Origin of the sequence: Ensifer sp. LC163 (assembly GCF_001695855.1) — a bacterium.
Taxonomy (GTDB): Bacteria; Pseudomonadota; Alphaproteobacteria; order Rhizobiales; family Rhizobiaceae; genus Ensifer.
The window spans coordinates 222,060-277,363 of the sequence record NZ_MBSS01000034.1; the positions used below are offsets into that span (position 1 = coordinate 222,060).

General features: G+C 63.1%; 58 protein-coding genes (2 of these 58 cut by a window edge). 19 read left to right on the plus strand and 39 right to left on the minus strand.

All coding sequences use genetic code 11. The features are described 5' to 3' along the window. The 7 genes from BC360_RS23690 to BC360_RS23720 all read right to left on the minus strand — a co-directional run. Positions 1-200, minus strand: partial view of a di-heme oxidoredictase family protein gene (locus BC360_RS23690; protein WP_065797101.1) — the beginning only. The gene continues 1,342 nt to the left of window position 1, outside the view; 200 of the gene's 1,542 nt are visible here — the first part of the coding sequence; it begins with the start codon at positions 198-200; its stop codon lies beyond the left edge, outside the window. A 48-nt stretch (positions 201-248) separates the two neighbouring features. Further along, positions 249-1,529, minus strand: coding sequence for an imelysin family protein (locus tag BC360_RS23695; RefSeq protein ID WP_065797102.1), 1,281 nt, complete (start codon positions 1,527-1,529; stop codon positions 249-251). Between the two features lie 210 nt (positions 1,530-1,739). Next, complete coding sequence (locus tag BC360_RS23700) at positions 1,740-3,029, minus strand: RsmB/NOP family class I SAM-dependent RNA methyltransferase (RefSeq protein WP_065797103.1); 1,290 nt, start codon at positions 3,027-3,029, stop codon at positions 1,740-1,742. 137 nt (positions 3,030-3,166) lie between these two features. Next, on the minus strand, positions 3,167-3,541 hold the full coding sequence (locus BC360_RS23705; RefSeq protein ID WP_065783189.1) for a septal ring lytic transglycosylase RlpA family protein: 375 nt from the start codon (positions 3,539-3,541) through the stop codon (positions 3,167-3,169). 471 nt (positions 3,542-4,012) lie between these two features. Further along, the gene (locus BC360_RS23710; protein ID WP_065797104.1) at positions 4,013-4,888 is read right to left on the minus strand and encodes an SDR family oxidoreductase; all 876 of its coding nucleotides are present in this window, start codon (positions 4,886-4,888) and stop codon (positions 4,013-4,015) included. After that, complete coding sequence (queG, locus tag BC360_RS23715; protein ID WP_065797105.1) at positions 4,876-6,048, minus strand: tRNA epoxyqueuosine(34) reductase QueG; 1,173 nt, start codon at positions 6,046-6,048, stop codon at positions 4,876-4,878. The genes BC360_RS23710 and queG overlap by 13 nt, the downstream gene beginning before the upstream one ends. A gap of 10 nt (positions 6,049-6,058) precedes the next feature. Continuing rightward, positions 6,059-6,751, minus strand: coding sequence for a glutathione S-transferase family protein (locus BC360_RS23720; RefSeq protein WP_065797106.1), 693 nt, complete (start codon positions 6,749-6,751; stop codon positions 6,059-6,061). Between the two features lie 162 nt (positions 6,752-6,913). On the opposite strand from BC360_RS23720, the gene BC360_RS23725 reads away from it, so the two are divergent. Further along, positions 6,914-7,720, plus strand: coding sequence for an undecaprenyl-diphosphate phosphatase (locus BC360_RS23725; RefSeq protein ID WP_065783193.1), 807 nt, complete (start codon positions 6,914-6,916; stop codon positions 7,718-7,720). Positions 7,721-7,926: 206 nt separating this feature from the next. Here the strand turns inward: BC360_RS23725 and BC360_RS31860 are convergent, their stop codons facing one another. The 7 genes from BC360_RS31860 to dnaN form a co-directional block, all read right to left on the minus strand. Continuing rightward, the gene (locus BC360_RS31860) at positions 7,927-8,088 is read right to left on the minus strand and encodes a hypothetical protein (protein WP_115418676.1); all 162 of its coding nucleotides are present in this window, start codon (positions 8,086-8,088) and stop codon (positions 7,927-7,929) included. Between the two features lie 239 nt (positions 8,089-8,327). Then, entirely contained in the window at positions 8,328-9,308 is a 981-nt protein-coding gene (locus BC360_RS23730; protein ID WP_065783194.1) for a complex I NDUFA9 subunit family protein, read from the minus strand. Between the two features lie 121 nt (positions 9,309-9,429). Beyond that, a complete protein-coding gene (locus BC360_RS23735) occupies positions 9,430-9,717 on the minus strand; it encodes a DUF1330 domain-containing protein (RefSeq protein ID WP_065783195.1) in 288 nt (95 codons plus the stop codon). A 140-nt stretch (positions 9,718-9,857) separates the two neighbouring features. Next, entirely contained in the window at positions 9,858-10,562 is a 705-nt protein-coding gene (gene pyrF, locus BC360_RS23740) for an orotidine-5'-phosphate decarboxylase (RefSeq protein ID WP_065783196.1), read from the minus strand. A gap of 7 nt (positions 10,563-10,569) precedes the next feature. Beyond that, positions 10,570-11,154, minus strand: a complete 585-nt coding sequence (locus BC360_RS23745) for a histidine phosphatase family protein (RefSeq protein ID WP_065797107.1) — start codon at positions 11,152-11,154, stop codon at positions 10,570-10,572. Positions 11,155-11,166: 12 nt separating this feature from the next. Continuing rightward, positions 11,167-11,769 carry a phospholipid N-methyltransferase PmtA gene (gene pmtA, locus BC360_RS23750; RefSeq protein WP_065783198.1) on the minus strand — a complete coding sequence of 201 codons (603 nt, stop codon included), beginning with the start codon at positions 11,767-11,769 and terminating at the stop codon, positions 11,167-11,169. A gap of 220 nt (positions 11,770-11,989) precedes the next feature. Continuing rightward, complete coding sequence (gene dnaN, locus BC360_RS23755) at positions 11,990-13,108, minus strand: DNA polymerase III subunit beta (protein ID WP_065783199.1); 1,119 nt, start codon at positions 13,106-13,108, stop codon at positions 11,990-11,992. Between the two features lie 255 nt (positions 13,109-13,363). Between dnaN and rsmI the strand changes: the two genes are divergently transcribed. The 9 genes from rsmI to BC360_RS23800 all read left to right on the plus strand — a co-directional run bounded on the left by rsmI (position 13,364) and on the right by BC360_RS23800 (position 23,089). Then, entirely contained in the window at positions 13,364-14,293 is a 930-nt protein-coding gene (gene rsmI / locus BC360_RS23760; protein WP_065797108.1) for a 16S rRNA (cytidine(1402)-2'-O)-methyltransferase, read from the plus strand. Next, a complete protein-coding gene (locus BC360_RS23765) occupies positions 14,283-14,651 on the plus strand; it encodes a YraN family protein (protein ID WP_065797109.1) in 369 nt (122 codons plus the stop codon). Before rsmI ends, BC360_RS23765 begins: the two co-directional genes overlap by 11 nt. Before the next feature lie 160 nt (positions 14,652-14,811). Beyond that, the gene (locus BC360_RS23770; RefSeq protein ID WP_065797110.1) at positions 14,812-16,110 is read left to right on the plus strand and encodes an extracellular solute-binding protein; all 1,299 of its coding nucleotides are present in this window, start codon (positions 14,812-14,814) and stop codon (positions 16,108-16,110) included. 5 nt (positions 16,111-16,115) lie between these two features. Beyond that, positions 16,116-17,111 (plus strand): ABC transporter permease subunit, encoded by a 996-nt coding sequence (locus BC360_RS23775; protein WP_139110171.1) that lies wholly within the window; start codon positions 16,116-16,118, stop codon positions 17,109-17,111. A gap of 10 nt (positions 17,112-17,121) precedes the next feature. Then, complete coding sequence (ugpE, locus tag BC360_RS23780) at positions 17,122-17,964, plus strand: sn-glycerol-3-phosphate ABC transporter permease UgpE (protein WP_065797111.1); 843 nt, start codon at positions 17,122-17,124, stop codon at positions 17,962-17,964. Positions 17,965-18,027: 63 nt separating this feature from the next. Next, positions 18,028-19,143, plus strand: coding sequence for a sn-glycerol-3-phosphate import ATP-binding protein UgpC (locus tag BC360_RS23785; RefSeq protein ID WP_065797112.1), 1,116 nt, complete (start codon positions 18,028-18,030; stop codon positions 19,141-19,143). Continuing rightward, the gene (locus BC360_RS23790; RefSeq protein ID WP_065797113.1) at positions 19,140-20,132 is read left to right on the plus strand and encodes an endonuclease/exonuclease/phosphatase family protein; all 993 of its coding nucleotides are present in this window, start codon (positions 19,140-19,142) and stop codon (positions 20,130-20,132) included. The genes BC360_RS23785 and BC360_RS23790 overlap by 4 nt, the downstream gene beginning before the upstream one ends. A 289-nt stretch (positions 20,133-20,421) precedes the next feature. After that, positions 20,422-21,369, plus strand: a complete 948-nt coding sequence (gene gshB / locus BC360_RS23795; protein ID WP_065783206.1) for a glutathione synthase — start codon at positions 20,422-20,424, stop codon at positions 21,367-21,369. Between the two features lie 187 nt (positions 21,370-21,556). After that, a complete protein-coding gene (locus BC360_RS23800; RefSeq protein ID WP_065797114.1) occupies positions 21,557-23,089 on the plus strand; it encodes a YifB family Mg chelatase-like AAA ATPase in 1,533 nt (510 codons plus the stop codon). A gap of 90 nt (positions 23,090-23,179) precedes the next feature. On the opposite strand, the gene cysK is transcribed toward BC360_RS23800, so the two are convergent. Next, complete coding sequence (gene cysK / locus BC360_RS23805; RefSeq protein WP_065797115.1) at positions 23,180-24,148, minus strand: cysteine synthase A; 969 nt, start codon at positions 24,146-24,148, stop codon at positions 23,180-23,182. A gap of 138 nt (positions 24,149-24,286) precedes the next feature. Further along, positions 24,287-24,904, minus strand: coding sequence for a LysE family translocator (locus tag BC360_RS23810; protein WP_065797116.1), 618 nt, complete (start codon positions 24,902-24,904; stop codon positions 24,287-24,289). Positions 24,905-25,176: 272 nt separating this feature from the next. On the opposite strand from BC360_RS23810, the gene BC360_RS23815 reads away from it, so the two are divergent. Continuing rightward, positions 25,177-25,809, plus strand: a complete 633-nt coding sequence (locus BC360_RS23815) for a LysE family translocator (protein ID WP_065797117.1) — start codon at positions 25,177-25,179, stop codon at positions 25,807-25,809. Between the two features lie 75 nt (positions 25,810-25,884). Here BC360_RS23815 and BC360_RS23820 read toward each other — a convergent pair whose 3' ends face one another. Continuing rightward, positions 25,885-26,190, minus strand: a complete 306-nt coding sequence (locus tag BC360_RS23820; RefSeq protein ID WP_065797118.1) for an NIPSNAP family protein — start codon at positions 26,188-26,190, stop codon at positions 25,885-25,887. After that, positions 26,187-27,101: a DMT family transporter gene (locus BC360_RS23825; RefSeq protein ID WP_065797119.1), complete on the minus strand. Its 915-nt coding sequence runs from the start codon at positions 27,099-27,101 to the stop codon at positions 26,187-26,189. The genes BC360_RS23820 and BC360_RS23825 overlap by 4 nt, the downstream gene beginning before the upstream one ends. A 133-nt stretch (positions 27,102-27,234) precedes the next feature. On the opposite strand from BC360_RS23825, the gene BC360_RS23830 reads away from it, so the two are divergent. Further along, entirely contained in the window at positions 27,235-27,672 is a 438-nt protein-coding gene (locus tag BC360_RS23830; protein ID WP_065783213.1) for an Lrp/AsnC family transcriptional regulator, read from the plus strand. Positions 27,673-27,735: 63 nt separating this feature from the next. On the opposite strand, the gene dut is transcribed toward BC360_RS23830, so the two are convergent. After that, positions 27,736-28,203: a dUTP diphosphatase gene (gene dut, locus BC360_RS23835; RefSeq protein WP_139110172.1), complete on the minus strand. Its 468-nt coding sequence runs from the start codon at positions 28,201-28,203 to the stop codon at positions 27,736-27,738. A 96-nt stretch (positions 28,204-28,299) separates the two neighbouring features. On the opposite strand from dut, the gene BC360_RS23840 reads away from it, so the two are divergent. Continuing rightward, complete coding sequence (locus tag BC360_RS23840) at positions 28,300-29,883, plus strand: peptide chain release factor 3 (RefSeq protein WP_065797120.1); 1,584 nt, start codon at positions 28,300-28,302, stop codon at positions 29,881-29,883. 59 nt (positions 29,884-29,942) lie between these two features. On the opposite strand, the gene BC360_RS23845 is transcribed toward BC360_RS23840, so the two are convergent. From BC360_RS23845 to BC360_RS23860, 4 genes are all read right to left on the minus strand, one after another. Continuing rightward, a complete protein-coding gene (locus BC360_RS23845) occupies positions 29,943-30,311 on the minus strand; it encodes a hypothetical protein (RefSeq protein WP_139110173.1) in 369 nt (122 codons plus the stop codon). Between the two features lie 157 nt (positions 30,312-30,468). After that, positions 30,469-31,197, minus strand: a complete 729-nt coding sequence (locus BC360_RS23850; protein ID WP_065797122.1) for a B3/4 domain-containing protein — start codon at positions 31,195-31,197, stop codon at positions 30,469-30,471. Positions 31,198-31,231: 34 nt separating this feature from the next. Next, on the minus strand, positions 31,232-32,134 hold the full coding sequence (locus tag BC360_RS23855) for a DMT family transporter (RefSeq protein WP_065797123.1): 903 nt from the start codon (positions 32,132-32,134) through the stop codon (positions 31,232-31,234). Positions 32,135-32,314: 180 nt separating this feature from the next. Beyond that, the gene (locus BC360_RS23860) at positions 32,315-33,127 is read right to left on the minus strand and encodes an AraC family transcriptional regulator (protein WP_065797124.1); all 813 of its coding nucleotides are present in this window, start codon (positions 33,125-33,127) and stop codon (positions 32,315-32,317) included. A 232-nt stretch (positions 33,128-33,359) separates the two neighbouring features. Here BC360_RS23860 and BC360_RS23865 point away from each other — a divergent pair, with 232 nt between their 5' ends. Beyond that, positions 33,360-34,064 carry a DUF2268 domain-containing putative Zn-dependent protease gene (locus BC360_RS23865; RefSeq protein WP_065797125.1) on the plus strand — a complete coding sequence of 235 codons (705 nt, stop codon included), beginning with the start codon at positions 33,360-33,362 and terminating at the stop codon, positions 34,062-34,064. 6 nt (positions 34,065-34,070) lie between these two features. On the opposite strand, the gene BC360_RS23870 is transcribed toward BC360_RS23865, so the two are convergent. From BC360_RS23870 to BC360_RS23900, 7 genes are all read right to left on the minus strand, one after another. Beyond that, complete coding sequence (locus BC360_RS23870) at positions 34,071-34,475, minus strand: GFA family protein (protein WP_065797126.1); 405 nt, start codon at positions 34,473-34,475, stop codon at positions 34,071-34,073. Positions 34,476-34,590: 115 nt separating this feature from the next. Further along, a complete protein-coding gene (iolB, locus tag BC360_RS23875) occupies positions 34,591-35,391 on the minus strand; it encodes a 5-deoxy-glucuronate isomerase (protein ID WP_065797127.1) in 801 nt (266 codons plus the stop codon). A 314-nt stretch (positions 35,392-35,705) separates the two neighbouring features. Beyond that, on the minus strand, positions 35,706-36,605 hold the full coding sequence (gene iolE, locus BC360_RS23880) for a myo-inosose-2 dehydratase (protein ID WP_065797128.1): 900 nt from the start codon (positions 36,603-36,605) through the stop codon (positions 35,706-35,708). A gap of 245 nt (positions 36,606-36,850) precedes the next feature. Beyond that, positions 36,851-38,704 carry a 3D-(3,5/4)-trihydroxycyclohexane-1,2-dione acylhydrolase (decyclizing) gene (gene iolD, locus BC360_RS23885; protein ID WP_065797129.1) on the minus strand — a complete coding sequence of 618 codons (1,854 nt, stop codon included), beginning with the start codon at positions 38,702-38,704 and terminating at the stop codon, positions 36,851-36,853. An 87-nt stretch (positions 38,705-38,791) separates the two neighbouring features. Next, entirely contained in the window at positions 38,792-40,729 is a 1,938-nt protein-coding gene (locus BC360_RS23890) for a bifunctional 5-dehydro-2-deoxygluconokinase/5-dehydro-2-deoxyphosphogluconate aldolase (RefSeq protein ID WP_065797130.1), read from the minus strand. Positions 40,730-40,844: 115 nt separating this feature from the next. After that, complete coding sequence (locus BC360_RS23895) at positions 40,845-41,708, minus strand: MurR/RpiR family transcriptional regulator (protein WP_065783226.1); 864 nt, start codon at positions 41,706-41,708, stop codon at positions 40,845-40,847. A gap of 116 nt (positions 41,709-41,824) precedes the next feature. Then, positions 41,825-42,955: a Gfo/Idh/MocA family protein gene (locus BC360_RS23900; RefSeq protein ID WP_065783227.1), complete on the minus strand. Its 1,131-nt coding sequence runs from the start codon at positions 42,953-42,955 to the stop codon at positions 41,825-41,827. Positions 42,956-43,230: 275 nt separating this feature from the next. Between BC360_RS23900 and BC360_RS23905 the strand changes: the two genes are divergently transcribed. Continuing rightward, on the plus strand, positions 43,231-44,037 hold the full coding sequence (locus BC360_RS23905; RefSeq protein ID WP_065783228.1) for a class II glutamine amidotransferase: 807 nt from the start codon (positions 43,231-43,233) through the stop codon (positions 44,035-44,037). A gap of 212 nt (positions 44,038-44,249) precedes the next feature. On the opposite strand, the gene coaBC is transcribed toward BC360_RS23905, so the two are convergent. Then, entirely contained in the window at positions 44,250-45,470 is a 1,221-nt protein-coding gene (gene coaBC, locus BC360_RS23910) for a bifunctional phosphopantothenoylcysteine decarboxylase/phosphopantothenate--cysteine ligase CoaBC (protein ID WP_065797131.1), read from the minus strand. Positions 45,471-45,868: 398 nt separating this feature from the next. Between coaBC and BC360_RS23915 the strand changes: the two genes are divergently transcribed. From BC360_RS23915 to BC360_RS23920, 3 genes are all read left to right on the plus strand, one after another. After that, positions 45,869-46,048, plus strand: a complete 180-nt coding sequence (locus BC360_RS23915) for a hypothetical protein (RefSeq protein WP_065797132.1) — start codon at positions 45,869-45,871, stop codon at positions 46,046-46,048. A gap of 164 nt (positions 46,049-46,212) precedes the next feature. Then, on the plus strand, positions 46,213-46,335 hold the full coding sequence (locus BC360_RS33000) for a hypothetical protein (protein WP_274533949.1): 123 nt from the start codon (positions 46,213-46,215) through the stop codon (positions 46,333-46,335). Positions 46,336-46,566: 231 nt separating this feature from the next. Next, positions 46,567-48,180 carry an ABC-F family ATP-binding cassette domain-containing protein gene (locus BC360_RS23920; RefSeq protein ID WP_065797133.1) on the plus strand — a complete coding sequence of 538 codons (1,614 nt, stop codon included), beginning with the start codon at positions 46,567-46,569 and terminating at the stop codon, positions 48,178-48,180. Positions 48,181-48,217: 37 nt separating this feature from the next. On the opposite strand, the gene BC360_RS23925 is transcribed toward BC360_RS23920, so the two are convergent. The 5 genes from BC360_RS23925 to BC360_RS23945 all read right to left on the minus strand — a co-directional run bounded on the left by BC360_RS23925 (position 48,218) and on the right by BC360_RS23945 (position 52,661). Further along, the gene (locus BC360_RS23925) at positions 48,218-49,183 is read right to left on the minus strand and encodes a cation diffusion facilitator family transporter (protein WP_244512875.1); all 966 of its coding nucleotides are present in this window, start codon (positions 49,181-49,183) and stop codon (positions 48,218-48,220) included. 100 nt (positions 49,184-49,283) lie between these two features. After that, positions 49,284-50,627 carry an MFS transporter gene (locus tag BC360_RS23930; RefSeq protein ID WP_244512877.1) on the minus strand — a complete coding sequence of 448 codons (1,344 nt, stop codon included), beginning with the start codon at positions 50,625-50,627 and terminating at the stop codon, positions 49,284-49,286. Between the two features lie 206 nt (positions 50,628-50,833). Further along, a complete protein-coding gene (locus BC360_RS23935; protein ID WP_065797135.1) occupies positions 50,834-51,304 on the minus strand; it encodes a nucleoside deaminase in 471 nt (156 codons plus the stop codon). Between the two features lie 14 nt (positions 51,305-51,318). Further along, positions 51,319-51,912 carry an ankyrin repeat domain-containing protein gene (locus BC360_RS23940; RefSeq protein WP_065797196.1) on the minus strand — a complete coding sequence of 198 codons (594 nt, stop codon included), beginning with the start codon at positions 51,910-51,912 and terminating at the stop codon, positions 51,319-51,321. Between the two features lie 260 nt (positions 51,913-52,172). Further along, positions 52,173-52,661 carry a GlcG/HbpS family heme-binding protein gene (locus BC360_RS23945; protein ID WP_065783234.1) on the minus strand — a complete coding sequence of 163 codons (489 nt, stop codon included), beginning with the start codon at positions 52,659-52,661 and terminating at the stop codon, positions 52,173-52,175. Positions 52,662-52,792: 131 nt separating this feature from the next. Here BC360_RS23945 and BC360_RS23950 point away from each other — a divergent pair, with 131 nt between their 5' ends. Further along, on the plus strand, positions 52,793-53,653 hold the full coding sequence (locus BC360_RS23950) for a LysR substrate-binding domain-containing protein (RefSeq protein WP_065783235.1): 861 nt from the start codon (positions 52,793-52,795) through the stop codon (positions 53,651-53,653). 9 nt (positions 53,654-53,662) lie between these two features. Here the strand turns inward: BC360_RS23950 and BC360_RS23955 are convergent, their stop codons facing one another. From BC360_RS23955 to BC360_RS23965, 3 genes are all read right to left on the minus strand, one after another. Continuing rightward, positions 53,663-54,442 (minus strand): SDR family oxidoreductase, encoded by a 780-nt coding sequence (locus tag BC360_RS23955; protein WP_065783236.1) that lies wholly within the window; start codon positions 54,440-54,442, stop codon positions 53,663-53,665. A 287-nt stretch (positions 54,443-54,729) separates the two neighbouring features. Next, complete coding sequence (locus BC360_RS23960; RefSeq protein WP_065783237.1) at positions 54,730-54,987, minus strand: hypothetical protein; 258 nt, start codon at positions 54,985-54,987, stop codon at positions 54,730-54,732. Positions 54,988-55,155: 168 nt separating this feature from the next. Next, positions 55,156-55,304, minus strand: the end of a protein-coding gene (locus BC360_RS23965; RefSeq protein WP_065783238.1) for a GNAT family N-acetyltransferase. Its footprint extends 361 nt past the window's final position; 149 of the gene's 510 nt are visible here — the last part of the coding sequence; the start codon falls outside the window, past its right edge — the gene reads right to left on this strand; its stop codon occupies positions 55,156-55,158.

The window sequence follows — 55,304 nt, forward strand, 5'->3', positions numbered from 1 at the left end:
ATTGCCTCGTACCGCTCGGCTTTGGAAAAGTCAGTCGTCGGTCGGACGATGGTTTCAACGCGGCTGCGGTCGGATTCGGAAAGATCGTCGCGTGTCCGTGACAGGTTGGAGGCGTCGTCAGACGCGGCAACAGCTGTTGCAAGCAGGCAGAGCAGCGCTGCGAGCTGTCGCGACAGGGATTGGACAATCCGTGCATTCATCGATCGAGGATCGGGCCGCGTTGTTGCGACGCGGCCCGCCTTTTCAGCTCATTGGAACACAGCGTTAGGATTATCCAAGCTGTCGGAACCTTCAAGCTCAATTGTTCCAAGATCGAGCGATGCAATGACACGTTGTACGGTCTTGGCCTGGGCAACGAGGCCGTCAATGGCGGCTTGAACCGTGGCATTGCCCTCGGCATTGCCTTCGCCGATCATCTGGTCGTAGGCCTCGACGGTTTCGGCGCGCTTGGCCATGGCCTGCATCTTCTCGACCGTGGTGGCCAGATCCTTGGTCATTTCCTTGTCGAGTGCAGCGTCCTTGGCGGCAACGAGTTCGGAAAGCGAGGCGCCGGTCAGCTTGGTGCCGTCGACGCGGGTATATTCGCCGGTATAGGCCGACTGGATGCCGATGGCGTCGTGCAGGTGCGAGTTGTGGGTGTTGTCGGAGAAGCAATCGTGCTCTTCCTCCGGATCATGCAGCAGGATGCCGAGCTTCATGCGCTCGCCGGCCAGTTCGCCGTAGGAGAGCGACCCCATGCCGGTGAGGATGGCGGTGAGGCCAGCCTTCGGGTCGGCTTCCACGGCCTTGCTCGCCGCGCCATCCGGCGTCCAGTTGGCGACCATTTCCTTCAGGTCCGAGACGAGCAGCTCGGAAGCAGCCTTCAGATAGGCGGCTCGGCGGTCGCAATTGCCGCCGGTGCAGGCCTTGGCGTCGAAGTCCGTGTAGGGGCGGTTGCCGGCACCCGGGCCGGTGCCGTTCAGGTCCTGGCCCCAGAGCAGGAATTCGATGGCGTGATATCCGGTGGCGACGTTCGCCTCGACGCCGCCAGCTTCCTGAAGGGTACCCGCCAGCAGTTCAGGCGTGATGTTGGTGGCGTCGACATCCTTGCCGTCGATCTTGATCGTCTTGTTGGCGATCACGTTGGCGGTGAAGAGGCCGTTCTCGTCGCTCTCGCTGCCGTAGCTCGGATCGACATAATCGATCAGGCCTTCGTCCAGCGGCCAGGCGTTGACCTTGCCTTCCCACTCGTCAACGATGGCGTTGCCGAAGCGGTAGACTTCCGTTTCCTGATAGGGGTTGCGGGCCTTGAGCCACGCCTCGCGCGCCGCCTTCAGCGTTGCTTCGCTGGGGGTGGCGATCAGCGCGTCGATCGCCTTGTCGAGCGCCTCTGCGGTGATCAGCGCATCTTCGAACTTGGCGTGCGCAACGACGGTGTAGTGCTTTACCACGGCGGCTGCATCGGTGGCCGCCTGGGCCGGCTGCAGGGCCAGCGTCGACGTTGCCGTCATGAGCGCCAGCGCCGCGGCGCGGATGAAATTCTTGGTCATGACCCTCTCCTGTTCTTTTCCCGGCGGGACCGGAACGGACACCGCGGGACGGCGCCATCGCTCGGCAAGGGTCGTCGGAAATCCCCCGCCGACCCGCCGGAGCCGACTTGTCATGAACCAAAAGTAAACTGGTGTCAAAGTGTATAGTTTAGAACGTTTTCAATCTGATGCCGGCGGTTTGACGGTGTGCCGAAGCCGCCGACGAGGCGTTCAGGCCTTGCGCTGCATCAGGCAGAAGAAGAAGCCGTCCGTACCGGTCGAGGCAGGCGTCAGCGTCACCGTCTTCATGTCGGCAGACCACGGCTGCGGCTTGTCTGTGCCGAACAGCCCGGCCCAGATGTCGGCGGCCGACAGGATCTCGAATTCCGGATTGTCCTCGCAGAAGCCGTAGACCTGCGCTTCGTTCTCCTCGGGAAGGACCGAGCAGGTGACATAGATCAGGTGTCCGCCCGGCCGCACGAACTGAGCGGCGCTCGCCAGCGCCTCTTCCTGCTGGGAGATGCGCTCCTCGAGGTTCTTCTGGTTCAGTCGCCACTTGGTATCAGGGCGACGGCGCCAGGTTCCGGTGCCGGTGCAGGGCGCATCGACGAGAACCCGGTCGAAGCGGCCGGCAAGCGGCGCCAGGCTGTCGGCGGATTCGTGCACCTGGACATTGCGCGTTCCCGCGCGCTTCAGCCGTTCGATGATCGGCGCCAGGCGCTTGCGGTCGGTGTCGTAGGCGTGCACCTGGCCCTTGTTGTTCATGGCTGCCGACATGGCGAGCGTCTTGCCGCCGCCGCCGGCGCAATAGTCGAGCACCTGTTCGCCTTCCTGCGGGAAGGCGAGATCGGCAACGATCTGCGATCCCTCGTCCTGAACTTCGAACCAGCCTTTCTGGAACGAAAGTTCGGCGGTGACGTTCGGCAGACGCGAGGCGCCTTCGCCGGCCGGAATGCGGATGCCGTTGCGCGCGATCGTCGCCGGCTCGGCGCCGCTGCGCTCCAGTGCCTTCAGAACCTTGGTGCGCGTTGCCTTGAGCGTGTTGGCACGCAGGTCGAGCGTGGGGCGCCCGGCGAGCGCCTTGGCTTCGTCGAGCCAATCCTCGGAGAAGTTTTCTTCGAAGGATGCCTGGACCCACTCGGGAATGTCGCCCTGGATGTGGGCAGCAGCGTCCTCGAGCCGGCGTGTCGCGAAAGCCTGCGCCATTTCGGCAGACGGCATCTCGGGGGCGAACTTGTCGCCATCGAGTTCGGCGGCCAGCGTTTTGGGCGAAAACCCCCACTGGCGGTACATCACGGCATGGCCAAGCGCGGTGGCGCTGTCGCTGTCCATCAGATAGGCGTGGGAGAGCTTCATGCGAAGCGCGTCATAGACGATATTGCCGATCGCCGACCGATCGCCCGAACCGGCGAACCGATGGGAAAGGCCCCAGTCCTTGAGTGCGTCGGCGACCGGGCGCTTCCGCTTCTCGATATCCTCAAGAACTTCGATGGCTCCTGCGAGCCTGCCGCCCAATCGCATCTTCGATCTACTCCTTTTTCGCCGTGGTAGCGGCGATGGCATCGAAGAGCAAGACGCTGGCCGGGATTAAACGCGGGGAACAGTATTTCTCAAAGCAGAACCGCCGGGAATGAATGCCGGACGGAAGTAAACTGCGATCAAGAATTGACGACGCGATAACAGATGCTGGCGGTGCCGGAACTGACCATGCCGATCTGCGAGGCGGCTGCCTTGGAAAGGTCGAGTACGCGGCCGCGGATGAACGGACCACGATCGTTGATGCGAACAACGACGGTCTTGCCGTTGCGCTTGTTGACCACCTGCACCTTGGTGCCGAATTTCAGACTGCGGTGGGCGGCGGTGAGGCGGGCGGCGTTCATGCGTTCGCCGGAAGCCGTCTTGGAGGTCAGCGCATACCAGGACGCGCCGCCGCAGCCGGCGCCTGCTGCCTGGCTATCGGAAACGGAAACGAGGCCGATCCCGGCGGTGAACAGCGCTGCCGCGGCAACAGTCTTGATTTTCGCTGGCGTCAAACTGGCGACCCCCGGTTAGAGCCCTTGGGCTGGAGCTCTTGGTTAATTCTGTCGAAGATCGCTAATTGGGGCGAAAAATGGCGAAAACGTGCTTCAACCATTTACGTTCTATTAGGAATTGTTAAAAAAGGACGAAAATTAAAAATCGAAGATTGTTTGAAATAGTTTAAGCGAGACCAGGAAGTTCTTTGGAATCAGCGGTTGAACGTGAACCGCGGCACGCACGCGAGCCGAGATATCGGCTTAACGAAAAAAATCATTAAAAATTTCGAATTGAACGAAATGTCCGGAATCCGGATGGTTCAAAACACGCTACTACCGCTGTGGTTGCATTCAATTCGCAGAGTATAGAATGAATATCTCAGGAGGATCACAATTCAGCGGCCCGTGAGATCGCCATTACTAACGATCATGCTATCGGGTTTGTTCCATTGCGAGCGGGATATGTTGACCGGTTCGCGCAGCAATTGTTCATTCTCCGCGCCAGCTGTCCGCCTGCCACATTTGCGCAAGCGAAACGCGATAGTCGGGATAGGCGAATTCGAAGCCGGTTTCCCGCATGCGTGCATTCGAGACGCGTTTGTTCTCGCCATAGAAGGAACGGGCCATCGGCGAAAGCTCGGCGGTTTCGAACGGCGTTTCGGGCGGCGGCTCGACGCCCATCAACCGTGCGGCCTCGGCAACGATGTCCTGCGGCGGCGCCGGCTCGTTGTCAGTGATATTGAAGATCCCGCCCTGAAGTCTTTCGGAGAGATAGGATGTGGCAGCGGCGATATCTTCCACGCGGATGCGATTGAACACCTGCCCCGGCTTGATCAGCCGGCGGGCCGTGCCGTTGGCGAGATTGCAGAAGGCATTGCGTCCGGGGCCGTAAATGCCGGAAAGCCGGAGAACCGCGACGGGAATGTCGTTCCGGGCGCCAAAGGCAAGCCATGCGTCTTCCGCCTCGACCCGCTCGACCGAGCGTGCCGAGACCGGCTTGGACAACATGTCTTCCGTCACCCATTGGCCGCCATGGTCGCCATAGACCCCGACGGTGGAGAGATAGCCGACCCAGCGAAGAGCAGGGGCAAGCTCGGCGAGGTCGGCGCTGCCGGGCCGAAACATCGGGTCGCCGTCGCGGCCGGGAGCGATCGACTGGATCAGATGGGTCGCCTGCCGCAGGGCGGTTGCCAGCTCGTCGGAAACCACGTCGCCGTCGAAGACGATCGGTCGGATGCCCGCTTTTTCGAGCTTGGCGGCCTTGTCCGCGCTTCGGGTCGTGCCGCTGACGCTTTCGGCCCTGCCGGCCAGTGCGCGCGCGATTGCCATGCCGGAATAGCCGGCGCCAAGAACTAGGACATGCATCGGCTCACTCCCGCCATTTGCCATTCGGACAACACTTCCTCGTCGCTCTCCGCACCGCATTGCCTCTGATAGGCCGCAAGCGCGTCATGCGAGATCAATCGCGACAAAGCCCACACCGCCATCGCCCTCACCACCGGCGAGGCATCGTTGGTCAGCGCCTTGCAGGCTTCCACCAGGCTCTCATCGCCGGAATTGCCCGCTGCGATCAAGACATTTCTGACGAAGCGGTCACGCCCGATGCGCTTGACCGGCGAGCCAGAGAAGAAAGTTCGGAAGGTCGGGTCGTCGAGGGTCAGCAGAAAGCCAAGGGACGGCGCCTTCAGGTCGTCGCGCGCCTTCAGCTTCATCTCCGATGCCTCTTGCGCGAACTTGTTCCACGGGCAGGCGGCAAGACAGTCGTCGCAGCCATAGATGCGATTGCCGATCAGCGGACGGATCGCTGGATCGATCGGCCCCTTGTGCTCGATCGTCAGGTAGGAAATGCAGCGCCGCGCGTCGATCTGGTAGGGCGCCGGAAACGCGCCGGTCGGACAGGCATCGACGCAGGCACGGCAGGAGCCGCAATGGTCGCGCTCGGCGGCGTCGAAGGCAAGTTCCGCCGTGGTGAACAGGCTGCCGAGAAACAGCCACGAGCCGAACTCGCGGCTGACGAGATTGGTGTGTTTGCCCTGCCAGCCGATGCCGGCCTTCTCGGCGAGCGGCTTTTCCATCACCGGTGCCGTGTCGACGAACACCTTCACATCCTCGCCGGCGCGCGCTGCAAAGCGGGTCGCGACCTCCTTCAGGCGGCCCTTGATGATGTCGTGATAGTCGCGGTTCTGGGCATAGACGGAGATCGCGCCGCGGTCCGGCTGGTCGAGAATGCCGCGCGGGTCTTGCTTGGGGCCGTAGTTCATGCCGAACATGACGACCGAGCGCACGTCGCTCCAGAGGGTTCGCGGATCGGATCGGCGCTCCGCCGTTTCGGCGAGCCACTCCATCGTGCCATGGAAGCCCTCGTCGAGGAACTCTACGAGGCGCGCCGGCGCCTCCGGTATGGCATCGGGCCGGGTGATGCGGCAGACGTCGAAGCCCTTGTCGGCCGCCTCGGCCTTCAGGAATTCCGTCAGCCTCTGCCGCCGTCGCTCTTGGTTTTCAGCCTTGGCAGCACTGCCGGGCACGGCACTATCCTCAGAAGTCGAGATCCGCATAGTGCGGAACCGGGGTGACACCGCGCACGCGCTCGGAGAGCAGCGGGCGGAAGGAGGGGCGGGACTTCAGTCGCTGGTACCATTCCTTGGCGGTTGGCGCGTCCGACCAGTCGATTTCGCCGAGATAGTCGAGCACCGAGACCGTCGCCGCCGCCGCAAGGTCGGCATAGGAAATCCGGTCGCCGGCAAGCCAGGGGCGCGAGCCGGCAAGCCACGACAGGTACTTCATGTGCTGACGGATATTGGCGCGCGACGTGCGCAGCACCTTGCTATCCGGTGCGCCGCCGCCCTGGTCGGGCGTCATCTGCAGCTTGAAGATACGCTCGCGCACCAGCGGCCGCGTCACGTCGGCTTCCATCTTGTGCAGGAACCATTCGGCCAGGCGACGGATTTCGGCGCGCTGGAACGGATCCTCGGCCAGAAGCCGCCGATCTCGTTTCATGATGCCGTTCGTCTCGTCGAGATATTCCGAGATGATCGTGGCGCCACAGAGCGCCCTCATACTGTCGTCAACATAGACCGGTAGCGTCCCGGCCGGATTCAGCGCCAGAAAGTCTCGCCGGTTTTCCCACGGCTGTTCCTCGGTCAATTCCGTCTGGTAGCCGTATTCCGAAAGGATAAGGCGCACGAACCGCGAAGCGGAGGACATGGGGTGATGGTACAGTGTCGGCATCGATGATCTGGCTTCTTATGGTCTTTTTTCAGGGGACGTCAGCGTGGCGGCGCATGCGTCTGGCCACGGCTCATCAGAAAAAGCTATAGGAACTTGTGGTGGCAAACACAAGCGAATCAGCCTTTTCCTCCCACTCCAAAACTTGTCAGGAAAATCTTATATATGGCGGATCAATCGATCATCAGCGCGCTCGTCCTCGGCCTCATCGAGGGGCTGACGGAATTCATACCCGTATCGTCGACGGCGCATGTTCTCCTCGCCGGGCATTTCCTCGGCTTCAGATCGCCGGGCAACACTTTTGCGGTTCTGATACAGCTCGGTGCCATCCTGGCGATCCTGCTCGTCTATTTCCAAAGGCTTCTGTCGATCGCGCTGGCGCTGCCGACGAGCGTCAAGGCTCGCCGCTTCGTCGTCTCGGTGCTGTTCGCCTTCCTGCCGGCCGCCGTCATCGGCGCCATCGCCCATGACTTCATCAAGACCGTGCTGTTCGAAACGCCGATCCTGATCTGTGTCGTGCTGATCATCGGCGGCCTCATCCTTCTGGCGATCGATCGCCTGCCGCTGACGCCGCGCTACACCGACGTCATGGACTATCCGCCGTCGCTGGCGCTGAAGATCGGCCTGTTCCAGTGCCTGGCGATGATTCCGGGTACGTCCCGCTCCGGCGCGACGATTGCCGGCGCTCTGCTGATGGGAACGGACAAGCGGTCGGCGGCGGAATTCTCGTTCTTCCTCGCCATGCCGACGATGCTCGGCGCGTTCACGCTCGACCTCTACAAGAACCGTGATGCGCTGTCGTTCGACGATTTCACCGTGATCGCCGTTGGCTTCATCGCGGCGTTCGTCGCCGGCATCTTCGTCGTCCGCTCGCTGCTGGACTTCGTCTCGCGCCGCGGCTTCACGCCCTTTGCGATCTGGCGCATCGTTGTCGGCACCGCCGGCCTCGTCGGTCTCTGGATGCTTGGCTGAGGGTCGCTACTTCACTGCATAATTCCTTAAATCGGAATCGATCTAAGGAGAAAATTATGCAGCAACTCAAAGTGTTACAGCCACCTTTGCGCGTCTAAATAGACGCGCGGCGCTGTAAAAACAAAACCGCGTGCGTTTCAGATGAAACGCACGCGGTCCCTGGCCCCCGCCAAAAACTTGAGATCTATCGCCCCAAGGGCGCCGGCTTACTTGCCGGAAAGGTCGATCGACGCCGTCGTGCACGGGTCGACACCATAGGCGGGCGTGCAGCCCTTGCGGCTGCTCGCGACCGTGTTCGGCGCGACGAATGAGCCAGCCAGAATGATCAGTGCCGCACACGCAAAAAAGATTGCGATCGACTTGCCCATGGACGCCATGCCTTTCGAGAGTGATGCTGTCGCCGCCGAGACTTTCTTGCGACCGGGGCGCGGGGCGGTTTTTATGCGTTGGATATGTCTTGATCAATATCAGGACATGTTGAATCTGCGGTAAATGCCATTCGCTTTTGTGACTGCGGCAGAACTGCAACGCTGTTGCCTGAACGACACAGCAAAAAAGCCGCCGGCAAGGCCGGCGGCGGTCAAAGAAGGCGTCATGGGACGCTGCCTTAGGCGGCGCGACCGCCGCGCGTATACTGGCCCCGCGGGCGATAGCGCACGAGATAGGTCGACAGGATCGATTCCAGCATCGTCGGAGTGATGCCGATGCCGCGAAGCGTCCGGTCTTCGGATTCGGCCTTGGTCGAGACGATATTGTCGGATTTCAGCAACACTACCTGATCGGCCGTCACCGGCGGCGTGATGAAGGGGATCATCGACGCGATGCTGCCCATCAGCGAGGCGAGGCCGAAGGGCACCGATACCAGCGAGCGCTTGCGATCGATCGTCTTGAGCATGATCTCAAGACATTGGCGGAAGGTGAGCACTTCAGGCCCGCCGAGCTCGTAGATCGTGCCGGCCGACAGCTGGCCATCGACCGAGCGGGCAACAGCCTCGGCGACATCGGTGACATAGACCGGCTGGAACTTGGTGTTGCCGCCGCCGATCAGCGGCAGCGCCGGTGCGAACCGGGCCATGCTGGCGAACTTGTTGAAGAAGCCGTCTTCGGGTCCGAAGATGATCGACGGGCGCAGGATGATCGCATCCGGCAGCGTTTCGAGGATCGCGGCTTCCGCCCGGCCCTTGGTGCGGGCATAGCTCGATTCCGACTTGGCGTCCGCGCCGATCGCCGAGATGTGCGTCAGCTTTGCGCCGACATTGCGGGCGGCTTCCGCAACCGCCCGCGCGCCGAAATCCTGCACGGCGTCAAAGGTGTTGCGGCCGCTCTCGAACAGGACGCCGACGCAGTTGATGACGTGGTCGGAGCCTTCGACGGCGCGGTCGACCGACTTGCGATAGCGCAGGTTGGCCTGGACGAAGGAGATCTGGCCGACATTGCCGAGCGGCTGCAGGTGGCCTGCAAGGTCCGGGCGGCGAACGGCGACGCGGATGCGATAGCCACGCTTGGCAAGCGCGCGCACGACATGACGGCCGACGAACCCGGATCCGCCGAAAATCGTCACCAGCGGCGGAAGGTTGGACAAGGTCATGGGAAACGCACTCCTGATCTCATTTGGACGAATTGGTTGCTACATAGCCCAACAGCCGCGAGAGGTGAAGGCCAATCCTCGCGGCCGGCGGCGGCGCCGCAGCTTGGCAGTGTTCCGCGTGTCAGATGCCCTCTACGACCACCATCTCGGCGTCTGCCACCTGTTGGCGGATCGCGGCGGCAATCTGGTATTCGGGGGAATTATAACAGTCGACGGCGGCCTGCAGCGAGGGAAACTCGATGATGACGTTTCGGGCGCGAACGGCACCTTCCAGACGCTCGAATTCACCGCCGCGCGCCAGGAAATTGGCGCCGTATTTCTCGAACGCCGGCTTTGCGGCCGCCACGTAGTCCTTGTAGCGTTCCAGGTCCCGCACATCGACCCGTGCGATCCAGTATCCTTTGGCCATGCTGACCTCCTCGTCTTCAGGCAATAAAAGCAGACGGGAGTGTTACTTCCGGCAAATTCCGACCGAGGTCAAGCACAACGGTGGCAACCGGCGGCGATGTATGGTGCTCAACGCCGACCTGTTGCAGGCGGGTGTCACGATCAGCGCGAAAGCGCGTCGTTCATCTCCTTGAGAATGCCGCGAGCGGCGACAAGCGGGTCGCTGGCTGCGACGATTGGGCGCGCGACGACGAGATGGCTCGATCCGGCCTTCAATGCATCGGCGGGCGTCATGACGCGCTTCTGGTCGCCCTTCTCGGCGCCGGCCGGGCGGATGCCCGGGGTCACCAGCGCCATGTTAGGGCCGATGATCTTGCGCACCGCCGAGGATTCTTCCGCCGAGCAGACGATGCCGCCCATGCCGGCAGCACGGGCCTGTTCGGCCCGTCGCAGCACCAGCGTGTGCGGGTCGTATTCGTAGCCGGCGTCGATCACGTCCTGCTCGTCCATTGAGGTCAGCACGGTGACGCCGAGCAGGCAGAGGTCCGATCCCCTGGCTGCTTCGACGGCTGCCTTCATCGCTTTGGGGTAAGCGTGCAATGTCAGCATCGACATGCCCATCTTCACGATGTTCTCGACGCCCTTGGCCACCGTGTTGTCGATGTCGAGCAGCTTCATGTCGAGGAAGACCTTCTTGCCGCCTGCCGCCAGATCGCGCGCGAACTCGAGGCCGCCGGCAAACACCAGCTGGTAGCCGATCTTGTAGAAAGCCACGTCGTCACCGAGCGTGGTGACGATCTTTTCGGCCTCTGCGATTGTCGGAAGATCCAGGCCGACGATCAGTCGGTCGCGTGCGGTTTTGGTCATGTCGCGGTCACCCCTGCCAGAATTCCATCGGGGTCCAGTCGCATGTGAGGGCGCGATCCGCAAGGCGGAACGCGAAGAGATTGCCGCCGCCGCCGCCCTTCTGGTCGGCGCTGCGGCTGATGGCGGTGCCGCCCAGCCTGCACTTCAGCAGGGTGCCGACGCCACCATGGCCGACGAATGCGATGGGAACTTTTGGGTCGTGTTCGTCAAGGATGCGAAAGACGGCAGCCGAGATGCGGGCCTGCGCGTCGACGGCGCGCTCCCAGCCGTTGAAGCTTTCTGTCGGATTGGCAAAGAACCAGTCCGCCGCCTTCTCGAATTCCGGAGGCGGCAGGAAGCCGGTGGCCGAGCGGTCGTTTTCGCCCATCGTGTCGTCGGTTTCGACAACGACGCCGGCAGCCGCGGCCAGAAGGTTCGCGGTTTCGGTCGCCTTGGTCTCGTCGCTCGAAACGATCCGCCCGAGCGTTCGAACCCAAGGCTGCAGCGACGTCGCTTCCGCGCGTGCGCGTCCGATCTCCGACAGCCCCCATTTCGGTACCGGAACTGTCGGATCGATCTGCACCTGCGGGTGCGTGATATAGAGGCCGAGCACTGGCGCGCTCCGTCAGTGCGCCTTGCGATAGACCCAGAGCTGCGCCGGGGGAATGTTGCGCACGACGAAGTCGAGATGCTGGATGCTGTAGCGGTCGGGCATGGCAACGACCGGAGACAGCGGGCCATAGGAAATCTGCACGACGGGGCGACCGACCGGGATGCGAGACAAGAGATCCTCGATCAGCTCGACGCGACGGTGCATTGGGAAATTGAGCAACGGCACGGCGGAGACGACGCTGTCGAAGGTCCGGTCCTTCATTGCGCCAAGCGTCTGCTCGAGATCGAACGCGTCGCCATTGATGAAGTTGACGTCGGCAAAGTTCGCCTTGAGCTGCTGGTAGAAGTCGGTGGAGTACTCGACGGACACCAGATCCTCCGGCGCGATACCACGCTCCAGGATCGCCTTGGTGATGACGCCGGTTCCAGGGCCGAGTTCAAGAACCGGCAGTCCGGAATGGGGATTGATGACGCTCGCCATGCGGCGGGCGGTGACGGACGACGTCGGCAGGATTGCCCCGACCGCCTTCGCATTGCTCATCCACCCTTTGAAGAAACGGATCTCCTCGTCGAATTTCCGGCCAAGCCGTTCCTTCACCTTCACGCGCAAATTCATTGAACCCCTCAAAACCGTCGTCCTCTCATACGGATCGTCCGGTCTCGCTGATTCGAGCGGGGCGCGGACATTGCGGATATAATGTGCTCTCATCTGCGGCAAAAACAAGTCTGTCTGCGGCTAAAGGCGTCGTCTTATCAACAGCACGCGAATATCAGCACAAACAAAAAACCCGCCACGCGCGGCGTGACGGGTCGCATTTTCATTGCGGCACGGGCGACTAAACCCGCATCGGCATCAGCACATAGAGCGCGTCTTCGGCCGCCAGATCGCGCACCAGCGTCGGCGAACCCGGGTCCGCCAGCATGAAGATGGCGTCGGTTCCGGTCAGCTGCGAGGTGATGTCGAGCAGGTATTTTGCGTTGAAGCCGATTTCGAGCGGGTCGTGATCGTAGCCGACCGGCAGCTCTTCCGTGGCGCTGCCCGAATCCGGGTTGTTGACCGTCAGCGTCATCTGGCCGTCGGTCAGTGCCAGCTTCACGGCGCGCCCGCGTTCGGAGGAAATCGTCGAAACGCGGTCGACGGCCTGGGCGAACGACTGGCAATCGACGCGCAGCTCCTTGTCGTTGTTGGCCGGGATGACGCGCTGGTAATCCGGGAAGGTGCCGTCGATCAGCTTCGAGGTCATCACGATCGAGCCGATTGTCAGGCGGATTTTTGCGTCCGATACTTCGAGCGTGACGACGAGATCGGGATTGTCGAGCAGCTTCTGCAATTCGCTGACGGTCTTGCGCGGGATGATGATGCCCGGCATGCCCTCGGAGCCGGACGGCGCTTCGACGTCGGCGCGCGCAAGGCGGTGGCCGTCGGTTGCCACGGCGCGCAGCTTCAGGTCGCCCTTGCTCTCGACCGTGTGCACGAAGATGCCGTTGAGGTAGTAGCGGGTTTCCTCGGTCGAGATCGCGAATTGCGTCCGGTCGATCAGCATCTTCAGGTCGGTCGCCTTGAGGCGGAAAGTGTGCGAGAAGCTGCCGGCCGTCAGGTCGGGGAAGTCGGATTGCGGCAGGCACTGCAGCGAGAATTTCGACCGGCCGGAGGCGACCGTCATCGCCGTGCCTTCGGCGTTGGTCGCCAGCAGCACTTCCGAGCCGTCGGGAAGCTTGCGCACGATGTCGTAGAGCAGGTGTGCCGGAACCGTGGTCGCGCCGGCCTGTTCCACTTGCGCCGGCGTCGCCTCGGTGATCTCGAGGTCGAGGTCGGTCGCCTTCATTTCGAGGCTCGCACCGTCGGAGCGCAAAAGAACGTTCGAGAGGATCGGGATCGTGTTTCGCCGTTCGACCACGCGATGCACGTGGTTCAGCGACTTCAGAAGATTGGACCGCTCGAGAGTAATGCGCATGGGATGCTACCGCTTTCAACCGTTGCCCGGCGGGCGAGGCTCCCGCCGCAGCGTCAACTGCGAGTGTCCCGGCCAACCGACCGGAAGGATGTGGACCGGCAAAATGGCAGAAACAGCGCCTGAAAAGCAAGGGGTTTGACTGGCGCTGTCCCCAGATGACACGCGGGCCGGCCGCTTGACGCCCTTGCCCTGCCATGTCGGCTCACTCATAAAGGCTAAAACCGGTGCGCCGGCATTGCCATCAGGAAGCTGCAGTTGGAAAAACATAAGACGTCGGAGGCCACGGACGGGCAGAAGCAGCGCAGCTACCGCCTGCACAACGCCAGCATTCCCGCGCGTCCGCTCGACGTCGCGCTCTATCTCGTGGCGACGCCGATCGGCAATCTCGGCGACATCACCCTGCGCGCGCTGGAAACGCTTGCCGGCGCCGACGTGCTCGCCTGCGAGGACACGCGCGTCACACGCGTGCTGCTCGACCGCTATGGCATCGTCAATCGCCCCTATGCCTACCACGAGCATAATGCCGACGAGGTCGGCCCACGGCTGCTGGCAGCGCTTGGCGAGGGCAAGTCGGTGGCACTCGTCTCCGATGCCGGTACGCCGCTGGTTTCCGATCCCGGCTACCGCCTGGCACAGCTGGCGATCGAAGCCGGCTATCGTGTCGTGCCGATCCCCGGCGCCTCCGCCCCGCTTGCCGCGCTGGTCGGCTCCGGCCTTCCAAACGACGCCTTTCTCTTCGCCGGCTTTCTGCCGACCAAGGACAAGGCCAAGCGTGACCGGCTGCAGGAACTGGCGACGGTGCCCTCGACGCTGCTCTTTTTCGAATCGCCGCATCGGATCGCCGCCACCGTCGCGGCTGCCGCAGCGGTGCTTGGCGAAAACAGGAAGGCGGCGGTCTGCCGCGAATTGACCAAGACCTTTGAAGAGTTTCGCCGCGGCACGCTCGGCGAGCTCAAGGCGTTCTACGAGGGGGGCGGCGCGGTCAAGGGCGAGATTGTTTTCGTCATCGGCCCGCCGGACGCTCCGCCGGAACCGGAAGCAGCCGACGTCGATGCGCTGCTGACCCGGCTGGTCGCCGATATGTCGACCGGCAAGGCGGCGACCGAAGCCGCCCGGCAGACGGGCCTTCCGCGCAAGGAGCTCTACGACCGTCTGCTCGAGCTCAAGGATCGCCATGGCGACTGACGGGCCCGATCGGCGGAAGCTCAAGGCTGAGAGGCGCGGGCGGTTCGCCGAGTATCGCGCAGCACTTTGCCTGATGTTGAAGGGCTACCGGATCGTCGCGATGCGCCATCGCACCAGGCTGGGCGAAATCGACATCATCGCGCGCCGGGGCGATCTCATCGCCTGCGTCGAGGTCAAGGCCCGGCGTTCTGCCGACGACGGCGTCTTCGCCGTCACCGGAACGGCCCAACGCCGCATCCGCGCGGCCAGCGATCTCTGGCTCGGGCGTCAGCCCGATTTCGCCAGGCTTTCCGTGCGTTACGACATTATCACTGTGACACCCTGGGGCTGGCCGCGACACCTGCCCGATGCGTTCTGAATACGGACGCGGGATGAGGAAAAGTGTGCGCGGTTTTCCGCCCGCATCCGCGTGGATCATATTCGAAGATTTGTAATCGTCCCGACATAAAAGCGTTACCGGCCTGTCATGGAAGGCCACTAGTCCACTGCCATCCGCAACCCGGTGGAGAGGACCAGTCATGTTCAAGAAAATTTCACTCGCAGCTTTCACGCTTGCATTTTCGGCAACCTCGTCGTTTGCCGCAACCAATATTACCTGGTGGCACGGCATGGCCGGCCGCAATGGCGAGGTCATCAACGAGATCTCGCAGAAGTTCAACGAAGCCCAGAGCGCCTGCGCGCTGACCCCGGTTTCGAAGGGCACCTATGAGGAAGCGCTCGCTTCCGGCATCGCCGCATTCCGTTCGGGCGAACAGCCGAACATCCTGCAGGTCTTCGACGCCGGTGCAGCGACCATCATCAACGCCAAGGGCGCCGTCGTTCCCGCCGAAGACCTGATCATCAAGGCCGGCCACAGCTTCGACCGCAACGCCTTCATCGACGGCGTGCGTTATTTCTACGCCGATAGCGAAGGCAAGTTCGTCGGCATGCCGTTCAACTCGTCGGCCCCGATCATGTACATCAACGACGAAGCCCTGAAGAAGGCCGGCGTCGAAGCGCCGAAGACCTGGGAAGAGTTCGAGGCCGCAGCCCCGAAGCTGAAGGCCGCCGGTTACATTCCGCTTGTCCAGTCGCAGCTCACCTGGCAGTTCACGGAAAACTTCTTCTCGCGCAACAACATCCAGTTCGCGACCAACAATAACGGCTATGACAGCGTTGCCGACACGAAGCTGAAGGTCACCGACCCGAACCTCGTCATGATGTTCGACAAGCTCAAGGCCTGGAAGGACGAAGGCTACTTCGCCTTCTACGGCGCCGGCTGGAACGACAACCAGAAGGTCTTCGAAGAAGGCAAGGCTGCATTCTGGATCGGTTCGTCCGGTTCGTTCGGCGGCCTGCAGAAGACGGCGCAGATGCCGTTCTCGGCAACCTTCCTGCCCTATTGGAACGCGATCGAAGGTGCCGGCACCAACTCCTTCATCGGCGGCGCGGCACTGTTTGCCATGTCGGGCAAGTCGGACGAGGAAAACAAGTGCGTCGCCGACTTCTTCCAGTTCCTGACCTCGCCCGAGATCCAGTATTTCTACCACAAGGCAACCGGCTACGTGGCGATCACCAAGGCAGCCTACGAGCTTGCCCAGAAGGACGGCTACTACAAGGAAAAGCCGGTGGCAGAAGTCGGCATCAAGCAGCTGATGCTGCCGGCCGGCGACTGGTCGAAGGGCTACCGCCTCGGCTTCTACCCGCAGATCCGCGAGATCATGGAGCGCGAATACGGCCGCATCTTCTCCGGTGAAACGACGGTCAAGGACGCCTTCGACACCATCGAGAAGGAAGGCAACGACCTGCTCGCCCGCTTCGCCAAGACTGCCGGCTGATCTCGATGACATCGGGAACGGAACTCCTCCCCGCGCCGCGGGGAGGGACGGGAACGGACGGGCGTCGCTTCGGCGCCCTCCGGCTGTTTGGCGGCAAGGCGAAGGGCAGCGAAGAAGCGGCCAAGCGCGTGCAGTTCTCTTCGCCTTACCTGCCTTACCTCTTTCTGGCGCCACAGCTGGCGATCATCTTCGTGTTCTTCTACTGGCCGTCGATCCAGGCGATCCAGTCGTCCTTCTACCTCGAAGACCCGTTCGGTTTCGGCTCGACCTTCGTCGGCATGACGAACTACACCGACGTGCTGAAGTCCGGCGAATATCTGGGCATCGCGCGCTTCACGGCGATCTTCACCACGCTCGTCACCTTCTTTGCCCTGTCGATCGGCCTGCTGCTCGCCGTCAAGGCGGATGGTGTCATCCGCGGCAACACCACCTACAAGATGCTGCTCATCTGGGTCTATGCGATCGCGCCACCGGTTGCCGGCCTCATCGGCATGATGTTCTTCGACCAGCACATCGGCCCGATCGTCGAGCTTGCGGGCTGGTTCGGCTGGGACATCAAGGTCGGCCTCAACTATTTCGATACCGCTTTCTCGATGATCGTCGTCTCGGTCTGGAAGCAGATCCCCTACAATTTCATCTTTTTCCTCTCCGGCCTGCAGGGCATTCCGGTGGCGGTGCGCGAGGCGGCGGCGATCGATTGCCGCTCCGGCTTCCGCCGTTTCTGGACGGTGATCCTGCCGCTTCTGGCGCCGACCGCCTTCTTCCTGCTGATCATCAACGTCACCTATGCGCTGTTCGACACCTTCGGCGTCATCGACGTCATGGTGAAGGACAAGGCGGCGAACAATCCGATCACCCTTGTCTACAAGGTCTACATGGATGGTTTCCGCGGCAACGACCTCGGCGGCTCCTCGGCCCAGTCGGTCATCCTAATGCTCATCGTCTTCGTGCTCACCATCTTCCAGTTCCGCTTCATCGAGCGGCGCGTGCACTACAACTGAGGCGGGGCCGATGTATCGCACCAAGTTTTTCGACCACGTCATCCTTCTCATCGGCGTCTTCATCATGGTTGCGCCGGTCGTGGTCGCGTTCATGACGTCGACGCACGAGGCGGCGGATATCCACCGCAACGGCCTCAGCCTGACCTGGGGCGGCCATTTCGTCGAGACCTACGAGACCGTGCTCACCCGCAAGGGCGGTTTCACCGGCAAGATCACCGGCCTCAACATGATGATGAACTCGATGATCCTTGGCCTTGGCTTCGCGCTCGGCAAGATCATCCTGTCGATGCTGGCCGCCTACGCGATCGTCTATTTCCGCTTCCGGCTCGCCACCTTCTTCTTCTGGATCATCTTCACGACGCTGCTCTTGCCGCTCGAAGTGCGCATTCTTCCCTCCTACGAGGTGATGAACACGCTGAAGCTGACCAACACCTATACCGGCCTGATCGTGCCGCTGCTCGCGTCGGCGACGGGCACTTTCTATTTCCGGCAGTTCTTCAAGTCTGTGCCGGACGAGCTGCTCGAGGCGGCGCGCATCGATGGCGCCGGCCCGTTCAAGTTCTTCATCGACGTGCTGGTGCCACTGTCGCGCACGATGATGGCGGCGATCTTCATCATCATGTTCGTCTATGGCTGGAACCAGTATCTCTGGCCGACATTGATGACCACGGATGAAGGCTTCTTCACGCTGGTGCGCGGCATCAAGCAGATCCTGCTCGTCTGGGTCGGCTCGAACATCCCCGATTACAACGAGGCCTTTGCGCTCGCGATCCTCGCCATGTTGCCGCCGGTCCTGATCGTGGTGATCTTCCAGCGCTGGTTCATCAAGGGCCTGACGGAAAGCGACAAGTAGACAACGGAGAGGCGAAGCCGTCTTCGCCGCTCCCTCAAACGCAATTTACCAACGGAGGCAGCCATGGCGGCCATCACCATCGCCGAGGTCTCGAAAATCTATACCGGCAATGTCGAAGCGGTGAAGTCCGTCTCGATCGATATCGAAGACGGCGAATTCATCGTGCTGGTCGGCCCGTCCGGCTGCGGCAAGTCCACGCTCCTGCGCATGGTCGCCGGCCTCGAATCTATCTCGAAGGGGACGGTGAAGATCGGCCCGCGCATCATCAACGAGGTCGACCCGGCCGAGCGCGATATCGCCATGGTCTTCCAGAACTATGCGCTCTATCCGCATATGACGGTCTACCAGAACCTCGCCTACGGCCTGAAGAACCGCAAGACGCCGAAGGCCGAGATCGACGCCCGCGTCGCGGAAGCGGCGCGCATGCTGGAGATCGGGCCCTATCTCGACCGCAAGCCGCGCGCGCTTTCCGGTGGCCAGCGGCAGCGCGTGGCCATGGGCCGCGCCATCGTGCGCAAGCCGGCCGCCTTCCTCTTCGACGAGCCGCTGTCCAACCTTGATGCCAAGCTGCGCGTCTCCATGCGCGGCGAGATCAAGCGGCTGCAGAAGCGCCTCGGCACCACATCGCTCTACGTCACCCACGACCAGCTCGAGGCGATGACGCTGGCCGACCGGCTCGTGGTGCTGAACGGTGGCCGGATCGAGCAGATCGGTCGCCCGCTCGATGTCTACCATCGTCCGGCCTCCACCTTTGTTGCCAGCTTCATCGGCTCGCCGGCCATGAACCTGATCAAGGGCCGCATCGATGGCACGCGCCTCAATGTCGGCACCTACATGATCGAGCTTGGCGAGCGTGCTCCGGTCGAAGGGCCGGTTACCGTCGGTCTGCGCGCCGAGGATCTGCGGCTTGCCGGCGTCGGCGAGGACGCGATGCTGTTCCAGGTCGACTATGTCGAGGAGCTCGGGGCGCAACGCCTCGTCCACGGCACCATCGAAGATCAGGCACTGACGGTGGCGCTTTCTCCCGAAATCCCCTTGTCCGGCGATCTCGCCGTGACGATCGCGACCGACCGCCTGCATTTCTTCTCGACCGAGAACGGCAAGCGACTGGAGCGCGGCGCGTCTTTCGCCACTATTGATGAAAGCGCTCGCCCCCTCGGCCTGGAGCCGGCACTATGATCGAAAAGTCTGTCAGCATCCTCTCCGTGCCGTCGCAGGAAACCCGCGCCGGTTTCACGACGATCGAACGTTCGATCGCTGCCCATGACGCCGTGATGGCGGCGCTTCCCGAGATGAACAGCATCGAGATCGGCGGCGAGCCGTCATCGAACGAGCCGCTTGCCTTCCCGTTTGCCGTCGCCGCCTGGAACCTGGAACGCTGCCTGTTTGCGCCGGAAAGCGCCACGCACCTGGCGGCAACCGCCGCGCCGGTCGTGCTGCTTTCGGAAATGGACAATGGCATGGCCCGCACTGGCCAACGCCACCCGACCGCCGAGGTCGCAGCCACGCTTCGGATGCAATACGCCTACGGCGTCGAGTTCATCGAGCTTGGCCTCGGCTCCGATACGGAACTGGAATTCTGCAAGGACGATGTCAACGAGAAGGGCTTCCACGGCAATGCCGTGATGGCCAAAGTAGCGCTCAGCCAGCCGTTCATGATCCGCCTCTGGGGCGAGCGGCTCTGGTTCATGGATGGCGGCGACCAGCCGCGCGTCGGCGAGCGTTTTGCCATCGGTGCCCTGATCGAGACGGAAGCGGGGCCCTTCGTCGCCGTTTCCACCCATCTCGAAAGCGCGACGACGGCGCCCTATCGCGAGCGCCAGGTCAAGGAACTCATCGATGCGCTCGATGAAGCCTTCCCGGCCATGCCTGTTCTGATCGGCGGCGATCTCAACACCGGCAACCATGCCGGCGGTGACTTCGAGGCGGAAGGGCTGTTCGCCATGAGTGCCGCGCGCGGCTTCACCCGCCATGGCGGACCGATCGAGCTGATGACGACCCGACCAAGCCTGATCACGCGCTGGCCGGAGCGGGCGATGAAGCTCGACTGGTTCCTCACGCGCGGGCTGAAGATCGGCGAAAGCCGGATCATTCCATCGCTCGACGCGACCGGTCGTCCGCTCTCCGACCACGATCTCATCACCTGCACGGTCGAGGGTTTTGAATAGGCCGGCCCCTCTCCTTGCCTAAGGCGCGCCCGCACTCTACATGTTGCGGGCTTTTCTACAGCGCCGCGCGGCTTGTCAGACGCGCAAAGGTCGCCGTAGCACTTTGAATTGCTGCATGTTTTTATCCTTAAATCGGATAGGATTTAAGGAAACATGCAGTAGAGCGGGATGAGGAAAAGTGCGCGCGGTTTTCCGCCCATATTCCGCTCGAACGTATTAAAATCGATCATGTTGATGATTCTGGGTCGATCGACCCAAAATCATGAACTGATCCAACAGGGACGGGAAGATGGCGAAAATCGTCAATGTCGGGGTCCAGATGGACCATGTTTCGGGCATCAACATCGCGGGTGATTCCACCTTCGCGATGAGTCTCGAGGCGCAGACACGCGGCTATCGCCTCTTCCACTACACGCCCGAGAAGCTGTCCTTGCGTGACGGCAAGGTTTTCGCGACAGCGCAGCAGATGACACTGCGCGACGTCAAGGGCGATCACTTCACGCTCGGCGAGCCGGAGCGGCTGGATCTTTCGACCATGGACGTGATCATGCTGCGTCAGGACCCGCCCTTCGACATGGCCTACATCACCTCGACGCATCTGCTCGAGCGCCTGCATCCGAAGACGTTGGTGGTCAACGACCCGGCCTGGGTGCGCAACTCGCCGGAAAAGATCTTCGTCACCGAATTTGCCGATCTGATGCCGAAGACGCTGATTACCCGCGATGCCGCCGAGATCGCGCGTTTCCGTGAGGAAATGGGCGACATCATCCTGAAGCCGCTCTACGGCAATGGCGGCGCCGGCGTATTCCACTCCACGCGCGACGACCGCAACCTGTCGTCGCTGCTTGAAATGTTCGGCCAGATGTTCCGCGAACCCTTCATCGCGCAGGAATATTTGCCGGCGGTGCGCAAGGGCGACAAGCGCATCCTGCTCGTCGACGGCGAGCCGGTCGGCGCCATCAACCGCGTGCCGGCCGAAGATGACGCCCGCTCCAACATGCATGCCGGCGGCCGGCCGGAGCCGACCGAACTGACGGCGCGCGAGAAGGAAATCTGCGCCCGCATCGCCCCGGCGCTGAAGGAACGCGGCTTCCTCTTCGTCGGCATCGATGTCATCGGCGACTACATGACCGAGATCAATGTGACGTCGCCGACCGGCATCCGCGAGGTCAAGAAATTCGGCGGCGCCGACGTCGCCAGCCTGCTGTGGGACGCGATCGAGCGCAAGCGCGCCTAAGGCACAGCGATGGGTTGCGATCCGGTTCTCCCGTTGCCGGGCTTCGGAGACTGATAGCAACCGATCGCCTGCGACGGCGATGTTCTATTATTGTTCTTGTTTTTGTGCGTGATCCGTGCAAGATTTTTCGCTGCAACCGAGAGGGGTTGCGGCGGCACGGCGGGCCGCCCTGGTCGAAGAGGCGGTCATGGTTGCGCGTGTCAGTACGGTTGCATTCCAGGGGATAGAGGGTGTCCCGGTCGACGTCCAGGTCATGGTCGCGCCCGGACGGGTCGGCATGCAGATCGTCGGCCTGCCTGACAAGGCGGTCGCCGAGAGCCGCGAGCGTGTGCAGGCCGCCCTTCATGCGTCAGGCCTGGCGCTGCCGGCCAAGAAAGTCACCGTCAATCTCGCGCCCGCGGATCTGCCGAAGGAAGGCAGCCATTTCGATCTGGCAATCGCCCTCGGTTTGATGGCCGCGCTCGGCGCCATTCCCGGCGATGCGCTGAACGGCTATGTCGTGATCGGCGAGCTCAATCTCGACGGCACGGTCGCGGCCGTCGCCGGCGCGCTGCCGGCGGCAATCGGCGCCAACGCGCTCGGAAAAGGGCTGATCTGCCCGGCCGAAAGCGGGCCGGAGGCAGCCTGGGCCGGTGCCGAGATCGATATTCTCGCACCCCGCAGCCTGATCGCCATCGCCAATCATTTCAGAGGGACGCAGGTTCTCTCCCGGCCGGAACCGGCCATTCGTGCCGGTGCTGCCGATCTGCCTGATCTCGCCGATATCAAGGGACAGGAAAGCGCCAAGCGGGCGCTCGAAGTCGCGGCCGCCGGCAACCACAATCTGCTGATGGTCGGTCCGCCGGGCTCGGGAAAATCGATGCTGGCGGCGCGCCTGCCGTCGATCCTGCCGCCGTTGACTCCGGCCGAGCTGCTCGAAGTTTCAATGATCCACTCGATTGCCGGGCAACTGCCGGGCGGCAAGCTGTCCGACCGGCGGCCATTCCGCACCCCGCATCATTCCGCCACCATGGCGGCGATGATTGGCGGCGGTGTGCGGGCAAAGCCAGGCGAGGCATCGCTTGCCCATAACGGCGTCCTGTTTCTCGACGAGTTTCCGGAGTTCTCGCCACAGGTGCTCGATGCGCTGCGTCAGCCGCTGGAAACGGCCGAATGCATCATCGCCCGTGCCAATCATCGGGTCAGCTATCCCGCCGCGATCCAACTGGTGGCGGCCATGAACCCGTGCCGCTGCGGCATGGCGGGCGAGCCCGGCCGCACCTGCGCCCGTGGCCCGCGCTGCCTGACCGATTACCAGGCCCGCATCTCCGGTCCGCTGATGGACCGGATCGATCTGCGCATCGACGTGCCGGCCGTCAGCGCCGCGGACCTGATCCGGCCGATGGCGGCAGAAGCAAGTGCTGCGGTGGCAAGACGTGTCGCCCGCGCCCGCGAATTGCAGATCGATCGGTTTATGGCGCTCGGCAGTCGCGAACCGGCCAGCAACGCCCGCTGCTCGACGGCGATGATCGAGCGGATCGCCGAGCCCGACGCATCGGGACTGCAATTGCTGCGGGACGCTGCGGAGAAGCTGAAGTTTTCAGCACGCGGCTATCACCGGGTGCTGAAGGTTGCGCGAACGCTTGCCGATCTCGACGGAGCCGCAACCGTCGGCCGGCTGCATCTCGCCGAAGCGATCTCCTACCGCATCGCCGGCGAACGCCTGCAGGCGGCCGCATAGCGCTCGTCTGAAGTGGGTCTGGCTAATTGATGGGCAGAACAGAAGGGCGCCAATGACGCCCTTCCGACAATTTGCGGAGGTGGCGGCTACTTACGCACCAAGCCCTTCGAAAAGAACCGTCGAGAGGTACCGTTCGGCAAAGGACGGGATGATGACGACGATGTTCTTGCCGGCGTTTTCCGGTCGCTGGCCGACCTCGATGGCGGCAGTGAGCGCTGCACCCGAGGAAATGCCGACCGGCACGCCTTCGAGCCTGGCGACGAGCCGGGCGATCTCGACGGACTCGCCGCTGTTGACGGTCACGATCTCGTCGTAGATGCCGGTGTCGAGGATCGCGGGCGCGAAGCCGGCGCCGATGCCCTGGATCTTGTGCGGGCCGGGATTTCCGCCCGAAAGCACCGGCGATTCCTCCGGCTCGACCGCGATCACCTTGATCGACGGCTTGCGTGCCTTCAGCACTTGGCCAGCGCCGGTGATGGTGCCGCCGGTGCCGATGCCCGAGACGAGAATGTCGACGCTGCCGTCGGTGTCGTTCCAGATTTCCTCGGCCGTCGTCTTGCGATGGATTTCCGGGTTTGCCGGGTTTTCGAACTGCTGCGGAATGATCGCGTCGGGCAGGGTGTCGACCAGTTCCTGTGCCTTGGCGATGGCGCCCTTCATGCCCTTGGCGCCTTCGGTCAGCACCAACTCGGCGCCGAGCAACGCCAGCATCTTGCGGCGCTCGACCGACATGGTTTCCGGCATGGTGAGGATCAGCTTGTAGCCCTTGGCAGCGGCGACGAAGGCAAGCGCAATGCCCGTGTTGCCCGAGGTCGGCTCGACCAGCGTGGTGCGGCCGGGTACGATCTTGCCCTGCGCTTCCAGGGCTTCAATCATGGCAACGCCGATACGATCCTTGACCGAGGCGATCGGGTTGAAGAATTCGAGCTTGGCGAGAAGGTTGGCCTTGACGCCCTTCTCCTTGGCAAGCTTGTCCAGCCGCACGATGGGAGTGTCGCCGATCGTTTCCGTGATCGAGGAATAGACGCGGCCGCGGCCGGGCTTGCGCGTGTCAGGCATTAAGTTTCTCCCTTGGATTTGAACCGTTTGGTTGTGACAATAGGGACAATGCCCGTTCTATTCCAGAACGGTAAACGCGACGCGACGATCCGCCGGAGGAAAAACCACCGGCGCAGGCGCTGTCCGGGGAATGTTTTTTCAGGCGGCGCGGGTGGCGATATAGGCGGCGGTACCGGCGAGCACGCCTGCGGCGACGCGGTTCAGCGCCTGCAACGCCTTCGGCTGTTTGAGCAGCGTGCGCGCCCGTGCCGCAAGCAAGATATAGGGCAGGAGCACGGTCAGCAGCACGAGGAATGTGGCCATCAGCAACAGTGCGTATTCGCGCGGCCCGATCGCGGCGATGTTGATCAGCGTCGGCACGAGCGCCACGTAAAACAGCATCGTCTTGGGATTGCCGAGCGTGACCAGCAGGCCCGAAAGAAACGACATTGACGCGTTTGTCGACGTCTTCGCCTTGATGTCCTGCGGCAGGAGGCCAGCCGTCCAGAGCTTCCAGGCGATGTAGCCGAGATAGAGCACGCCGGCGAACTTGACGATCAGGAAAACGGTGGTGAAGGTCTGGGCGATCAGCGCCAGGCCGAGCACCACGGCGGTCAGGTAAACCATGTCGCCGAGGATCAGGCCGAGACCCATGAAGAATGTCTCGCGAAAGCCGGAGCCGAGCGCCCGCGCGACGAGGGCGGTGACGCCGGGACCGGGAATGATGGCTGCGATGAAGAGAGCGCCGCTATAGGCAAGCAGGGCTGCAAGCGTCATGATCGTTCCTCCCGGTGGCGACGCCGTTCTTAGCGCAGAGGGTCTGAAATGGAAATCCGGATCGTCATGCAGGCGGCAATTTCGCGATAAAATTGATCGGGTGACAAGTCTGGCATTGCCCGGAACCGGCAGATGCGTAGAGCTCTGCTGCATGTTTGCGTAAATCCTAGCCGATTTAAGCAAACATGCAGCAATTCAAAGCGTTACAGCGACCTTTGCGCGTCTGATAGGACGCGTGGCGCTGTAGGAAATCCGCAACAAAGGCGCGCGTCATGCCCGAGATACAAAACCTCATTGGCTTTGCCCTCATTGCCCTCGGCATGGTGCTGACGCCCGGGCCGAACATGATCTATCTGATTTCCCGCTCGATCAGTCAGGGACCGGCTGCGGGGCTGATCTCGCTCGGCGGCGTCGCGCTCGGTTTCGTCGTCTACATGGTCTCGGCGGCGCTCGGCATCACCGCGCTGCTGTTTGCAGTGCCTTTTGCCTACGATGCTTTGCGCCTGGCCGGTGCCGGCTATCTCGTCTATCTCGCCTGGCAGGCGGTCAGGCCCGGCGGCCGCTCGCCCTTCCAGGTCAAGAACCTGCCGAAGGACGGCCCGCGCAAGCTGTTCCTGATGGGCTTCCTCACCAGCCTCTTGAACCCCAAGGTCGCCGTGCTCTATCTCTCACTCTTGCCGCAGTTCATCCGTCCTGAGGCGGGCAACGTGCTGGCGCAGTCGATGATCTTCGGCTCGATCCAGATCGCCACCAGTGTCTCGGTCAACGCCATGATCGCGCTGGCGGCAAGCTCGATTGCCGCCTTCCTGGCCGGGCGTCCCTTGTTCATGGTGGTGCAGCGCTGGGCCATGGGCACGGCCCTTTTCGGCTTTGCCCTCAGCATGGCTGCGGAAGCGCGCCGCTGAGGGAGCATGCCACTATTAGGCTTCAGGCGCGTCGCTGTCTATGGCGGCTGCCGCGCGCCACGCGGCATGGTGTTCCTACTCGAACACCGGCCGCATGAAGCTGCGTTCGTAGCTGACGATGCAGCGCGTCTTTTCGGCAAAGGCGAAGGCCTCCAGGCATTCCGGGTCCTTGGCCATTTTCTCGCGATAGATCTCGTATTCGGCCAGGCTCGGAAAGGTGAAGAGCGCCAGCGCGATGTTGTTGGCGCCCTCGTGCGGCATAAAATAGCCGTGATGGGTGCCGCCGAGCCGATTGACGAGCGGAATCCAGAGCTTGGCGTAATGTTCGAACTCGGCCAGCTTGTAGGGGTCGATGACGTATTTCAGATAGCAGGTGATCATGCGGTTCTCCCTTCGCGTCTCCGCTTGATAGGCGAGGGCAGGCGAAGTTTCCAGCCGAGATTCATGCCGGCCGCGGCGAGCAGAATGGCGATCGAGCCGAAGATCTGAATCGGCTGCAGCGCATGGCCGAAGGCCAGCCGGTCGACGACGATGGCGGCGATCGGATAGATGAAGGACAAAGCCCCGGTCATGTGTGTCGGCAGCCGCTGGATCGCGCCGTAGAGCAGCACATACATGATGCCCGTATGAATGACGCCGACGGCGATCAGGATCGACCATTGTTCGGCGCCGGAAGGGGCGGCGGCGGCAAAGGCCATCGGCGCCAGCATCAGCGTGCCGGTGACCACCTGGATCAGCGCGATCAGGTGTGGCGGCGTTCCCCTGAGCAACTTGGTCAACAGGGCCGCGATCGCATAGAAGAAGGCGGCGCCGATCGCAAGGGCGATGCCGATCAGATAATCCTGCGGCGCAAACCCGCCGCCGGGCTTAGCCGAGATGATCGCCAGCATGCCGGCAAAGGAGATCGAAAGCCAGAAGACCTTGGTCGTGGTGATCTTTTCGCCGAGGAATAGCGCGCCGAGCCCCAAAAGCATGAACGGCTGGGTGTTGTAGACCATCGTCGCGATCGAGATCGAGGCATGCGAATAGGCGGCAAACAGCAGCAACCAGTTGACGACGATGGCGATACCGCCGGCAATCGACAGGAGCACGGCCCGCCGGGTGAAATGGCGCCGGTCGAGCAGACCGAGCATGGCCGCGATCGCGACCAGCGTCACTGCGCCGAACACGCAGCGCCAGAAGACGACGCTCGTCACCGGCTGGCCCGACATCAGCACGAACCAGCCGATCGTGCCCGATATCAGCATGGCCGCCGTCATCTCGGCACTGCCTCGTTTAATGTCTGCGCCCATGGCGATCGCTCCTCGGTTGATGGCCCAAGATTAATCGGCGTCCGCGGCGGTTTATACGGAAGATCGCAGGCATTTTTGCTATTATTCCTAATCGTAGAAGATAGTTTCGATGTTTTGGCTTATGAGGCTGCCGATGCTCGATGAACTCGATCGCCGCATTCTGGATATTTTGGCGGCAAATGCGCGTGTCTCGCTGAAGGAACTGGCGCAGGAGGCGGGCCTCTCGTCGCCAAGCGCTGCCGACCGCCTGCGCAAGCTTGAAGAGCGCGGCGTCCTCGACGGTTTCACCATCGCCATCAATCCGGTGAAGCTCGGTTATCCCCTGCAGGCGATCATCCGCGTGCGGCCGATGCCGGGCATGCTGCATATCGTCGAGAAATTGATTCAGGAGACGCCGGAGATCGTCGAATGCGACAAGGTTACCGGTGACGATTGCTTCATCGCCAAGCTGTTCGTGCGTGACATGGGGCAGCTGGACACGTTGCTCGATCGCATCGCCGAGAAGGCGCAGACCAATACGTCGATCGTCAAGTCGACGCCGGTCAAGCGGCGCTTGCCACCGCTTATCTGATCGTAAGAGCAATTCCAGGAAAAGTGCGCAGCGGTTTTCCGTCCGGGATTGCGTAATTCCAGATCAGACGCCGGTCGAGCCGAAGCCGCCGGCGCCGCGTATGGTCTCGCTGGCGCTGTCGGCCTCGCGAACGCTCACCTGCGTCACCGGCGCGATCACCATCTGCGCAATGCGCATGCCGCGCTCGATGACGAAGTCCTCGTCGCCGAGATTGATCAGCAGAACCTTTACTTCGCCGCGATAATCGCTGTCGATCGTGCCCGGGGTGTTGAGGCAGGTGATGCCATGTTTGAAGGCTAGGCCGGAGCGCGGGCGGATCTGTGCCTCGTAACCGGCCGGAATCTCGAAAATGAAGCCGGTCGGAACCAGTGCCCGTTTTCCCGGCGCAAGGGTCATCGGCTCGCCGGCTGCCACGGCTGCGCGCAGGTCCATGCCGGCGGCGCCCTCTGTCTCATAGGCCGGCAGGTCCAATGCCTCGGCATGTGGCAGCCGAATGAGGGTCAAGGCGGGTTTTGTCTGGGGCGTGTGCATGGTCATCCATTCATAAGCCGGGCGCTGCTTGTACCGGTCAATTGCATAATGAGGGCCGAGCCTGTAAAGACGCCGCAACTCACAGGATTCTACGATATGGCCGAAAGTCTCGCCGAGGCGGTCTCCCGCCGCCGCACATTTGCGATCATCGCCCACCCGGACGCGGGTAAGACCACGCTCACCGAAAAGCTGCTGCTGTTCGGCGGCGCCATCCAGCTCGCCGGCGAAGTCAAGGCCAAGAAGGATCGCATCCAGACCCGTTCGGACTGGATGAAGATCGAGCGCGAGCGCGGCATCTCGGTCGTCACCTCGGTGATGACCTTCGAGTATGGCGGCAACGTCTTCAACATTCTTGATACGCCCGGTCACGAAGACTTCGCCGACGATACCTACCGCACGCTGACGGCGGTCGATGCCGCAGTCATGGTCATCGACGCCGCCAAGGGCATCGAGCCGCGGACGCTGAAGCTGTTCGAAGTCTGCCGCATGCGCGACATTCCGATCATCACCTTCGTCAACAAGATGGACCGCGAGAGCCGCGATCCCTTCGAGATCCTCGACGAGGTCGAGGAAAAGCTGGCGCTCGATTGCGCGCCGGTGACCTGGCCGATCGGCCGTTCGAAGACCTTCTGCGGTTCCTATCATCTCGCCGACAACACCGTGCGCGGCGCCGACACGCAGGAGGTGCTGACCAAGGTCAGCGACCCGGAAATGGCGGCCCACCGCCTGCCGGAGAACGAGCGCGACGCCTTCATCGAGGAAACGTCACTGGCGATCGAGGCCTGCAAACCGTTCGACAAGAAAGCCTTTCTCGAAGGTCACCTGACCCCGGTCTTCTTCGGCTCGGCCCTGCGCAACTTCGGTGTGCGCGACCTGATCAATGCGCTCGGCGAGATCGCCCCGCCGCCGCGCGACCAGGTTGCCGACAGCAGAACCGTGCATGCGACCGACGACAAGATGACCGCCTTCGTCTTCAAGATCCAGGCGAACATGGACCCGAACCACCGCGACCGTATCGCCTTTGCGCGCGTCTGCTCCGGCAAGCTGGAGCGGGGCATGAAGGCGCGGCTTTCGCGTACCGGCAAGCAGCTGGGTCTGAGCGCTCCGCAGTTCTTCTTCGCCTCGCAGCGCCAGCTGGCCGATACGGCCTATGCCGGCGACGTCGTCGGCATCCCGAACCACGGCACATTGCGCATTGGCGACACGCTGACCGAAGGTGAAAATCTCGTCTTCCAGGGTGTGCCGAACTTCTCGCCGGAAATCCTGCGCCGCGTGCGTCTGGAAGATGCGATGAAGGCCAAGAAGCTGAAGGAAGCCCTGCAGCAGATGGCGGAAGAGGGCGTCGTGCAGCTGTTCTCGCCGGAAGACGGCTCGCCGGCGATCGTCGGCGTGGTCGGCGCGCTGCAGCTCGACGTTCTGAAGGAGCGCCTGCAGGCGGAATACGGCCTGCCGGTGTCCTTCGAAATGTCGCGCTTCTCCGTCTGCCGCTGGATTTCGGCCGACCAGCCTGCTGACCTCGACAAGTTCGTCACCGCCCGTCGCGGCGATATCGCCCGCGATCTCGACGGCGACCCGGTGTTCCTGGCGCAGGACAGCTTCTCGCTACGCTACGAAGCAGAGCGCTATCCGGCGATCAAGATGGTGGCGATCAAGGAGTACCACGTCGCCAAGGCGGCGTGAGAAGGCGGCGTGAGCCATGACAATGTCAGCCGGCGGCGCGCCGGCTGACTGTTGGCCGATCAGAAGGCCGACATGCGCAGCGCCAGCACCAGCTGCGTCACCCTGAGGGTTACGAAGGCGTAGATCGCCAGCAGCAGAATCTGCAGCGCCAGATGCCGACGCACCTTCGATAGCCTGTGCAGACCGTCAGCCAGATTGAGTAGAAACAGGGCGATGCCGATGGCGGAGACGATGTAACCCGCCACGGCAGTGTTCGGCAGGCCCTTGATCTCGAGGCTGCGGCCGTTCTCGATCGCATGCATGCCGGCGGCGATCACCAAGGTTGCGACCACCAGATTGCGCACGTGGCGAAAGATCTCTTCGAGCCCGCCATTGTCGAACAGCATTCGCCGCGCCAGGCCGAGTTTTGATCGTGTGCCGTCTGTCATCACTACCTCTTGTGCACCGCATAATCCTTAAATCGGGATCGATTTAGAGGCGGAACTATGCGGCAAATTTAAAGGGCCACAGCGTCGCGCGCCATGTCTGCCGCGCGACGCTGTGGCCTGCCGAGAGGCTGGGATAGTATGTCCGCTTGGCCCAGGGTCAAAGACTTTCGGTGCGAGCTGCATGTTCATGTGCCACAAAGACAAAGCGCGGCGCCGATCGGCTGATGAGCGCTGATGCCGGGCGAACATGCCAGGTGGCGCCGATGGCTTCCTCCAGTGCAGCAACGAGCTCGGCCACATCGGCCGAGGCGGTTTCATGCAGCGCCCCCGAGACGATGAGCGCCGAGGTGGTCTGCGGGCGGATCGCCGAATGGCCGCTTTGCCGGTTCGTCCAGCGGCGCGCATGGGCGCGTCCCTCCGCGTCGCGAAAGATCACTTCATCCGGCTCGGGGTGTTCCGTTTCGCCGGAGAAGGTCGCGTAGACCTCGTGTCCGCCCGCACGGGTCACTTCGAGATCGCCGGAGATGCGCGAAAGGTCGAAGACGGCAATGGGGATGGCAAAGGCGAGCGACACCGCATTGCAAAGGTCGATCAGCGGATGGATCGACGGCAGGTCGCCTTCTTTCCTGAACCGGCGCAGCAAGGCTTCCGATGCGCAGCGGTACTGCGTCGGTTTCAATCCCATCCTGGCGAAGGTTCGGCGCCATGCCTGAATTTCCGCAAGCTCGCCTTCCGGGCTTGCTGCGAGAACATCCCTGGCAATGGCCTGAAACCGGTCAACCGTGTCGGCGACCGAAACGTCACCGCGGATGCCCTCGACATGGAGCGCGCCGGCCGCAAGCTCGGGAAAATCGCGCCAGATGCTGTCTGAATGCTGGAAGTGCATGGGATGCCTCGAAATGGAGGGGATGACGACGTCGTCAGATCTGGGTTTGACCGGCAGTCTTTGACCAGAAATGCGGCATGGCAAGACTGAGGACGGCGACAAGTATGCAGCCGATACCGGCGAGCTGGTTGATGCTGATGGGTTCGCCGAGCAGGACGAAGGCCAGCAGCACGGCGGAGACGGGCGCAAGCGCGGTGAAGACCGAGGCTTCCGTTCCGCTCACCCTGGCCGAGCCCGCGTACCAGAGTATGAAGCCGGCGACGGTCGGGACCAGGGCATAATAAAGCACGGCCGCCAGCGACTGCATCGTGACGTCTTGCATCGAGGGGGCCTCGACGAGAGCGGGCACGATGGCCACGGCAACGCCCATGCCGGCCATGATGGTGGAGAGCGCCAGAGGAGCGATCGGCGTTCGGATGCGCTTGTTGATCAGGATGAACAGCCCTTCGCAGATCACCGCACCGAAGACGAGTGCGATGCCGAGCGACGAATGGGGCGCACCGTCGTCGGGCCGCAGCACGATGGTCAAAACGCCTGTTGCGGCCAGCCCGATCGCAATCAGGGTCGAGCGGTCGGGCCGTTCACCGAGCAGCAGGATGGCGATACCGGCGGAGACGACGGGGAGAGTGCCGATGACGACGCCGGCATCCGTTGCCGAACTGAAGCGCAGACCGGCAATCAGAAGCGTCGTGTAACCGACGCTGCCGGCGCCTGCCTGCAGCGTGAGGATCAGCCAGTCGCGCCGTTCAAGCCGTGGCCAAGGCGTTCGCGTCAGTCGCATCAAGGCGAAGAACAGCGGAAAGGCGATCGCGAAGCGCAAGGCGGTTGCGGCAAAGGGCGGCAGGCCCGAGGCGATCAATTTGCTGGCGATCACCGTGCTGCCGACCATGATCATCGCCAGTGAGAGATAGAGGTATCCCTGAATTTTTTCCGTCATGCGGTCACTCCTGCGTTGGCGCGCAACAGACCTCATTCCGGCCTTTCGGTCTTGAACGGAATTGCAGTCGTCAATGCAGGTTGCGCAAAAGTGTGAAGCGGATTTTCGATAAAGAAATGTGTAAGAACAATAGCTTAAAAGGCAAAAGACGATCTTGAATGATCGCGACGCGCTTTCAGGTCAGTGGAATGCTTCGGCGTAGGCGCCCGGCGAAATGCCATACTTGCGCACGAAGATCCGGGTCATGTGACTCTGGTCGGCAAACCCACCTTCCGCCGCCGCTTCGGCGAGCGGGACGCCACGCGCAATCAGCCGTCGCGCAAGGTCGATGCGGCGTTGCACGAGGTAGGCATGCGGCGTCAGCCCGAAGCTTTTCGAAAAACCGCGCACCACCTGAAACCGGCTGAGGCCCGCCGCCCGAGCAAGGTCGGACAGGGTGACAGCTGCGGTCGGATCGTCGTCGATCAGACTTTGCGCTCTGTGCATCGCTGACGGCACATGTCCGCCATGCGTTTGCCCGTCATGCGCGCGCATGACATCGGCAAGCAGCGTCAGGACGCACGCCTCGCCGTGCATCCCGCTCCGATCGCCATCGGGTGCGGTGATCGTGCCGAAGAGAGCCTGAAAGTGCTTCGACATTCGCACATCATGGAAGACGGGCGCAGTGAATTCCGCAATCCGCGTCCTGCCCTGGCTGATGTCCTCCATGGCGTCGCCGATCACGGAAGGCTCGAAATAGAGCATCCGCCAGGACCGTCCGGCATCGCCGATCGGCGTGCCGTCATGGACCTCGCCGGGGTTGACCGTGATCATGTCGCCGGCGCCGGCTTCCACCATGCCGCGACCGCTCAGCGATTTCTGGGCGCCCTGATGGATGAGGCCGATGCCGAATTGCTCGTGCGTGTGGCGTGCGAACACGTGCCCCGACGCGGCCTCAACCGCTTCGACGCCGCCAAGGCGGCAGGGGAATATCGTGAACCGGCCCTTTGCCATCGCCTCGCCTGTCCGGACACTGGTGGCCCGTCGGATGTTTCTGCTCTCTCTTACAACGGTCGCGGCTTTCCGGCCATGGGCATCGAGGACACGACCTGTCACGCAAGCATTCCTTGGGGTGCGACAAAGGGCGCTCGCATGGGCTGATGCTTTCGTCCGTCCGGCGTTGCAATCGGTGGCCGTATGCTTAAATTCCGGCGTCGATTGACGATGACGACCGGAGATCTGCCGAATGCTGGACCTGCGCGTTCACTTCCTCGAAGCCGATGGATCACTTGCACCGTGGCGTGAACAAATTCTCGCCGACGTGCAGTCGACGGCAGAGCGTGTCGGTGGCAGCGTTTCCGCAGCCGACGGGGCTACGCCCGTCGACGTCATCGTCGAGCGTCGGCCGGGTGAAACAATCCCTGAGCTTGGGTTGTCGGGGGCCTGCTACCGCCGTGGGCTCGTGACGGTCACGCTGGATCCGGACAACCTCAACTTCGACACCAGCCTCGCCAGGGGCGAGCTGCGAAGGACGCTCACGCACGAACTTCACCATTCTTTCCGCCACGCGACGTGCGGTTATGGTTTCAGGCTGGGAGAAGTCTTGGTCACCGAGGGGCTGGCCGACGCATTCGATGCGGAGATCAATGGTGGCGATGGCAATCCGTGGAACCATGCCATCGCTGCCGAAGATTGGTTGGGGGTTATCGAGCAAGCCGAGCTGGAACTTTGGGCTGATGCTTATAACCACAGCGCCTGGTTCTTCGGTCGGAACAGCCCTGGCAACCAGCTTCCGCGCTGGGCCGGCTATTCCATAGGCTATCATCTGGTCAAAACCTATTTCGCGGTGAACCCCGACGCCCGTCCGTCGCAGATGACGGGAACCCCGGCGCCCGAGGTGATCGGCCAGGCCTGGGCACGTCTGAAAGCCAGGATAACGGCCGCAGCCTAACGGGATTTAATCCCTGTCGTGACCGGGCAGCGCGCCGACGTCGCTGATCCAAGGCAGGGCGGAAGAGCGCCAGATCTGTGATTTCGGCGCAAGCTCGCGGCGCTGGTTAATCGTGCCAAGGCGGATGCCGACCTCCTCGGCATCCTCGTCCGTGCCGGTGGTGTAAACAGGCGAACCGCAATTCGGGCAGAAGAACTGCAGGCGCTTGCGGCCGTTCTCCGCTGTCTTGATGTAAAGTTTTGGCTCGCCGCCGGTCAGCCGCAAATTCTTGCGCGCAGTGGCCGCCGTCACCCGGTAGGCCGATCCCGTCAGTCGTTGGCAATCGGTGCAGTGGCAGACGGAAACATCGTCCGGATCGATGTCCGCCTCATAGGTCACGAAGCCGCAATGGCATTGTCCGTCGATCCGCATGGCACAGCCTCCCTGAGAGGCCGTAAAATAGGGCGGTCGGACGCATCCGTCCATCGATGATTCAACCGATTGGCGCACACCCAAGGTCCTGGCGGCCGGGTGCGCGGTATCGCTTCTAAACGCCGGTAAACAGCCACTCGTGTTCGCGGGCGTTGTGAAATTTCCACACCCGCTTCGGCCCGGCCATGACGTTGAGGTAGTAGACGTCGTAGCCATGCACGGCGGCAACCGGGTGATACCCCTTCGGCACCAGCGTCACGTCGCCGTCTTCCACCGCCATGGTCTCGTCCAGCGAACGATCGTCGGTGTAGACGCGCTGCATGGCAAAACCCTGCGGCGGGTTCAGGCGGTGATAATAGGTCTCTTCCAGGTAGCTCTCATCAGGCAAGTCATCCTGGTCATGCTTGTGCGGCGGATAGGAGGAGGTGTGCCCGCCGGGCGTGATCACTTCGACCACCAGCAGCGACTGGGCGGAGCTGTCGTCCTCGGGCATGATGTTGGTGACATAGCGGGTGTTGGTGCCCTTGCCGCGGGTCATCTGCGGGTGCGTCCCCGGCCGGATCACCTTGGCCTTGAAACCTTCGCCGCCGGGGGCCGAGCAGATCGCAAGGTCGAGATCGGTCGTCGCAGTCGCCTGCCAGCGGCTGCCTTTCGGCACGTAGACGGCATAAGGTTGCCCCTCGAACGGCGTCATACGCTCGCCGAGCTCGCCGAAATCCTCGCCATCGACCGAAACCTTCGCCTTGCCTGAAACCAGCACAAGGCAGATTTCCTTGTCGCCGGCCTCACCCGCCGTTTTTTCGCCCGGCTTCAGCCGATTGAGCGCGAAGCCAACATAGGTCCATCCGGCACTTTCCGGCGTGACGTTCTGCATCAGCCCGGAGGCACCCTTGGGTTTGACGAGCAGTTTGGACATCGATGGTCTCCTGATTTTTTTCCGGGGCGCCGAGAGCGTGGCCTGCCCCTCACCCTAACCCTCTCCCCGCTTGCGGGGAGAGGGGACTGTGGAGTTTGCTGAACCCAATCCGCCTCAAATCATGGGGCAGGGCGTTACAGCGCCGCGCGTCTATTTAGACGCGCAAAGGTCGCTGTAACACTTTGAGTTGCTGCATAATTCCTTAAATCGATTCCGATTTAAGGAATTATGCAGTAGCCGCATATCCCTTCCCCCCGCAAGCGGGGAGAAGGTGGCGGCAGCCGGATGAGGGGCCGCCAACGGTCGATAGGCGCTTACTTATCGAGCCCGGCTTCCCTGGCAAACGCCTTCAGCGATTTCAGCCCCAGCGACTGGTACTCGAAGGGATTGCGCACGGCCGAATCCTGTTCCGCCTCGATCACCAGCCAGCCATCGTAGTTGTGCTCGGCGGCGATTTTCAGGACGGGGAGGAAATCGACGCCGCCTTCGTTATCGCCTGGGACGGTGAAGACGCCGCGGCGCACGCCTTCAAGAAAGGAGAGGCCCTCACCCTCGACGACCTTGCGCACCGCGGTGCGCACGTTCTTGCAATGGATATGGCGGACGCGGTGCATGTATTTCTTCGCGACTTCGGCCGGGTCGGAACCGCCGAACCAGGCATGGCCGGTGTCGAGCAAAAGTTTGGTCGCCGGACCGGTGTTCTGCATCAACAGGTCGATTTCCGCGCCGGTCTGGACGATCGTGCCCATGTGGTGATGGTAGACGAGATCGATGCCCTGATCGGCGCAATATTGCGCAATCGCTTCGAGGTCGGCGCCGAATTTCTTCCACTGGTCCGCCGGCAGCACCGGCTTGTCGTTGGCCACCGATTTCGCGTCGTCGCCATGGATGGCATTCGAGGTTTCGCAGACGATCGCCACCTTGCAGCCATTGTGCTTCAGGAGGTCGAGATGCGGCTGGATCGCCTTCTTCTCGGCTTCGACGTCATGAGTGAGCAGGTTGGTCGAGTGCCAGCCGGAGACGAAGACGAGGTCGTAGGAGGCGAGCTTTGCCTTCAGCGCTTCCGGATCGCTCGGCATCTTGTGGCCCTTCTCGATGCCGTCGAAGCCGATCTTCTGGCAATCGGAGAGGCAATCCTCGAGCGTCAGATGCGCGCCGATCGAATGATCGTCGTCGTTGCTCCAGGCGATCGGATTGGTTCCGTAGCGGATCATGTCTTTCACTTTCTCTTGCGTCGTCCGCTTGGGGCGGAAGGTTTGTTGTGTCCTACTCGTGCGGCAAGGGGGGGCGACCAAGGCCCCTCATCCGGCTGCCGCCACCTTCTCCCCGCTTACGGGGAGAAGGGATGTGCCGCGCCCTGCGAAATCCCCTCTCCCCGCTCGCGGGGAGAGGGCTAGGGTGAGGGGCTCGTTCGCAGAAAAGCGCCTGCGACGGATCGCAGGCGCCGGATTGCTTGTTGTCAGCCGAAGCGCTGGCAGGTCAGGGCCTTTTCGTAGCCCTTGCGGGCCTCGTTGACTTCCTTTCGTCCCGAAACCTCGGGGACGGCGACATCCCACCAATGACCGCCCTCGTCGGTGGTAACAAGCGGATCGGTGTCGATGACGATCACCGTCGTGCGGGCTTCGCCGGCCGTTTCCTTCAGCGCCGATTCCAGCTCGGAAATCGAGCCGACCTTGCGGGTGAGCGCGCCCATCGCCGCGGCGTGCGCGGCGAAATCGATTGCCGGCAGTTCGACATGATGCGTGTCGCGCAGGAGGTTGTTGAAGTTGGCGCCGCCGGTTGCCATCTGCAGCCGGTTGATGCAGCCGTAGCCGGCATTGTCGAGCAGGACGATGGTGATCTTGGCGCCGAGCATGATCGACGAGGCGATCTCGGAGTTCAGCATCATGTAGCTGCCGTCGCCGACCATGACGATGACGTCGCTGTCAGGACGGGCGAGCTTGGCGCCGAGGCCGCCGGCGACTTCGTAACCCATGGTCGAGAAGCCGTATTCCATGTGGTAGCCGCCGGGCGTCTCCGCCTGCCAGAGCTTGTGCAGCTCGCCGGGCAGCCCGCCCGCGGCGCAGACGAGGACCGTCTCGGCTCCGCCGCGCGCACGCTGCACGGCGCCGATCACCTGCGCGTCCGACGGCAGCGCCGCATTGGTCGTCGCCGTTGCCTTGTCGGCGGCCTTCAGCCACTCGGCCTTGCCGGCCCTGGCCTTGTCGGTCCAGGCGGCATCGACCTTGTGATTGCCGAGGCCGGCGGAAATCCGTTCGAGACCGATGCGCGCGTCCGCCACCAGCGGCAGCGCCTCATGCTTGGCCGCATCGAACGGCTGGACATTGAGGCCGACGATCTTCAGCCCCTCGTTCTTGAACAGCGCCCAGGAGCCGGTGGTGAAATCCTGCAGCCGCGAGCCGACGGCGAGCACCACATCGGCCGCTTCCGCCAGCTGGTTGGAGGCAGACGTGCCGGTCACGCCGACCGAGCCCATGTTGAGCGGATGGCTGTGCGGCAGGGAGGACTTGCCGGCCTGGGTCTCGACAACGGGAATGCCATGCTTTTCCGCAAAGGCGGCCAGCGCCTTGCTGGCTTCCGAATAGAGCACGCCGCCGCCGGCAATGATCACCGGCTTCTTGGCCGCCTTCACCGCCGCGATCGCTGCCGCCAGTTCGTCGGTATCGGGCTCGATGCGGCGCGAAGACCAGACCTTCTCGTCGAAGAAGGCTTCCGGATAGTCATAGGCTTCCGCCTGCACGTCCTGGCAAAGCGAGAGCGTAACCGGGCCGCAATCGGCCGGATCCGTCAAAACCTGCATGGCCCGACGCAGCGCCGGGATGATCTGTTCCGGCCGGGTGATGCGGTCGAAATAGCGCGAGACCGGACGGAAGCAGTCATTGGCCGAGATCGTGCCGTCGGCAAAACCTTCCACCTGCTGCAGCACCGGATCGGGCCTTCTGTTGGCGAAGACATCGCCGGGCAGGAACAGCACCGGCAGGCGGTTGACGTGGGCAAGGGCTGCCGATGTCACCATGTTGAGGGCGCCCGGGCCGATCGAGGTGGTGCAGGCCATGAAGCGGCGGCGGAAGCTCGCCTTGGCAAAGGCGATCGCGGCATTGGCCATGCCCTGCTCGTTCTGCCCGCGGTAGGTCGGCAGCGTGTCCTTGATGCCGTGCAACGCCTCGCCGACGCCGGCGACGTTGCCGTGGCCGAAAATAGCAAAGACGCCGCCGAAGATCGGCACCTTGTTGCCGTCGATGACGGTCATCTGGCGGGTCAGGAACCGCGCCACGGCCTGTGCCATGGTCAGGCGCACGGTCTTCTGGCTCATAGTCTGTTTCCTCCTCGTGGCGAAATCATCCCGTTTCGCCCACTGCATATTTCCTTAGATCGGATTCGGGCCAACAACCCGCCAATCCTATGCCGCCTTGGTTGCGCCCAGCTGCAGCCAGAGATCCACCAGCGCCTTGAATTTTCCTGCCATGTCGGCGATCGCCTGCTCGTCGGTCATGGTGCCGCCGAGCCAGGCCTTGCTGGCATCGGCAAAGATCGTGCGGCCAACGGCAAAACCCTTCACCGTCTTCGACGTGCGGGCCGCCGCAAAACCGTCCTTCAGCGCCTCATAGGGCGCTTCGAGGCCGAGCAGCACGACACCACGGCAGAGCGGATCGCGCTGTTCGATGACGGCATCGATTGCCGTCCAGGCGCCACGACTTGCCTGCGGCTCGAGCTTCCACCAGTCGGGCTTGAGGCCGGCGTCGTAAAGCTCGTTGAGCGCGCGCGGGATGGTCTGGTCGTCGAGTTTGCCGTGTTTGCCGGCGATGATCTCGATCAGGATCTCGCGGCCGACCTTACGCGCCGCCTCGAAGGCCGAACGGAGCTTGGCAACCTGCGTCGCCTTCATCTCGGCCGGGTCGTCCGGATGGTAGAAGGACAGCACCTTGATGCAGTGGTCGACGGGCCAGTCGATCAGGCGGCTGCCGAGATCCTGGCTGAACTCGAACTGCAGCGGCCGCGAGCCCGGAAGCTCGATCGGCTTGCCGATCCAGAAGTCGCGGTGGGCGCCGGCGGCATAAAGCGCGTCCCGGCCGTATTTGTCGTCAATCAGCATGCCGAAGCCGGAGCGGCCGGCGGCCACCTGCGCGGCGGCCTTGACCGCCAGCACCTTGAAGGCCGGGATGCGGGCAAGCAGTTCCGGGTTGCCGGCAGCCGCATCTTCCAGCTGGCTGCGGTGATCGATCGCCAGTGCCATGAGAAGCGGGATCTCGCGACGACGGGTGGTCGCCCAATGTACGTGGTTGATCGCTTCGTCCTTGCGCAGCGCCCGCTCCTTGCTGCCTTTTTCCAGGAAGAACTGCAGTTCGGTCCAGGTCGGGATTTCCGGCGCGCAGAGCAGCCGGGAAACGGCAAAGGCGCCGCAGGCGTTCGCCCAGGTGGCCGAGGTCGCGTGCGGTTCGTTCTTCAGCCAGCCGCGCAGGAAACCGGACATGAAGGCGTCGCCGGCACCGAGCACGTTGTAGACTTCGATCGGAAAACCCTTGCCGACGATGCCGTCCTCGAGATTGTCGGAGATCGGGCCGTCATAGACGATGCAGCCCATCGGGCCGCGCTTCAACACGATCGTCGCCTGCGACAGCGCCCGGATCGTCTTCAGCGCCTGCAGCAGGTCGCTTTCGCCCGATGCGATCAGCACCTCCTCCTCCGTGCCGACGATCAGGTCGCAGTCTGCAAGAACGGTCTTGAGGTGAGCCGAGACGCGGTCGGAAGCGATGTAGCGGCTTTCGCCGGCGTCATGACCGGCCAGACCCCAGAGGTTCGGGCGATAGTCGATGTCGAAGACGATCTTCGCGCCATTTTCCTTGGCAAGGCGCATCGCCTTGCGCTGGGCCGCATCGGTGTTCGGCTTGGAAAAGTGCGTGCCGGAAACCAGGATCGCCCGTGCCGAGCGAATGAACTCCTCCGAAACGTCGTCTTCGCATAGCGCATTGTCGGCGCAGTTGTCGCGGTAGAACAGGAGCGGGAAGGATTTGTCGTTCTCGACCGCGAGGATGGCAAGCGCCGTCAGGCGCTCCGGGTCGGTGACCATGCCGCGGGTTTCAACGCCCTCGCGGGTCAATTGCTCACGGATGAAACGGCCCATCTGCTCGTCGCCGACGCGGGTTAAAAGCGCCGACTTCAGCCCGAGGCGCGCCGTGCCGACGGAGATGTTGCAAGGGCAGCCGCCGACCGATTTGGCAAAGCTCGCCACGTCCTCGAGCCGGGTGCCGATCTGCTGGCCGTAAAGGTCGACCGAGGCCCGGCCTATGGTAATGAGGTCGAGCGGCTTTGCTCCCTGTGACGAAACGTTCTGGCTCACTGCTTCCTCCCCGCGGACGCCTTTGCGGCCCCGATCATTCTCGTTCTGTGGGTGATGCAGACATGAAACATAAATTCCGACACTTCGTCAATATGGAATTTTCATTCTATCAGTTCTATTCCGCCTTGGCCTCGTCGATCAGGCGGTGTCGCTTCTCGGCAATGGCGACCGTCAGCGCCATGGCGAAGGCCATGCTGGCGGAAAGCGAGCGGAAGCCGGCATGGTCCGCCTCGACCAGTTCGAACCAGACCTTTGAGGATTCGGCCAGCGGCGAGAACGCCGAATCGGTCAGCGACACCACCGGCACCTTGCGCTCGGCGAGCAGCCGCGCTTGGGCGGCACTTTCGGAGGCATAGGGCGAGAAGCTGACCGCAAATGCGGCGTCGTTCTTGCCGGCCATCGCCAGCATGTCGTCGTCGATGCCGGCGGCGGTGCCGACCAGCTGATACTTCACCCTCAGCTTGCCGAAGGCATAGGCCATGTAGCTGGAGATCGGATAGGAGCGGCGCTTGGCGATCAGATAGATCGTCTCGGCCTTGGCGAGGATATCGACGGCCCGCTCAAAGGCTTCCGGGTCGACCGAGGTTGCGATGTTGTCGAGCGATCGGTGGGCGGCGGCCACGAAACCGTTGAAGATCGAGCCGCTCTCGAGTTTGCTGTGTTCGTTCTCGCTGAGCGCCTTCAGCCGGTCCTCGTAGCCGGGCGTGCGCTCGCGCAGGCGGGCACGGAAAATCTGCTGCAGGCTGGAGAAACCCTCGAAGCCGAAGTGCTGGGCAAAGCGCACCAGGGTCGACGGCTGGACGTCGGCCGAGGTGGCGATGCTTGCGGCGGTGCCGAAGGCGATCTCGTCGGGATTGTCGAGCGAATAGGCGGCGACCTGCTTCAACCGTTTCGGCAGTTGTGCCTTCCGCTCCAGAATAACCGCCTTCAGCGCTTCGAAATCCTGCGGGACCTCCGTCGTCGTTTCAGGCGTTGCCATTCTTGTCCGTCTCCAGTCTGATCGTGTTGCGTTATGACCTCACATTAATCGATTAGCGACCGCTGGCATAGAACAGGCGTTCCATTTTCTGCCGTCTTTTCCATTCCGCCCTTTGGTCAGCCGATCTGGACCCATTCGTTGGTCTTTGCCGACTGATAGGTGGCCGAGAGGACCTTCTGTACCTCAAAGCCCTCGCGGAAATCGGTCGATGGCGATTTGCCCTTGGCGATCGCCTCCAGGAACTCGTTGACCTCGATGGCCTTCAGATCGTTGAAGCCGATCTGGTGGCCGGGTGCCACGCAGAAGGCGCCATAGGGCGGATGCTCGGGCCCGGCCCAGATGGTGCGGAAACCGCGGGTGCGGATATCGTCGCCGGTGTAATAGACGCGGATCTCGTTCAGGCGCTCCTGGGTGAAGACGATGCTGCCCTTGGAGCCGTAGATCTCGAAATCATGCTGCATCTTGCGGCCGGTGGCGATCCAGTTTGCTTCGAAGCTGCCGGTCGCGCCGTTTTCGAAGCGCACGAAGGCGCGGGTGATGTCGTCGACCTCGACGGCATGCATCTCGGTTGCTCCGCGCGAGACGGGACGTTGCGGGATCTGGATGATGGTTTCGGCCAGCACCGACCTGATCGGCCCGACCAGATGACGCATGGAGGCGATAATGTGGCTGCCGATATCGGCAAGTGCTCCGCCGCCGCTTGCCGGGTTCAGCCGCCAGCCCCACGGCACGGAGGCATCGGCCATGAAGTCTTCGGCATGGACGCCGCGCATGGAGCGGATCTCGCCGATCTCGCCGCTTTCGATGATGTCCTTGGCAAGGAAGATCAGCGGGTTCTTCAGGTAGTTGAAACCGACCTGGGTGATGACGCCGGCCTTTTCCGCAGCCGCGACCATCTCGGCGCAATCAGCGACCGTCGGTGCCAGCGGCTTTTCGCAATAGACATGTTTGCCATGGGCGATGGCCGCCAGCGCCATCTCCTTGTGCAGCAGGTTCGGCGTGGTGATGTCGATGATGTCGATGTCGGGATCGGTCAACAGTTCGCGCCAGTCCGTCGTCGCCTTGCGAAAGCCGAGACGCCGGCGCGCGTTTTCCGCGCTTTCGGTGGTCACGTCGGCAACCGAAACCAGGTCGAGCTCGAAGGGCAGGTCGAACACCCGCGCGGCGATGGTGAAGCCGAGCGCGTGCGCCTTGCCCATGAAGCCCGTGCCGATCAGGCCGACGCCCAGTTTTTTCTTGCTGCTCATGCCATTCCTCCGGGTCAATGACCTGTGTTGTGGCGCAGAATGAAATGAAATGTGCAACATTTGTCAATATGGAATATTTGTTCGAAAAGGCATCGAGGCCCTGAACGCCTTTGGCCTATGTGTCGGTCGAAGTCGTTCGATCGGTCGGTCGGATTAGCGTGCCCGTAGACCCTGGATGAATTTGTTAACGCATTTTTACCATGTTTCGTCGGAACATCCCTCATGGTTAACGAATCGCATCCGTATGAACGGGGCGAAGCCGGAGTGATTTCAGCATGTGCCGCTGGGCAGCCTATCGCGGGGAGCCGCTCTATCTCGAGGAACTGGTGACCTCTCCGGCGCACTCGCTGATCGAGCAGTCCCATTGCGCCACCCGCGCAAAGACGGCGACCAACGGCGACGGCTTCGGCATCGCCTGGTACGGCGATCACCCCGAACCCGGGCGCTACCGCGACATTCTTCCCGCCTGGTCCGACTGCAACCTGAAGAGCATCGCCCGGCAGATCCGCTCGCCGCTGTTCCTTGCCCATGTGCGCGCCGCGACCGGCGGCGGCACGCGACGCGACAACTGTCATCCCTTCGTCTTCGGCCGCTGGTCCTTCATGCACAACGGCCAGATCGGCGACTTCGAGCATTTGCGCCGGCCGATGGAGAGCATGCTCGACAACGATCTCTACTCGGCACGCACCGGCACGACGGATTCCGAACTTTTGTTCCTGCTCGCCATGCAGTTTGGCCTCGACCACAATCCGCTCGGCGCGATTGCCGAGGCGCTCGCCTTCGTCGAACAATTGGCATCGCATCTGGAGCGCCAGGTTCTGGTGCGCTTCACTGCCGCCTTTTCCGACGGCCACGATCTCTATGCGGTGCGCTATGCCTCGGACTGGAAGGCGCCGACGCTCTATGCGGCGCCGATGGGTCCGAGCGGCGGCTACTGTCTTGTCTCCGAACCGCTCAACGACGACGACAGCGCCTGGGTCGAGATCCCGGACGGCACGGCGGTGATCGTCGGCGAAAACGGCGTCGACGTTCGGCTGTTCTCGACTCAAGGGACGCCGGTGCGCAAGCATCGTTCGGCCTGAGCTGTTGCTTTCCGGATATCGCTGAGCAGTGACCAGCCCCTCATCCGGCTGCCGCCACCTTCTCCCCGTTTTGACGGGGAGAAGGAACGACGCTGCACTCACCCGCTCCTATCTGTTTGCTGCGAATGCTTCGCTCTCGCAGGGCAAGTCCCCTCGCCCCGCTTGCGGGGAGAGGGTTAGGGTGAGGGGCTTTTGCCCAATTGGGCGTTCGATCAGCCCCGTTCTTTTCGCTCCAGCTCGGCGGCGATCAGCGCCGCCAGCTTTTCGGCAACCGCTTCCTTGTCCATCTCCGGCCAGTCGTCGTTGCCGTCGGCCGAGATCAGCTTCACCCGGTTGCGATCGCCGCCCATGATGCCGGTCGCCGGCGAAACGTCGTTGGCGAGAATATAGTCGGCGCCCTTGCGTTCGAGCTTGGAGCGACCGTTGTCGGCGACATTTTCCGTCTCGGCGGCAAAGCCGACCACCAGCTTCGGCCGGTCGGCATGGTGGCCAACGGTCTTGAGGATGTCGGGGTTCTCGGCCAGTTGGAGCGGCGGCGGCGCTTCGCCCGGCTTCTTCTTGATCTTGTTGCCGGCGGCACTTGCCACCCGCCAATCGGCAACGGCCGCCACCATCACCGCGACGTCGGCGGGAAGGGCGGCGAGCACCGCGTCACGCATTTCCTCGGCGCGCTCCACATGGACCACCTTCACCCCCGATGGATCGGGGATCGTCACCGGGCCGGAAACCAGCGTCACCTCCGCACCCAGCTTGGCAAGTGCCGCGGCAATGGCGTGGCCTTGTTTACCCGAGGAGCGGTTGGCGATGTAGCGTACCGGGTCGATCGGCTCATGCGTCGGGCCCGATGTAACGACCGCCTTGCGGCCGGCAAGCGGCTTCGGGCCGCCGGAAAGCAGGCCTTCGACGGCAGCGACGATCGCCAGCGGCTCGCTCATCCGACCATCTCCGGCTTCGCCGCTTTCCGCCATTTCGCCAGCTTCCGGGCCGATGAAGCGGATGCCGTCTGAGGCGAGCGTCGCGCGGTTGCGCCGGGTCGCCGGATGCGCCCACATCTTCGGGTTCATGGCCGGCGCGACCAGCACCGGACGGTCGGTCGCCAACAGGATGGTCGAGGCAAGATCGTCGGCATGGCCGTTCGCCATCTTCGCCATCAGGTCGGCAGTAGCCGGGGCGACGACGATGAGATCGCATTCGCGCGCCAGCCGGATATGGCCGACGTCCTGCTCGTCCTCGCGCGAAAACAGGTCGAGATAGACATGCGAGGCGGAAAGCGCGCCGACGGCAAGCGGCGTCACGAACTGCTGTGCGCCGGCCGTCATGACGGGGCGGATGCTGGCGCCGCGCTCGCGCAGGCGGCGGATGAGGTCAAGGCTCTTATAGGCCGCGATGCCGCCGGAGATGATCAGGAGAATGCGCTTGCCCGACAGTGTCATCGCGTTTCGGCCCTGCGGCCGCCTTCTTCGCCGGAGCTTTTTCCGGTCCAGCCATGTTGTTCGACGGCATCCTTTCCGACGGGCTCGCCGACAGAGGGACACGGTTGGCCGCGACCCTACTTGAGCGCTTCATCGGGCGCAACGTGTCTGGCCGAACCCGGCAATAACAGGCGTGGCAGCGAGGACGCCGCATGCACGGCGAGGCATCGGGCAAGCATTGCACGGTGGCGGCAGATCACGCAATCCCGATGGCGCGCTGGCTGCGTTCGCTTCGAGCGGCGAATATCCCTTGGTATCTCGTAGCCGAAGGCGCATAGTACCGGCATCATCGACCGATCGAACGGGCGTCGGTGGCTGAGAGATCGTTACGCTTTCGCCCCAACAGAGGAGATCGCGTGATGCACCCCATCGATGGATTTCGGGGGCGACCGATCCTTCCCAAGGACTTCCCGATGATTGCCGATGTGTTTCGCGATGCCGCTCGGGTGCGATACCCGGCGCTCGACCGCGAAGAGGGCGAGGCGATCCTGGCCCGGCTCATGGACTTACACCACAGCTGTATCGAAAGTCGGCTGTAGGGAGTGGTCTTCGGATCTGGCATCCTCAACCGTCAAAGCGCGCCGTAGGAGCCGCTGCGGATTTGTGCACGGCCGGCACAGCGCACCTCACAAGACGACACGCAGGCGATCGCGTGGCCACGGCTCCAATGGCCGTTCGACATTTCGACGCCAGGGAGAATGCCATGCTTCATACCTTCGCAAGGTGTATTCGCCGCCATGACTACACGCTCGCGGCAATCAAGATGTCGCTCGTCCTGTCCCTGCTGATGATCGCGCTGATCACGCTGCACGGCCTCGTGTGGTAGTCGCCCAAAGGCGGCGCAACCCACCCGTGACGGGGCGCTCACGCGGGCGGGCCGTCCACGCCGTTCTTTCCAGTCCCCTCTCCAATCGGCCAGAGCCGAACTCCTTGCCTTGAAGAAAACACGATCGGTGCTATCTTCGCGCCGATAGAAATTACGGCAGGATACACGCATCGATGGATTTCCACCTGACAGCAAAGCCCACTCATTTTGCCATCAGGGAAATCCGTATCCATGCCTGTTTCGATCTCACTCTCCCATCTCAGCTGGTCCACGCCTGACGGCCGCGGCCTCTTTTCCGATCTGAACCTGAGGTTCGGCCCTGGCCGCTCTGGCCTTGTCGGGCGCAATGGCGTCGGCAAAAGCACGCTGCTGAAACTGATTGCCGGCACGCTCCGGCCGCAGGCCGGCACCGTCTCGCTTGGCGGCAGCCTCGGCATTCTGCGCCAGACGGTGCAGGTCGGCGAACAGGAGACCATCGCCGAACTCTTCGGCATTGCCGATGCCCTGGCACTGTTGCGCCGCGCGGAGGAAGGCAGCGCCAGCATTGATGAGTTGTCGATCGCCGACTGGACGCTGGAGGCGCGGCTGGCCGCCGCACTCGCCCGCCTCGGGTTGGAGGCGGAGGCACAGACGCTGCTTTCTTCGCTTTCCGGCGGGCAGCTGACCCGCGCCAAGCTGGCGGCGCTGGTTTTTGCCGATCCCGATTTCATTCTGCTCGACGAACCCACCAACAATCTCGATCGCGCCGGACGCGAGGCGGTGATCGAGCTGATGGCGAACTGGCGTGGCGGTGCCGTCGTCGTCAGCCATGACCGCGAGTTGCTGGACAGGATGGATTCGATCGTGGAACTCACCTCTCTCGGCGCCACCAGCTATGGCGGCAACTGGAGCCACTATCGCGAGCGCAAGGCGATCGAGCTCGCCTCCGCCCGGCATGATCTTGCCGACGCGGAGCGGCGCCTTGCCGAGGTCGACCGCAACACGCAGGAGACCGCGGAGCGAAAGGCCCGCAAGGATAGCGCCGGCCGCCGGAAACGCGCCAAGGGCGACCAGCCGCTACTGTTGCTGGATGCAAAGAAGGAACGCAGCGAAAAGACGGGCGGCGACAATGCGCGCCTTGCCGAACGTCGACGTGACCAGGCGCTCGGCGATCTCGCCACAGCCCGTGAGCGCATCGAGGTCCTCCAGCCGTTTTCGGTCCGGCTGCCTTCGACCGGGCTGCCGCCCGGCCGCATCGTTCTGCAGGTCGATGATGTCAGCGCCGGCTATGTCCCGGGCCGCCCTGTACTCGCCAACCTGTCCCTGACGATCGCCGGCCCGGAGCGGATGGCGATCACCGGGCGCAACGGCTCGGGCAAGACGACGTTTCTGTCGCTGATGTCAGGCAAGCTCGCTCCCTGGTCGGGCCAGGTGCGGGTTCTGGCTGATTTCACCATGCTGGATCAGCAGGTGAGCCTGCTCGATCCGGAGGTCTCGATCCGCGACAACTTCCGCCGGCTCAATCCCGGAGCAGGCGAAAATGCCTGCCGGGCGGCGCTCGCGCGGTTCATGTTCCGCGCCGACGCTGCCCTTCAGCGCGTTTCCAGTCTCAGCGGCGGGCAGATGCTGCGGGCCGGTCTTGCCTGCGTCATCGGCGGCGAAAGCCCGCCAGCGCTCCTGATCCTCGACGAGCCGACCAACCATCTCGACATCGATTCCATCGAGGCGGTGGAGGCGGGGCTGCGGGCCTTTGACGGTGCGCTCATTGTCGTCAGCCACGACGAGGCGTTTCTGGAGGCGATCGGGATAACGCGCCGGGTCGATCTGTCCGAGCCGTCGAAAGGCCGTCGCTCGACGGCGCGTTAGAAAGAGACGGTTTCGGGCGGCATGCCGATGGTGGGGGTTACTGCGCCCATTTGACGTCGCCGGTGAAGGCGATCGTCAGCCAGCGGTCGCGTCCCGCTTCGCCGATTTCCGCGCCGATCTCGGCGCGGATCGCATCGAGGCTGGAAAGTGTGTCCACCCGGGTTTCGGCCGATCCGATCAGGTAGATCTCGATCAGCCGTGCCCTGCCGACCTTGGCGACATAGGTGCGGTAATCGGAAAAGCCGTGGCGGGTGGCGGCGTTGCGTGCGGCTTCGCGCACCTTTTCGTCCAGCTCGGCCGGAGCGACCAGGAAGATTTCCTTCAATGCGGCATAGACCGTCTTCAGCGGAAGCGGGATCAGGCAAAGCGTCAGGACGACCAGGATTGCCGGGTCGGCATAGGGCGTCCAGCCTTCATAGGCGGTACCCTTCAGCATTGCGGCGACCACAAAGGCGACGAGCAGGGCTGCGGTGATCGTGCCCGACATCGCCCAGGCGCGCACGTCCAGAGCCAGGAACGCCGAGCCGATCGAACGGTTTGCCCGCCGACCGTAGAGGAACATCACGACGCAGATGACGACGACCACGGCGGCATAGGCGATCGCCCAGTCGAAGGCGAGTTCGCGACCGCCCGACAGCAGCGAGTCGACGGCGTTGATCAGCGCATAGAAAGAGAGCGTGGCGAGCAGGCCGGCGTTGAACAGCAGGACCATCGGCTCGATATGCCAGAAGCCCATCTGAAAGCGGCTGCTTTCCCTCGGGATCAGCCTTGTGACGCCCAGCGCGAGCAGCGTCATGGCCGCGTCGACGGCAGAAAACACCCCGTCAAACACGATCGACACCGATCCGGACAACAGGCCGAAGAGCACGCCTGTCGCACCGACGACGATGGTTGCGGCGATCGATCGCTTGAGGACTGTTTGTTCGGTGACGGTGATCACGCAGATGCGGGATGGTAGCGCTTCCGGCTGGGAAGCAAAAGCGACGGGAGCGCCGCCCTGCACTCACCTTGTCTGGCGCCAGGGACGCGATAGAGCAGCCCACGCGTGGACGACTACGAACGGGAATGCCGCCGCTTGCGTGGGTCAGTGTCGCCTTCCGGCCTTAAGCGAATTGACCGAGGCGTAGGAGATCCCCGCTGATGGCGCTGCCGTCAAGCGCGTCGGCACGTGCTGCTTGCGGGCGAGGCGGCGGCATGGAATTGCCGATCGCAAACAGAAGCGCGCTTGCCGCCGAAAGCAGTGCGAACAGCAGGAACATGCCGGTGCCGCCGATCGCACCAAGCGCAAGGCCGCCGATGAGCGGCCCGAGGAAATTGCCGACCGAAGACAGCGAATGCGCGCCGAAATAGGTGCCGCGGTTGCCGGCGTTCGAAATACCGTCGACCAGCACATATTCTGAGGGCACGACGAGCACCTCGCCGATCGTGAAGAGGATCATCGAGGCGACCAGCATTTCCATGCCGGACGAAACTGCAAACCCGATTTCACCCAGCAGGAACAGCAGGCAGCCGAGCGATAGCGCCCGCAGTGCGCCGATCCTTTCGATCACGAAGCGGGCAGGCGTGCTGGCAATCAGCACCGTTGCGGCGTTGGTCGAGACAAGGAGGGCGAAGAGGGTGACGCCATCTTCGAAGCCGGTGTTGAGGTATTGCGACAAGGTCACCGACCACTGACCGTGCACGGCCAAAAGCAGGGTACCGCCGATGACGAAGAAGACCAGTCGGCGGTCGCGCAGGGCGGCGACAAGCCCGCGCCAGTCGCCGGCAGCACGCGATGCCGCACCAGTCTCTTCTACCTGCCTGCTGCTTGCTTCGGGCACAGTGAAGAACAGCACGAGGCCGAAGGCGGCGTGCATCATGCCGGCAATGACGAACAGCGTCGAATAGGCGGTGCCGACCCATACGCCAATCAACGGCCCGATGGCCCAACCGGCATTGATCGCGAGATAGCGCCAGGAAAACACGCGCAGGCGCAGATGCGCCGGCGCGGCATCGCTCATCAATGCGCGCGAAACCGACTCATAGACGGCGGCCGCGACGGCAGAGACGATATGCGCCAGCGCGAAGGCGGAAATTGACTGTGCCAGTCCGAGCCCGGCCAGTGCCAGTCCGGCCATGAAAAGCGCTGCGGTCAGCACGCCCTTTCGACCGATCCGATCGGAGAGGGTTCCGGCAAACGGACTGACGATCGCACCGAGCAGCGGGCCGGCGCCAATCAAGGCGCCGATGCCTGCCGGACCCAAGCCGAAATCGCGCTGCAGGCGGATCGCGAGGAAGGTGAGACTCATGCCCTTGGCGATGGTCACCACGCCGGAACCGGCGATGAGAAGCAGCGCAATCAGACGGCCCGCGCGTTCGGAATAGGCATTCATCGCAGACACCTGCAGGCTGGAGCCGCCGATGTTCGATGTGGAACGCTGGGCGGCAAAGAGGGAGGGAAATCTCACCTTGGCGATTACACCCGTCGCGTGTGCGCGGCAAGAGCGTGGTTGTCGGGCAACCATCGTCCGGCGTGAGCAGACGGTTTGTCCTGGTATCCCATTCGCCTCTGCCGCGCCGGTTCGCCCGGCGGAAAATATCAACGGCGGCCACTGCCCTGGCCGCCGCAGGGGTCTGACAATAGGTGGCCGAGCTGATCGGTATCGGCCGCCGGTCAGTCCTTTTTCTGCTGTTGCTGCCATGTCGCATAGAGCGGTGTCGCATCGGTCTCGTCGACCGGCACATGGCGGAAGCGCATGGACTGCTCGTCCAACGGTTTTGCCAGTTCGGCATAGATCGCCGCCGTCGACAGGCCGTAGGGTTCGGCGTCGGCATTCGAGTGGGCGTAGGCGATCTCGGTGATGCCGGCCATGCGCATGGCCGCAAGGCACATCGGGCAGGGCTGGCCGCTGGCATAGACGGCAACGCCGTCAAGGCGGGGAGAGCCGAGGCGCTTTGCCGCCAGGCGAAGGGCGTTCATCTCGGCATGCGATGTCGGATCGCCGGTCTCAAGCATCTGGTTGACGCCGCCGGCAATCACCTCGCCGTTTCGAACGGCGACCGCGCCGAAGGGGCGGCCACCGTTTTCGATGTTGGCGCGGGCAAGGGCGACGGCCTCGCGGAGAAAACGTTTTTCCTTTTCCATGTCCCCTCCGGTTTTCAACGGGCGCCGGCGGCGACGAGCAGCTTTTCGATTCCGCCGTAGCCGCGCTGCCGGGCGTGGTTGAGCGGGCTAACGCCCTCGCCATCGGCAAGATTGACGTTCGCGCCAGCGTCGATCAGCAACCGGACGATCTCCGTGTGCTTTTCGCCGCCGGTACCCAGGATGATGGCCTCGATCAGCGCCGTCCAGCCGAGCCGATTGACGTGATCGACATCGACGCCGGCCTCGATCAGCGTCTTCACGGTCTCGACGTGGCCGCGTTCGGCCGCGGGGATCAGCGCCGTGCCGCCGTAACGGTTGGTGCTTTTCAGGTCGGCGCCGCTGGCAAGCGTCAGTTTCAGGATTTCGAGATGGCCGCGCGCGCCGGCATAAAGGTATGGACTGTCCTGGATCCTGTCCTTCGCATTGACATCTGCGCCGGCGTCGATGAGCGCGCGTGCCGCGTCGATGTGGTTCTCATGCGTGGCGATGAGCAAGGCGGTCGCGCCGTTTTCGTCGCGCGCGTCGAGCGTTGCTCCGCGCTTGATCAATTCACGCAGTTCGGCGGCATTGCCGGCTTCGGCAGCGGCAATCATTTCGTTTTCAAGCATGGCGGCTCCAGCAGAGGCGGGAAGAAGGGCTGAGGCGAACAGTGCAGCCCCGAGCAGCCACCCGATCGATGGTGGTTTCATGGTCCTCGTTCCGTTCGTGCGGTCGGCCAGGCGCATGTTGCCCGACCGACCGAAGTGCATAGTTCCTGAGATCGGCGCCGACCCAGGCACAAGATTATGCAGCAGGTTTCAGGCGCGACAGCGCCCTTCGCGCGTCATGACCGACGCGGGGGCGCTGCAGCGGATTCCGGTCTCAACCGTTACTTGAGCTGATCCTTGACCTTTTCAAGGGCCGAAAGGGCGCAGGCCTCATCGAGGTTGCCGCCCGGCGCGCCGCCGACGCCGATGGCGCCGATCGTCTCGTCGCCGGCCTTGATCGGCACGCCGCCTGCAAGCACCAGGAAACCGTCGATCGAGGTGAGTTCGGCGGCAGCCGGGTTCTTCTGGATGTTCTCGGCCATCTTGCTGGTCGGCGTGCGCGACGAGGCGGACGTGAAGGCCTTGGCACGGGCGGCATCGACGGTGTGCGGGCCGGCGCGATCGGCGCGCTGCAGGGCGCGCAGGACACCGGCGCGGTCGACCACCGCTGCCGTCACGTTGTACTTGTCGGCCGCGCAGGCTTCGACCGCGTGGCTGGCGATCGAAACGGCGAGATCGAGCGGCATGTTGCGCTCCTGCAGCAGGTCGGCTGCGGCCGGAGCGGCAAGGCCAAGTACGGCGGCAAAGGCAAGGGTGGTCTGGTATTTCATGATCGGGTCCTTCCGATGTGGCATGTCGCCGGACGTGTCCCGCGCCCGGCATGGTCCCCTCTTCGGCGCGGACCATAGGGGGTCGACTTTCCATCTGGAAATTAAATGTATGGATGCTAATAAGTCGAATTATGAATAGTTCTCTTTTCGATCTGGATCTGCTGCGCGCCTTTGTGGTGGTGGCCGATTGCCAAGGGTTCACGGCCGCGGCCGCAAGGCTGCATTCCACGCAATCGACAGTCAGTCAGAAGGTGTTGCGCCTCGAGGATCTGGCAGGCCACCGTCTGTTCGAGCGCAGCCACCGGCAGGTGCGCCTGACGGAGGCCGGCGAACAATTGATCGGCTATGCCAGGCGCATGCTGGCATTGAACGCGGAGGCACAGGAGCTTCTTTCCGGTGCCTCGGTGGCCGCCGCCTTGCGCCTTGGCCTGCCGGAGGACTTTGCCGCAGGGCGAACGACCCGCATGCTGGCGGATTTTGCCCGGGTGCATGGCGATGTGAAGCTCGAAGTGACGAGCGGCCTCAGTCGCGATCTGCGGGCACTCTATGAGCGCGGCGAGCTGGATGTCGTCGTCGTCAAGCAGCGCCGCAGCACCGGCGAAGCCGTCAGGCGCTGGGCCGAAACCCTGTGCTGGATCGACAGCGCCGCCTATCCGACGCTTGATGCCGAGCCCTTGCCGCTCGTCGTCTTTCCGCCGCGCGGTCTTTACCGGGACGACATGGTTGCGGCGCTGGAAGCAGGCGGCCGGCGTTGGCGCATCAGCTATACCAGCTCCAGCCTCGCCAGCATCCAGGCGGCTGTCGCCGATGGCCTCGGCGTCAGCCTGCTGCCGTCGCGCGTCGTCAACGATCGCCACCGCATCGTCAAGCCGAAGGACGGACTTCCGGCGATCGAGACGATGGAGATCGCACTCCATCATCGTCCGGAGGCGGGTCCGCTGGTGATCGCGCTGGCGAGCGATCTCGCAAAACTGATCGGCGAAGGCGGTTGATGCCGTGCCTCAGAGCATCGAGCGGCTGAGGCCGCCGTCGACGGGAAGCGCCACGCCGGTGACATAGGCCGCGGGCCTGCCAGCCAGAAATGCAGCGGCAGCGCCGAATTCCGCCGGCGTTCCGTAGCGGCCGATCGGAATATCCGCCTGGCTGCGCGCGGCAATCGTCGCGATGTCGACCCCTTCGCTCTCGGCATCCATGCGGTCGAAGCTCAAGGTACGGTCGGTCGCCAGCCGCCCCGGCAACAGCATGTTGACGGTCACGCCATCGGCCGCGACTTCGCCGGCAAGTGTCTTCAGCCAGCCGGCAACGGCACTTCGAAGCGCGTTGGAGGCGGTCAGGCCCGGGATCGGTTCGCGGATGCTGGTCGAGGCGACGGCGATGATGCGGCCAAAACCACGCTCCCTCATGCCGGGCAGGACCCGGCCGGTGATGCGCATGCCGGCCAGAACCATGGTCTCGAACTGCGTCCGCCAGAAATCCGGTTCGATCGCCGACGCAAGCGACGGCGGCGGTCCGCCGCCGTTGAGGACGAGAATGTCGATCGCGCCGAAATCGGTTGCGAGCCGATCGAGCAACGCATCAAGGCTCTCGGGTCTGGAGAGATCGAGTGCAAAACCGCGGGCGCTCGGGCTGATCTCGGCCGAGACCTTTTCGGCGGAGGCACTGTCGCGACCGGTCAGAGCGACGGCAACGCCTTCGGCTGCGAGCGCTTCGGCAATGCCGCGTCCAAGCCCCTTGCTGCCGCCGAGCACGAGTGCCTTTTTCCCTGTGATGCCGAGGTCCATTTCTGTGTTCCTTCCCATGCGATTTCCGTTGTTGCTTTTGGAGCCCGGCGGCGACGCGGCGTCAATGGGGTAGGTGGATGGGGGGCGGCAAATCGGAGGGAAGATGACGAGGACCGGACGTTACAGCGCCGCGCGTCAAACATGACGCGCTAAGGACGCTGTAACACTTTAAACTTGCTGCATAATTTGATCCTTAAATCGATTCCGATTTAAGGAATTATGCAGTAAAAAGCCCGGCCGGAAACCAACCGGGCTTCGTGCCCCTCGCCCCTTGCCCCTTGCCGCCGTTAGCGGCAGACGCGGATACGCTCGTAATAGACGTTGCCGTAATGATCGTAACGCCTGACCTTCTTGATGAAGCAATAGGGCCGATACTCGTAGTAGCCGCCGCCATAATAGCCGTCGACATAACCGATCTGGCCGCGCCAGCCATGGCCGTAGTAGCCGTTGCTGAAGCCGATCGTTACGCCGCCAGCCTGCGATGGCGCGGCAAAGGAAACGGCTGCGGTGATTGCGACGGCCGCTGCGATGATGATCTTGCGCATGGTGTTCTCTCCTCCGGTGATTGGGATGAACTCCCGTCATCCATGAGGAGAAGATCGCATGGGGCCGACATATTCGCAGTTCCGAATGGAACATGGGTTGCAGGCGGCGGCAGAATTGCAAGTTCTGCTGCCGCCTGCTCACCACTTGGACGCACCGTCCGGTCGCGGTCAGGCACGAATGCGGGCCATCGCCAGGACGTCGGCAAGCACGCCGTTGCGCAGCGCATAGGCCCTGTGCGTGCCTTCGGGTTCGAAGCCGGTCTTGCGATATAGCGCGATCGCCGCCTCGTTGTCGGTGAAGACGGTCAGCTCGATGC

Coding starts and splice junctions, on each gene's coding strand:
- BC360_RS23695 (WP_065797102.1), bottom strand. CDS start 1,529: ATGACCAAGAATTTCATCCGCGCCGCGGCGCTGGCGCTCATGACGGCA.
- BC360_RS23700 (WP_065797103.1), bottom strand. CDS start 3,029: ATGCGATTGGGCGGCAGGCTCGCAGGAGCCATCGAAGTTCTTGAGGAT.
- BC360_RS23710 (WP_065797104.1), bottom strand. CDS start 4,888: ATGCATGTCCTAGTTCTTGGCGCCGGCTATTCCGGCATGGCAATCGCG.
- BC360_RS23720 (WP_065797106.1), bottom strand. CDS start 6,751: ATGCCGACACTGTACCATCACCCCATGTCCTCCGCTTCGCGGTTCGTG.
- BC360_RS23725 (WP_065783193.1), top strand. CDS start 6,914: ATGGCGGATCAATCGATCATCAGCGCGCTCGTCCTCGGCCTCATCGAG.
- BC360_RS31860 (WP_115418676.1), bottom strand. CDS start 8,088: ATGGGCAAGTCGATCGCAATCTTTTTTGCGTGTGCGGCACTGATCATT.
- BC360_RS23730 (WP_065783194.1), bottom strand. CDS start 9,308: ATGACCTTGTCCAACCTTCCGCCGCTGGTGACGATTTTCGGCGGATCC.
- BC360_RS23735 (WP_065783195.1), bottom strand. CDS start 9,717: ATGGCCAAAGGATACTGGATCGCACGGGTCGATGTGCGGGACCTGGAA.
- pyrF (WP_065783196.1), bottom strand. CDS start 10,562: ATGACCAAAACCGCACGCGACCGACTGATCGTCGGCCTGGATCTTCCG.
- pmtA (WP_065783198.1), bottom strand. CDS start 11,769: ATGAATTTGCGCGTGAAGGTGAAGGAACGGCTTGGCCGGAAATTCGAC.
- dnaN (WP_065783199.1), bottom strand. CDS start 13,108: ATGCGCATTACTCTCGAGCGGTCCAATCTTCTGAAGTCGCTGAACCAC.
- BC360_RS23765 (WP_065797109.1), top strand. CDS start 14,283: ATGGCGACTGACGGGCCCGATCGGCGGAAGCTCAAGGCTGAGAGGCGC.
- BC360_RS23770 (WP_065797110.1), top strand. CDS start 14,812: ATGTTCAAGAAAATTTCACTCGCAGCTTTCACGCTTGCATTTTCGGCA.
- BC360_RS23775 (WP_139110171.1), top strand. CDS start 16,116: ATGACATCGGGAACGGAACTCCTCCCCGCGCCGCGGGGAGGGACGGGA.
- ugpE (WP_065797111.1), top strand. CDS start 17,122: ATGTATCGCACCAAGTTTTTCGACCACGTCATCCTTCTCATCGGCGTC.
- BC360_RS23785 (WP_065797112.1), top strand. CDS start 18,028: ATGGCGGCCATCACCATCGCCGAGGTCTCGAAAATCTATACCGGCAAT.
- BC360_RS23790 (WP_065797113.1), top strand. CDS start 19,140: ATGATCGAAAAGTCTGTCAGCATCCTCTCCGTGCCGTCGCAGGAAACC.
- gshB (WP_065783206.1), top strand. CDS start 20,422: ATGGCGAAAATCGTCAATGTCGGGGTCCAGATGGACCATGTTTCGGGC.
- BC360_RS23800 (WP_065797114.1), top strand. CDS start 21,557: ATGGTTGCGCGTGTCAGTACGGTTGCATTCCAGGGGATAGAGGGTGTC.
- cysK (WP_065797115.1), bottom strand. CDS start 24,148: ATGCCTGACACGCGCAAGCCCGGCCGCGGCCGCGTCTATTCCTCGATC.
- BC360_RS23810 (WP_065797116.1), bottom strand. CDS start 24,904: ATGACGCTTGCAGCCCTGCTTGCCTATAGCGGCGCTCTCTTCATCGCA.
- BC360_RS23815 (WP_065797117.1), top strand. CDS start 25,177: ATGCCCGAGATACAAAACCTCATTGGCTTTGCCCTCATTGCCCTCGGC.
- BC360_RS23820 (WP_065797118.1), bottom strand. CDS start 26,190: ATGATCACCTGCTATCTGAAATACGTCATCGACCCCTACAAGCTGGCC.
- BC360_RS23825 (WP_065797119.1), bottom strand. CDS start 27,101: ATGGGCGCAGACATTAAACGAGGCAGTGCCGAGATGACGGCGGCCATG.
- BC360_RS23830 (WP_065783213.1), top strand. CDS start 27,235: ATGCTCGATGAACTCGATCGCCGCATTCTGGATATTTTGGCGGCAAAT.
- dut (WP_139110172.1), bottom strand. CDS start 28,203: ATGCACACGCCCCAGACAAAACCCGCCTTGACCCTCATTCGGCTGCCA.
- BC360_RS23840 (WP_065797120.1), top strand. CDS start 28,300: ATGGCCGAAAGTCTCGCCGAGGCGGTCTCCCGCCGCCGCACATTTGCG.
- BC360_RS23845 (WP_139110173.1), bottom strand. CDS start 30,311: ATGACAGACGGCACACGATCAAAACTCGGCCTGGCGCGGCGAATGCTG.
- BC360_RS23850 (WP_065797122.1), bottom strand. CDS start 31,197: ATGCACTTCCAGCATTCAGACAGCATCTGGCGCGATTTTCCCGAGCTT.
- BC360_RS23855 (WP_065797123.1), bottom strand. CDS start 32,134: ATGACGGAAAAAATTCAGGGATACCTCTATCTCTCACTGGCGATGATC.
- BC360_RS23860 (WP_065797124.1), bottom strand. CDS start 33,127: ATGGCAAAGGGCCGGTTCACGATATTCCCCTGCCGCCTTGGCGGCGTC.
- BC360_RS23865 (WP_065797125.1), top strand. CDS start 33,360: ATGCTGGACCTGCGCGTTCACTTCCTCGAAGCCGATGGATCACTTGCA.
- BC360_RS23870 (WP_065797126.1), bottom strand. CDS start 34,475: ATGCGGATCGACGGACAATGCCATTGCGGCTTCGTGACCTATGAGGCG.
- iolB (WP_065797127.1), bottom strand. CDS start 35,391: ATGTCCAAACTGCTCGTCAAACCCAAGGGTGCCTCCGGGCTGATGCAG.
- iolE (WP_065797128.1), bottom strand. CDS start 36,605: ATGATCCGCTACGGAACCAATCCGATCGCCTGGAGCAACGACGACGAT.
- iolD (WP_065797129.1), bottom strand. CDS start 38,704: ATGAGCCAGAAGACCGTGCGCCTGACCATGGCACAGGCCGTGGCGCGG.
- BC360_RS23895 (WP_065783226.1), bottom strand. CDS start 41,708: ATGGCAACGCCTGAAACGACGACGGAGGTCCCGCAGGATTTCGAAGCG.
- BC360_RS23900 (WP_065783227.1), bottom strand. CDS start 42,955: ATGAGCAGCAAGAAAAAACTGGGCGTCGGCCTGATCGGCACGGGCTTC.
- BC360_RS23905 (WP_065783228.1), top strand. CDS start 43,231: ATGTGCCGCTGGGCAGCCTATCGCGGGGAGCCGCTCTATCTCGAGGAA.
- coaBC (WP_065797131.1), bottom strand. CDS start 45,470: ATGACACTGTCGGGCAAGCGCATTCTCCTGATCATCTCCGGCGGCATC.
- BC360_RS23915 (WP_065797132.1), top strand. CDS start 45,869: ATGCACCCCATCGATGGATTTCGGGGGCGACCGATCCTTCCCAAGGAC.
- BC360_RS33000 (WP_274533949.1), top strand. CDS start 46,213: ATGCTTCATACCTTCGCAAGGTGTATTCGCCGCCATGACTACACGCTC.
- BC360_RS23920 (WP_065797133.1), top strand. CDS start 46,567: ATGCCTGTTTCGATCTCACTCTCCCATCTCAGCTGGTCCACGCCTGAC.
- BC360_RS23935 (WP_065797135.1), bottom strand. CDS start 51,304: ATGGAAAAGGAAAAACGTTTTCTCCGCGAGGCCGTCGCCCTTGCCCGC.
- BC360_RS23940 (WP_065797196.1), bottom strand. CDS start 51,912: ATGCTTGAAAACGAAATGATTGCCGCTGCCGAAGCCGGCAATGCCGCC.
- BC360_RS23945 (WP_065783234.1), bottom strand. CDS start 52,661: ATGAAATACCAGACCACCCTTGCCTTTGCCGCCGTACTTGGCCTTGCC.
- BC360_RS23950 (WP_065783235.1), top strand. CDS start 52,793: ATGAATAGTTCTCTTTTCGATCTGGATCTGCTGCGCGCCTTTGTGGTG.
- BC360_RS23955 (WP_065783236.1), bottom strand. CDS start 54,442: ATGGACCTCGGCATCACAGGGAAAAAGGCACTCGTGCTCGGCGGCAGC.
- BC360_RS23960 (WP_065783237.1), bottom strand. CDS start 54,987: ATGCGCAAGATCATCATCGCAGCGGCCGTCGCAATCACCGCAGCCGTT.